This window comes from Fluctibacter halophilus, assembly GCF_020687825.1.
In the GTDB taxonomy this organism is placed as follows: Bacteria; Pseudomonadota; Gammaproteobacteria; order Enterobacterales; family Alteromonadaceae; genus Fluctibacter; species Fluctibacter halophilus.
On sequence record NZ_JAJEWP010000006.1, the window covers coordinates 57,672 to 114,734 of the forward strand.

61 protein-coding genes (2 of these 61 running past the window's edge) are annotated in these 57,063 nt (G+C 53.1%); 33 read left to right on the plus strand and 28 right to left on the minus strand.

Going from position 1 to position 57,063, the window contains the following annotated elements:
- Positions 1–349: the final stretch of a DUF5700 domain-containing putative Zn-dependent protease gene (locus LJ739_RS16220; RefSeq protein ID WP_229162197.1), read on the plus strand. 806 nt of this gene lie to the left of the window's left edge; only the last 349 of its 1,155 coding nucleotides appear in the window; its start codon lies beyond the left edge, outside the window; its stop codon occupies positions 347–349.
- Between the two features lie 541 nt (positions 350–890).
- Here the strand turns inward: LJ739_RS16220 and LJ739_RS16225 are convergent.
- From LJ739_RS16225 to LJ739_RS16245, 5 genes are all read right to left on the minus strand, one after another.
- A complete protein-coding gene (locus LJ739_RS16225) occupies positions 891–1,115 on the minus strand; it encodes a hypothetical protein (RefSeq protein WP_229162198.1) in 225 nt (74 codons plus the stop codon).
- Between the two features lie 156 nt (positions 1,116–1,271).
- Positions 1,272–2,165 (minus strand): site-specific tyrosine recombinase XerD, encoded by an 894-nt coding sequence (xerD, locus tag LJ739_RS16230; protein WP_229162199.1) that lies wholly within the window; start codon positions 2,163–2,165, stop codon positions 1,272–1,274.
- An 8-nt stretch (positions 2,166–2,173) separates the two neighbouring features.
- Entirely contained in the window at positions 2,174–3,022 is an 849-nt protein-coding gene (djlA, locus tag LJ739_RS16235) for a co-chaperone DjlA (RefSeq protein ID WP_229162201.1), read from the minus strand.
- Positions 3,019–3,684 carry an N-acetylmuramate alpha-1-phosphate uridylyltransferase MurU gene (gene murU / locus LJ739_RS16240; protein WP_229162477.1) on the minus strand — a complete coding sequence of 222 codons (666 nt, stop codon included), beginning with the start codon at positions 3,682–3,684 and terminating at the stop codon, positions 3,019–3,021. Before murU ends, djlA begins: the two co-directional genes overlap by 4 nt.
- A gap of 8 nt (positions 3,685–3,692) precedes the next feature.
- Entirely contained in the window at positions 3,693–4,712 is a 1,020-nt protein-coding gene (locus LJ739_RS16245) for an aminoglycoside phosphotransferase family protein (RefSeq protein ID WP_229162203.1), read from the minus strand.
- A 183-nt stretch (positions 4,713–4,895) separates the two neighbouring features.
- Here LJ739_RS16245 and lptD point away from each other — a divergent pair, with 183 nt between their 5' ends.
- From lptD to LJ739_RS16280, 7 genes are all read left to right on the plus strand, one after another.
- Positions 4,896–7,106 carry an LPS assembly protein LptD gene (lptD, locus tag LJ739_RS16250; protein WP_229162204.1) on the plus strand — a complete coding sequence of 737 codons (2,211 nt, stop codon included), beginning with the start codon at positions 4,896–4,898 and terminating at the stop codon, positions 7,104–7,106.
- A 37-nt stretch (positions 7,107–7,143) separates the two neighbouring features.
- Positions 7,144–8,445, plus strand: a complete 1,302-nt coding sequence (surA, locus tag LJ739_RS16255) for a peptidylprolyl isomerase SurA (protein ID WP_407646794.1) — start codon at positions 7,144–7,146, stop codon at positions 8,443–8,445.
- A gap of 1 nt (position 8,446) precedes the next feature.
- The gene (gene pdxA / locus LJ739_RS16260) at positions 8,447–9,430 is read left to right on the plus strand and encodes a 4-hydroxythreonine-4-phosphate dehydrogenase PdxA (protein WP_229162205.1); all 984 of its coding nucleotides are present in this window, start codon (positions 8,447–8,449) and stop codon (positions 9,428–9,430) included.
- A complete protein-coding gene (gene rsmA, locus LJ739_RS16265; RefSeq protein ID WP_229162206.1) occupies positions 9,420–10,247 on the plus strand; it encodes a 16S rRNA (adenine(1518)-N(6)/adenine(1519)-N(6))-dimethyltransferase RsmA in 828 nt (275 codons plus the stop codon). The genes pdxA and rsmA overlap by 11 nt, the downstream gene beginning before the upstream one ends.
- Entirely contained in the window at positions 10,231–10,611 is a 381-nt protein-coding gene (apaG, locus tag LJ739_RS16270) for a Co2+/Mg2+ efflux protein ApaG (protein WP_229162207.1), read from the plus strand. Before rsmA ends, apaG begins: the two co-directional genes overlap by 17 nt.
- Positions 10,612–10,621: 10 nt before the next feature.
- A complete protein-coding gene (locus tag LJ739_RS16275) occupies positions 10,622–11,440 on the plus strand; it encodes a symmetrical bis(5'-nucleosyl)-tetraphosphatase (RefSeq protein WP_229162208.1) in 819 nt (272 codons plus the stop codon).
- 189 nt (positions 11,441–11,629) lie between these two features.
- The gene (locus tag LJ739_RS16280) at positions 11,630–13,654 is read left to right on the plus strand and encodes a methyl-accepting chemotaxis protein (protein ID WP_229162209.1); all 2,025 of its coding nucleotides are present in this window, start codon (positions 11,630–11,632) and stop codon (positions 13,652–13,654) included.
- Positions 13,655–13,721: 67 nt separating this feature from the next.
- Here LJ739_RS16280 and lysC read toward each other — a convergent pair whose 3' ends face one another.
- The 8 genes from lysC to LJ739_RS16320 form a co-directional block, all read right to left on the minus strand.
- Entirely contained in the window at positions 13,722–15,074 is a 1,353-nt protein-coding gene (gene lysC, locus LJ739_RS16285) for a lysine-sensitive aspartokinase 3 (protein WP_229162210.1), read from the minus strand.
- A 170-nt stretch (positions 15,075–15,244) separates the two neighbouring features.
- Positions 15,245–15,688, minus strand: coding sequence for a DUF192 domain-containing protein (locus tag LJ739_RS16290; protein WP_229162211.1), 444 nt, complete (start codon positions 15,686–15,688; stop codon positions 15,245–15,247).
- Entirely contained in the window at positions 15,673–15,894 is a 222-nt protein-coding gene (locus tag LJ739_RS16295; protein ID WP_229162212.1) for a hypothetical protein, read from the minus strand. Before LJ739_RS16295 ends, LJ739_RS16290 begins: the two co-directional genes overlap by 16 nt.
- Before the next feature lie 58 nt (positions 15,895–15,952).
- Entirely contained in the window at positions 15,953–17,161 is a 1,209-nt protein-coding gene (locus LJ739_RS16300; protein WP_229162214.1) for a DUF819 family protein, read from the minus strand.
- Positions 17,162–17,251: 90 nt separating this feature from the next.
- The gene (locus LJ739_RS16305; RefSeq protein WP_229162216.1) at positions 17,252–18,094 is read right to left on the minus strand and encodes a substrate-binding periplasmic protein; all 843 of its coding nucleotides are present in this window, start codon (positions 18,092–18,094) and stop codon (positions 17,252–17,254) included.
- Positions 18,095–18,173: 79 nt separating this feature from the next.
- Positions 18,174–18,962, minus strand: a complete 789-nt coding sequence (locus LJ739_RS16310; RefSeq protein ID WP_229162218.1) for a substrate-binding periplasmic protein — start codon at positions 18,960–18,962, stop codon at positions 18,174–18,176.
- A gap of 115 nt (positions 18,963–19,077) precedes the next feature.
- Positions 19,078–21,690: a bifunctional aconitate hydratase 2/2-methylisocitrate dehydratase gene (gene acnB / locus LJ739_RS16315; protein WP_229162219.1), complete on the minus strand. Its 2,613-nt coding sequence runs from the start codon at positions 21,688–21,690 to the stop codon at positions 19,078–19,080.
- Positions 21,691–21,874: 184 nt separating this feature from the next.
- Positions 21,875–23,014, minus strand: coding sequence for a PQQ-dependent sugar dehydrogenase (locus LJ739_RS16320; RefSeq protein ID WP_229162220.1), 1,140 nt, complete (start codon positions 23,012–23,014; stop codon positions 21,875–21,877).
- 50 nt (positions 23,015–23,064) lie between these two features.
- On the opposite strand from LJ739_RS16320, the gene LJ739_RS16325 reads away from it, so the two are divergent.
- The 4 genes from LJ739_RS16325 (at position 23,065) to LJ739_RS16340 (ending at position 24,973) form a co-directional block, all read left to right on the plus strand.
- On the plus strand, positions 23,065–23,493 hold the full coding sequence (locus LJ739_RS16325) for a hypothetical protein (RefSeq protein ID WP_229162221.1): 429 nt from the start codon (positions 23,065–23,067) through the stop codon (positions 23,491–23,493).
- A gap of 67 nt (positions 23,494–23,560) precedes the next feature.
- Positions 23,561–23,908 carry an ArsR/SmtB family transcription factor gene (locus tag LJ739_RS16330; protein WP_229162222.1) on the plus strand — a complete coding sequence of 116 codons (348 nt, stop codon included), beginning with the start codon at positions 23,561–23,563 and terminating at the stop codon, positions 23,906–23,908.
- Positions 23,874–24,413 (plus strand): SRPBCC domain-containing protein, encoded by a 540-nt coding sequence (locus LJ739_RS16335; RefSeq protein WP_229162223.1) that lies wholly within the window; start codon positions 23,874–23,876, stop codon positions 24,411–24,413. Before LJ739_RS16330 ends, LJ739_RS16335 begins: the two co-directional genes overlap by 35 nt.
- The gene (locus LJ739_RS16340; protein ID WP_229162224.1) at positions 24,413–24,973 is read left to right on the plus strand and encodes a DUF4287 domain-containing protein; all 561 of its coding nucleotides are present in this window, start codon (positions 24,413–24,415) and stop codon (positions 24,971–24,973) included. Before LJ739_RS16335 ends, LJ739_RS16340 begins: the two co-directional genes overlap by 1 nt.
- Here the strand turns inward: LJ739_RS16340 and LJ739_RS16345 are convergent.
- Positions 24,970–26,175 carry a serine hydrolase domain-containing protein gene (locus LJ739_RS16345; protein ID WP_229162225.1) on the minus strand — a complete coding sequence of 402 codons (1,206 nt, stop codon included), beginning with the start codon at positions 26,173–26,175 and terminating at the stop codon, positions 24,970–24,972. The genes LJ739_RS16340 and LJ739_RS16345 overlap by 4 nt on opposite strands.
- Before the next feature lie 159 nt (positions 26,176–26,334).
- Here LJ739_RS16345 and LJ739_RS16350 point away from each other — a divergent pair, with 159 nt between their 5' ends.
- Entirely contained in the window at positions 26,335–27,198 is an 864-nt protein-coding gene (locus LJ739_RS16350; protein WP_229162226.1) for an AraC family transcriptional regulator, read from the plus strand.
- A 56-nt stretch (positions 27,199–27,254) separates the two neighbouring features.
- Here the strand turns inward: LJ739_RS16350 and LJ739_RS16355 are convergent, their stop codons facing one another.
- Positions 27,255–27,983, minus strand: coding sequence for a YebC/PmpR family DNA-binding transcriptional regulator (locus LJ739_RS16355; protein WP_229162227.1), 729 nt, complete (start codon positions 27,981–27,983; stop codon positions 27,255–27,257).
- A gap of 62 nt (positions 27,984–28,045) precedes the next feature.
- Positions 28,046–29,143 (minus strand): cell division protein ZapE, encoded by a 1,098-nt coding sequence (gene zapE / locus LJ739_RS16360; protein ID WP_229162480.1) that lies wholly within the window; start codon positions 29,141–29,143, stop codon positions 28,046–28,048.
- 111 nt (positions 29,144–29,254) lie between these two features.
- On the opposite strand from zapE, the gene LJ739_RS16365 reads away from it, so the two are divergent.
- The 3 genes from LJ739_RS16365 to LJ739_RS16375 all read left to right on the plus strand — a co-directional run bounded on the left by LJ739_RS16365 (position 29,255) and on the right by LJ739_RS16375 (position 32,333).
- Positions 29,255–29,695: a ZapG family protein gene (locus LJ739_RS16365; RefSeq protein WP_229162228.1), complete on the plus strand. Its 441-nt coding sequence runs from the start codon at positions 29,255–29,257 to the stop codon at positions 29,693–29,695.
- A 95-nt stretch (positions 29,696–29,790) separates the two neighbouring features.
- Positions 29,791–31,149 (plus strand): DegQ family serine endoprotease, encoded by a 1,359-nt coding sequence (locus LJ739_RS16370; RefSeq protein WP_229162229.1) that lies wholly within the window; start codon positions 29,791–29,793, stop codon positions 31,147–31,149.
- 98 nt (positions 31,150–31,247) lie between these two features.
- A complete protein-coding gene (locus LJ739_RS16375; RefSeq protein ID WP_229162230.1) occupies positions 31,248–32,333 on the plus strand; it encodes a trypsin-like peptidase domain-containing protein in 1,086 nt (361 codons plus the stop codon).
- Positions 32,334–32,354: 21 nt separating this feature from the next.
- On the opposite strand, the gene murA is transcribed toward LJ739_RS16375, so the two are convergent.
- From murA to LJ739_RS16410, 7 genes are read right to left on the minus strand one after another with little or no spacing between them, the layout of a single operon-like run.
- Positions 32,355–33,617, minus strand: a complete 1,263-nt coding sequence (gene murA, locus LJ739_RS16380) for a UDP-N-acetylglucosamine 1-carboxyvinyltransferase (RefSeq protein ID WP_229162231.1) — start codon at positions 33,615–33,617, stop codon at positions 32,355–32,357.
- A gap of 12 nt (positions 33,618–33,629) precedes the next feature.
- Entirely contained in the window at positions 33,630–33,887 is a 258-nt protein-coding gene (locus LJ739_RS16385) for a BolA family protein (protein WP_229162232.1), read from the minus strand.
- 29 nt (positions 33,888–33,916) lie between these two features.
- Positions 33,917–34,219 (minus strand): STAS domain-containing protein, encoded by a 303-nt coding sequence (locus tag LJ739_RS16390; protein WP_229162233.1) that lies wholly within the window; start codon positions 34,217–34,219, stop codon positions 33,917–33,919.
- A 1-nt stretch (position 34,220) separates the two neighbouring features.
- Complete coding sequence (locus LJ739_RS16395; protein ID WP_229162234.1) at positions 34,221–34,874, minus strand: MlaC/ttg2D family ABC transporter substrate-binding protein; 654 nt, start codon at positions 34,872–34,874, stop codon at positions 34,221–34,223.
- Between the two features lie 27 nt (positions 34,875–34,901).
- Positions 34,902–35,369: an outer membrane lipid asymmetry maintenance protein MlaD gene (gene mlaD, locus LJ739_RS16400; protein ID WP_229162235.1), complete on the minus strand. Its 468-nt coding sequence runs from the start codon at positions 35,367–35,369 to the stop codon at positions 34,902–34,904.
- Positions 35,370–35,380: 11 nt separating this feature from the next.
- On the minus strand, positions 35,381–36,160 hold the full coding sequence (mlaE, locus tag LJ739_RS16405; RefSeq protein ID WP_229162236.1) for a lipid asymmetry maintenance ABC transporter permease subunit MlaE: 780 nt from the start codon (positions 36,158–36,160) through the stop codon (positions 35,381–35,383).
- Positions 36,160–36,957, minus strand: coding sequence for an ATP-binding cassette domain-containing protein (locus tag LJ739_RS16410; protein WP_229162237.1), 798 nt, complete (start codon positions 36,955–36,957; stop codon positions 36,160–36,162). The genes mlaE and LJ739_RS16410 overlap by 1 nt, the downstream gene beginning before the upstream one ends.
- Positions 36,958–37,212: 255 nt before the next feature.
- Between LJ739_RS16410 and LJ739_RS16415 the strand changes: the two genes are divergently transcribed.
- The 11 genes from LJ739_RS16415 to LJ739_RS16465 all read left to right on the plus strand — a co-directional run bounded on the left by LJ739_RS16415 (position 37,213) and on the right by LJ739_RS16465 (position 44,951).
- A complete protein-coding gene (locus tag LJ739_RS16415) occupies positions 37,213–38,169 on the plus strand; it encodes a calcium/sodium antiporter (protein ID WP_229162238.1) in 957 nt (318 codons plus the stop codon).
- A 125-nt stretch (positions 38,170–38,294) separates the two neighbouring features.
- Positions 38,295–39,152, plus strand: a complete 858-nt coding sequence (locus LJ739_RS16420; RefSeq protein WP_407646804.1) for a KpsF/GutQ family sugar-phosphate isomerase — start codon at positions 38,295–38,297, stop codon at positions 39,150–39,152.
- Positions 39,152–39,703: a 3-deoxy-manno-octulosonate-8-phosphatase KdsC gene (kdsC, locus tag LJ739_RS16425; protein WP_229162240.1), complete on the plus strand. Its 552-nt coding sequence runs from the start codon at positions 39,152–39,154 to the stop codon at positions 39,701–39,703. The genes LJ739_RS16420 and kdsC overlap by 1 nt, the downstream gene beginning before the upstream one ends.
- Positions 39,700–40,260, plus strand: coding sequence for an LPS export ABC transporter periplasmic protein LptC (lptC, locus tag LJ739_RS16430; RefSeq protein WP_229162241.1), 561 nt, complete (start codon positions 39,700–39,702; stop codon positions 40,258–40,260). Before kdsC ends, lptC begins: the two co-directional genes overlap by 4 nt.
- The gene (gene lptA / locus LJ739_RS16435; protein WP_229162243.1) at positions 40,232–40,804 is read left to right on the plus strand and encodes a lipopolysaccharide transport periplasmic protein LptA; all 573 of its coding nucleotides are present in this window, start codon (positions 40,232–40,234) and stop codon (positions 40,802–40,804) included. The genes lptC and lptA overlap by 29 nt, the downstream gene beginning before the upstream one ends.
- The gene (gene lptB, locus LJ739_RS16440) at positions 40,804–41,529 is read left to right on the plus strand and encodes an LPS export ABC transporter ATP-binding protein (RefSeq protein WP_229162245.1); all 726 of its coding nucleotides are present in this window, start codon (positions 40,804–40,806) and stop codon (positions 41,527–41,529) included. Before lptA ends, lptB begins: the two co-directional genes overlap by 1 nt.
- A gap of 63 nt (positions 41,530–41,592) precedes the next feature.
- On the plus strand, positions 41,593–43,059 hold the full coding sequence (locus LJ739_RS16445) for an RNA polymerase factor sigma-54 (protein WP_229162247.1): 1,467 nt from the start codon (positions 41,593–41,595) through the stop codon (positions 43,057–43,059).
- Positions 43,060–43,085: 26 nt separating this feature from the next.
- Positions 43,086–43,373, plus strand: a complete 288-nt coding sequence (gene hpf, locus LJ739_RS16450; protein ID WP_229162249.1) for a ribosome hibernation promoting factor — start codon at positions 43,086–43,088, stop codon at positions 43,371–43,373.
- Positions 43,374–43,389: 16 nt separating this feature from the next.
- The gene (gene ptsN, locus LJ739_RS16455) at positions 43,390–43,833 is read left to right on the plus strand and encodes a PTS IIA-like nitrogen regulatory protein PtsN (protein ID WP_229162251.1); all 444 of its coding nucleotides are present in this window, start codon (positions 43,390–43,392) and stop codon (positions 43,831–43,833) included.
- On the plus strand, positions 43,834–44,679 hold the full coding sequence (rapZ, locus tag LJ739_RS16460) for an RNase adapter RapZ (RefSeq protein WP_229162253.1): 846 nt from the start codon (positions 43,834–43,836) through the stop codon (positions 44,677–44,679).
- Entirely contained in the window at positions 44,679–44,951 is a 273-nt protein-coding gene (locus LJ739_RS16465) for an HPr family phosphocarrier protein (RefSeq protein WP_229162254.1), read from the plus strand. Before rapZ ends, LJ739_RS16465 begins: the two co-directional genes overlap by 1 nt.
- A 2-nt stretch (positions 44,952–44,953) precedes the next feature.
- On the opposite strand, the gene LJ739_RS16470 is transcribed toward LJ739_RS16465, so the two are convergent.
- Positions 44,954–48,943, minus strand: coding sequence for a response regulator (locus tag LJ739_RS16470; RefSeq protein WP_229162255.1), 3,990 nt, complete (start codon positions 48,941–48,943; stop codon positions 44,954–44,956).
- Between the two features lie 92 nt (positions 48,944–49,035).
- Between LJ739_RS16470 and LJ739_RS16475 the strand changes: the two genes are divergently transcribed.
- From LJ739_RS16475 to LJ739_RS16490, 4 genes are all read left to right on the plus strand, one after another.
- Positions 49,036–49,227 carry a hypothetical protein gene (locus LJ739_RS16475; RefSeq protein ID WP_229162256.1) on the plus strand — a complete coding sequence of 64 codons (192 nt, stop codon included), beginning with the start codon at positions 49,036–49,038 and terminating at the stop codon, positions 49,225–49,227.
- Between the two features lie 82 nt (positions 49,228–49,309).
- The gene (locus tag LJ739_RS16480) at positions 49,310–50,215 is read left to right on the plus strand and encodes an acyltransferase (protein ID WP_229162257.1); all 906 of its coding nucleotides are present in this window, start codon (positions 49,310–49,312) and stop codon (positions 50,213–50,215) included.
- A gap of 4 nt (positions 50,216–50,219) precedes the next feature.
- Positions 50,220–51,119 carry an acyltransferase gene (locus tag LJ739_RS16485; protein WP_229162258.1) on the plus strand — a complete coding sequence of 300 codons (900 nt, stop codon included), beginning with the start codon at positions 50,220–50,222 and terminating at the stop codon, positions 51,117–51,119.
- Between the two features lie 38 nt (positions 51,120–51,157).
- On the plus strand, positions 51,158–52,372 hold the full coding sequence (locus tag LJ739_RS16490) for a mechanosensitive ion channel family protein (protein WP_229162482.1): 1,215 nt from the start codon (positions 51,158–51,160) through the stop codon (positions 52,370–52,372).
- A gap of 58 nt (positions 52,373–52,430) precedes the next feature.
- Here LJ739_RS16490 and LJ739_RS16495 read toward each other — a convergent pair whose 3' ends face one another.
- Positions 52,431–52,628: a hypothetical protein gene (locus LJ739_RS16495; RefSeq protein ID WP_229162259.1), complete on the minus strand. Its 198-nt coding sequence runs from the start codon at positions 52,626–52,628 to the stop codon at positions 52,431–52,433.
- A gap of 286 nt (positions 52,629–52,914) precedes the next feature.
- On the opposite strand from LJ739_RS16495, the gene LJ739_RS16500 reads away from it, so the two are divergent.
- Together LJ739_RS16500 and LJ739_RS16505 are read left to right on the plus strand one after the other, a co-directional pair.
- Complete coding sequence (locus LJ739_RS16500) at positions 52,915–53,706, plus strand: DUF2884 family protein (protein WP_229162260.1); 792 nt, start codon at positions 52,915–52,917, stop codon at positions 53,704–53,706.
- 54 nt (positions 53,707–53,760) lie between these two features.
- The gene (locus tag LJ739_RS16505; protein ID WP_229162262.1) at positions 53,761–54,582 is read left to right on the plus strand and encodes an NAD-dependent epimerase/dehydratase family protein; all 822 of its coding nucleotides are present in this window, start codon (positions 53,761–53,763) and stop codon (positions 54,580–54,582) included.
- A 48-nt stretch (positions 54,583–54,630) separates the two neighbouring features.
- Here the strand turns inward: LJ739_RS16505 and LJ739_RS16510 are convergent, their stop codons facing one another.
- From LJ739_RS16510 to LJ739_RS16520, 3 genes are all read right to left on the minus strand, one after another.
- Positions 54,631–56,052: a sodium-dependent transporter gene (locus tag LJ739_RS16510; RefSeq protein WP_229162264.1), complete on the minus strand. Its 1,422-nt coding sequence runs from the start codon at positions 56,050–56,052 to the stop codon at positions 54,631–54,633.
- A gap of 107 nt (positions 56,053–56,159) precedes the next feature.
- A complete protein-coding gene (locus LJ739_RS16515) occupies positions 56,160–56,885 on the minus strand; it encodes an SDR family NAD(P)-dependent oxidoreductase (protein ID WP_229162266.1) in 726 nt (241 codons plus the stop codon).
- A protein-coding gene (locus LJ739_RS16520) for a thiol-disulfide oxidoreductase DCC family protein (RefSeq protein WP_229162268.1) crosses the window boundary here: on the minus strand, positions 56,875–57,063 show its 3' end. The gene runs 207 nt beyond the window's last position; the window shows 189 of its 396 coding nt (coding positions 208–396); the start codon falls outside the window, past its right edge — the gene reads right to left on this strand; its stop codon occupies positions 56,875–56,877. The genes LJ739_RS16515 and LJ739_RS16520 overlap by 11 nt, the downstream gene beginning before the upstream one ends.

The window sequence follows — 57,063 nt, forward strand, 5'->3', positions numbered from 1 at the left end:
CAAATTCTTTCGAAATGAAGTAGTAAAGGGGCCAACACGTATTGCGCAGTTGAACGACTTGATACAGGAGATCAAAGTCTGTCAGCTTGAATGCGATGCCATCGATGAACGCATTCGAAAGGTAGCAGTGATGGCAGGTCACCCCCTGGGCTTTTTTATGGCCGATGCCATTGAAAAGACGCTTGGACGAGATGCACTGATCGTTGATATTGGTGACCCATCGCAATTTCTGGCGAGCTATAATCGAGCAGCCCTCAAGAGTGCTCAAAAGCTTCCCATTTTCTCTGAGAGTAGTCTTGAGTACGTTTCACGTTTATTCACTGTGGGATCACCGATGATTTCTAAATAGTAACGGTCGATTTAGGCGTCAACGTCATGCAATTTTCTGTGAACTAAATATACGTGACCGAACGCGAACCAGAGCTATATAGCGCACCAAACAAAGTAGCCAACCCATTGTAACCAGTTTCATTCTGATACCCATATACGGAAAATTCCTTAGGGCATGTTTGTGAGCAATTGAAATGTACAAGCCACATTGTGGCTAGATATAAATTCGTGCAGCTACATCAACAATAGTGTTTGTCTTTTTAACTCAGAAGCGCCCCACTTAACGGCAATCAATGGTGGGAAGAAGGGTTCTATATACGCAAGATAAAGGGCCGTAGAAAGCGAGTAGAGGACCTTAGAAGCGTTGATAGAAGCTACCGTCATTGCGGCGAAGGCCGCAACCTCCATCGGGTTTATGACTAACCAAAACAGTGTTAATTCGTGTGAGTCAATAAATGTGGGAGGTCCTCGCCTCGGCTTTGTCTCCTGAGTCGCTCTACCTCCTGCATCCATGCAGTCGTGCGCGAGGATGACGATTCTTCGTAGCGAACTTACTTGGGTCACCGTCCACTACTGGCACGTAGCAGACCATTGGTAAATTCACCCATGTCGTTTGGTACCAGTTCGAAGCGCTCGACAGGAGATGACATTTCTTCGAAGCACCAAGGTGACAACGCAAACTGAACCCATCCCTGGTAACTCACCCAGCCCGACCGTTCGCTGGTCCGGCGTGCGAGACTGAAATGGCTGCGCGCCCTCGCCATTTCCTGGCGTCTCTTACCCACGATGTGTCGTGCGTCGCTTTCGCCGTGAGTTGTTTGAATGCGTATAGAGTAAACACATCCCTGATGATCTTCCCCCAGCCGCGACGTCCTGTCGCGTCGTTCGTTCCTCGCCGAGCAATTACCTATTGCTCGACGTCTTCTACGAAGAACGGAGCCTCACCCCCTAGGGTGGTGTTTGGCGACCAGTTGTTCCAGGCGTTCGGTGGCAACGTGGGTATAAATTTGGGTGGTGGATAAATCACTGTGGCCCAGCAGCATCTGCACCACCCGCAGGTCGGCGCCGTGATTGAGTAGGTGGGTGGCGAACGCGTGGCGCAAGGTGTGAGGCGATAGATCGACCTTGATGTTGGCCAGTTTGGCGTAGTGTTTGATGCGGTGCCAGAAGGTCTGGCGGGTCATTAAAGTGCCGCGGGAGCTGGGAAACACCACGTCGGTGTCGTGTTTGGTCAGCGCACCGCGGCCCTGTTTGAAAAACGCGCTGATCCAGTCCGCAGCCACCTCTCCCATCGGCACCAACCGCTCTTTGTTGCCTTTGCCGGTGACCCGCAGCACCCCTTGTGCAATGCTCACCTCATGCATGCGCAGCCCCACCAGCTCACTGACCCGCAGGCCGCTGGCATACAACAGTTCCAGCATGGCTTTGTCGCGCAGCCCCAATGGCGTTTCTGTATCCGGTGCCGCCAACAGGTCTTCGACTTGCTGTTCAGACAGGGTGTCCGGAAGCGCCCGGGCCAGTTTGGGATTACGGATATGCCGCATGGGATCGTCTTCCCGTCCCTGCAACAGCAGATGCTGACTGAAGCGTCGCAGGGTGCTTAACAAACGGGCGGTACTACGTTCTGATAAGCCCTTGTCGTAGCGATGAGCCAGGTAGTATTCAACGTCCTGCTGGGCGAAATGCTGGATTTCAAACCCTTCACTTTGCTGCTGACAGTATTCGCAGAACTTATTTAAATCTGTGCGGTATGCCGACAGTGTGTGCTCACTTAAGCCTTTTTCCAGCCACAGGCTGTCGAGGAAGGCTTCAATCTGGGCTGGGTTGTCGGCCATAACGGGACCTATTTTAAACCGCGACGCTGTTTAACCAGTTCGTACGCAGCCTGGATATCCTGCGCCTTGGCTTTGGCAATTTCCATCGCCTGCTTGGGCAGACCTTTGGACACCAGCTTGTCCGGGTGGTGCTCACTCATCAGCTTGCGATAGGCCTTTTTGATGCTGCGCTCATCATCACTGGCTTTGACACCGAGGATACGGTACGCATCATCCAATGACGGTTCTTGTTGGGGTTGGGCACTGCGTCGGCGCTGGCCACCACGTTGCTGTCCTGAGGTGGCACGTCGAAATCGAAATTCGGCTTCAAACATGCTCATCAGGTACATCAATTGATGCTGTTTGAACCCCAGTTCGGCGGCCACATTTTCCAGCACTTTCTTTTCCTGCGCCGCCAGATGACCGTCGGCGTATGCGGCCTGAATAAGAATTTCCAGATAGACCTGCAAAATATCCCGGCGACCATGACAGGAGGCTTTGAATTCACGCAGAATGTTGCGAACGGGGAAATCACTGGCTTTGCCTTCGCGAAACGCCTGTTGCGCCTCGCGCCGTAGGTCACCTTCCAGGTTCATCTGATCCATCAGCTCGGTGGCAATACGAATTTCTTCTTCCGTGACCTTACCGTCGGCTTTGGCAATATGGCCCATCACGGAAAACAGCGCATGGAAGAAGATGGCCTGGGACTTCATGTCATCCTGGCTGGTAAAGAACCGCCCGAATCCCCCCATCTGGTTGAAGTCCTGGGAGTAGCCTTTGTCGAACAGGTGACCGACAATGAAGCCCAGTACGGCGCCGGGAATACGGCCGAACATAAAGCCAAACAATGTGCCCAGCACTCGTCCCCAATAACTCACGCACTCACCTCTTGGTTCAGTTGTTGTAGTCGCTCTGGTGTGCCAACATCCACCCAGCGTCCATCAAAACGCTGGCCGGAAACACGCCCGGCCTCCATCGCAGACCTCAGTAATGGCGCCAGCGGACGCTTACCGGGCGACAGCCCGTCAAACAGGCGGGCGTGGTAAATGCCGATACCGCTGAACGTCAGGCTGGGTTGTCCGTGACTGTGAACCTGATTGTCCTGGAGGTGAAAATCACCGCCGGGGTTGTGCTCAGGATTCGGTACCAGAACCAGATGGGCATCCGCCTCATCACCCAACGGCTGCAGGATGCCTGGATCAAGCTCACAGTAAACATCACCGTTGATGACCAGAAATTGTTGGCTGGGGTTGTCCGCCAGCAATAATGGCATGGCCTGTATAATTCCGCCGGCGGTTTCCAGCGCATCGGGTTCGGCAGAATAGTGTATTTGCACACCAAAGGCGCTGCCATCACCCAGCTGTTGTTCTATCTGCTGGCCCAGCCAGGCATGATTAATGACCACCCGTTGATAACCCGCAGCAGCAAGTCGGTTAATGTGATGCGCGATCAGTGGTTTACCTGCAACTTCCAGCAAGGGCTTGGGACAACGGTCGGTTAATGGCCGCATCCGTTCGCCGCGCCCGGCTGCCAGCAGCATGGCCGTTTTCACGATGTCGCGACTGCCGTGCTTTGTTCGGCAACAGCCAGTACCGCGGGTTTCACCACCTCGGCCACCAAGCTGGCAAATGCCTGGGTCTGTGGCCACCGCTGGCCAACCGTGATCAGATAATCCAGCGTTCGGGGCACATCCAGCAAATAACCCTCTTTGCCGTCGCGATGGCACAGACGGGCAAAGATGCCACTGGCTTTAACGTGACGTTGCATGCCAGTCATGTCGAACCATAAACGGTATTGCTCGAAGGGAATATCACTGTGCTGACGCTGATGCAATGCCTGTATCCAGGCATCAACCTGCGCGGCAGGCCATACCTGATAGCAATCTCGCAACAACGACACGGCGTCGTAACATACCGGTCCAAGCACGGCGTCCTGAAAATCAATGATGCCCAGACTGCCATCGTCCCGGATCATCAGGTTACGGGAGTGATAGTCGCGGTGCACACCGACCTGGGGTTGAGCCTTAAAAGCGTCGCGCAATACCACAAACGTATCGTCGATCACGGCTTGCTGTTGCGGTGTCAGGGTCAAACCCAGGTGCACCTGCAGCAACCAGTGGGTGAACAGGTAAAATTCGTTGTCCAACAGCGCATCGTCAAAGGCGGGTAACGGTTGACCACCAGCGCTACGCACCTGCTGGATCGCCGGCAGACAATCCAGCGCCCGTCGGTACAGGCTATCTGCCGAGTCTTCATTCAATTGATGGGCAAACTGGCAGTCGCCAAAATCTTCCAGCAGATAAAAGCCCTGCGCCAGATCACAGGCCAACACTTCCGGCACGGGCACGCCGTTTTGGCGATAGGCTTCGGCAACGGCAATGAACTGCTGACTGTTTTCATGCTCCGGCGGCGCGTCCACGGCAATGACCGTGCGGCCCGACTGGGCAAAGCGGAAATAACGGCGAAAACTGGCATCGCCAAAAATCATCGTGAGTGACGGGCATTGGAAACCGGGTTGTTGATCGGCCCAGCGTTGCAACGCTTGCTGACGTGTTGTTTTTGTATTCACAGCATACCTCTTGTTGAGCAACCTAATATACCCAATGCAACCCCCTAATTGAAGCGGCACAACCCAAGGTTACAGACAATTTGGTCTTTTTTTCCAAGTTCGCTGGTAAATCCTGTTGAAAGCCTTAAAATTGGGGCTTTGTAAGCCACTCCGGCACTGCCTTCGAATCAACTCATACGGATCATGCGACAGTCTCTAGCATTCACTCTTCTTCTCAGTGCAGTCAGTCTGCCCGCCAGCGCGGTGGTGGGCGAGTGTCTGGCGCCATTAGCGCCGTTTGAGCCGTTCGACAGCGCCAATCCACGCCAAATCAAGGTGCAGGCCAATCGCGCTGAAATCCAGCAGGACACCGTGGCACAATTCAAAGGCAATGTGGATATCCTCAGTAACGACTCGCACATCCAGGCCGATGAAGCGCGTATCGATAAGGTGGCACAACAGTTACAGGCCCGAGGCAAAGTCAGTTATCGGGATGCCGCAATTCTGGTCAACAGCAACGATGTATCGCTGGATATGGCGTCTGGCCAATTTAATATGCTCAACTCTGACTATCGTCTGAGCGTGTTCAATGGACGGGGCGCTGCCGAGCAGATCCTGCTCGACACCGAGACCGGTATCGCGTTGGAAGATGTCAGTTTTACCACCTGCCCGGAAGGCGGTGAAGACTGGAAGATTGTTGCCAGCAGCATCACGCTGGAAAAAGGCAAAGTCTGGGGTGAGGCGCGCAACACCCGTTTTTATCTCGGCGGCGTACCGGTGTTCTACTTGCCGTATTTTGCCTTTCCGATCTCCGACCAGCGCCAGACCGGCTTGTTGATCCCGGAGTTTGACACCTCTTCATCTACGGGTCTGAGTTACGAACAGGCCTTCTACTGGAACATGGCGCCCAACTACGACGCCACCATTGCACCGCGGCTGATGGCCAACCGGGGCACCCAGCTTAAAGGGGAATTTCGCTATCTGGTCGGGCAGCATTTTGGCCAGCTAAACCTCGAATACCTGGGCAATGACCGTGGCCTGGGCAGCAATGATGATCGCTATTTCTATCGCTATGTTCACAGCGGAAAGTTGTCGGAAAACTGGCAGATCAGTGCCGATATCAATGGCCTGAGTGACGACAATTACCTGGTCGATTTGGGTTCGGACTACTATAACCGGGCTGATACGCACCTGTACCAGACCGTTGGCGTGAACTATTACTCCGACAACCTCGATTTCCACATGGCATTCCGGGACTTTGAAGTTCTGGGTAATCACCCCTCGACCTACCGTGCACTGCCGGAAATGAAGTTGTTCTATCAGGACAACCCGTTTGGCGATGTCGAATTCCGGGTCCATTCGGAATTGGCCTACTTTGACAATCGTCAGGCCGACGCGCCACGAGCGACCCGCTTCCATATCGCCCCCAGTCTGGCCTTTCCTTACCGCAATCAATGGGGCGAGTTTTTGGCCGAGGCCAGCCTGCTATCGACCCACTACCGGCAGCAAAATGTTGAAGGCACCGGCTTGAGCCGTCGGGTCGAACGTAATCTGGGGCAAGCCAAGCTGTACGGAGCGATCAATTTTGAACGCCAGACCGAATGGTTTTCACGCACGGTGACCCAGACCCTGGAACCGAAAATCCAATACCTGTACACCAGTTATGAGGATCAGACCGACATCGGGTTGTATGACACCACACGCCTGCTGAACGACTTCTCTGGGTTGTTCCGCGGCCAGGAATTTACCGGTCTGGATCGGATCAGTGACAACAATCAGCTCACCCTGGGTGTCACGTCACGGATACTCGATAAAAACAATCGGGAACAATTCAAGCTCAGCTTGGGTCAGATTTTCTATCTCGACGACAATCGGGTACAGGCAGCCAGTAAATCCGATAACCGCTCGGCATTGGCTGCGGAGCTGGATTGGCGGCTGGGAAGTAAGTGGTTTGCCCATGCGGATGTTCAGGTGTCAACCGCTAACGACAATGTCGAACGCAGCAGTATGTCGCTCGAATACCAGCACGACGATGACAAAATTGTGCAGTTGAATCATCGCTTTGTCAGGGATTTATCCGGCGAGCGTATTGAGCAGTTGGGTCTTACCGCCAGTTGGCCACTGAGCAGAAACTGGCGCTGGGTCGGACGTTGGTACAAAGACATTGATTTGCAGCGTACAATCGAGAGCTATACCGGGGTGCAGTACGAATCCTGTTGCTGGTCACTGGCGCTGGTGGTACAACGCAACCTGATAAACCGTTTCGACATAACCGGGGTGCAGAGCACCAATGAATTCGAGTCGAGTATTAGCCTGCGCTTCAGTTTTAATGGCCTTGGAAATGGCGCCAGGAATACCCGCAAACTTTTGGAGGATGGCCTGTTTGGCTATCGTCAACCGTATTTGTTGAATTAGCCTTCAACACAACTCAGTAGGAAGTAAAGTAGTTACTATGAACAAAACAACCGTCTTGTCTATGCTGATGTGCTGCATGTTGAGTACGTTCGCATTCGCCAATCCACAACTGCTCGACAAAGTCGCCGTGGTAGTGGACCAGGGCGTGATCCTGGAAAGTGAAATCGACGCGCTGGTAAACACCGTCAAGCGCAATGCGATCCAAAATAACCAGTCTTTGCCATCCGATCAGGCACTGCGCACCCAGGCCATCGAACGCCTGATTGTGACCAACCTGCAAATGCAAATGGCACAGCGGATGGGTATCCAGGTCAGTGACCCGCAGTTGGAACAGACTATCGACAACATTGCCAAGCAGAACAATGTGTCGGTTGACACACTGCGTGAAGAGTTGCAAAAAACCGGTATCTCGTTCGATGAATACCGTGAGAATCTGCGTGAAGAATTGATCACCGGTGAGGTCACCCGTGCCAATGTACGACGCCGGATTTATATCTCACAGGATGAAGTCAACAACCTGATCTCCCTGCTGGAAGAGCAAGGCGCCGAACAAGCCGAGTACCACCTGGGACACATTCTGATTGGCTTCCCGCCCTCCCCCACTGACGACGACATTGAGTCGGCCAAATCGCGGGCAGAGAAAGTCCTCGAGCTGCTCAACAACGGTTCTGATTTCAAGAAAATCGCCATTGCCTCTTCTTCAGGTGCCAAAGCACTGGAAGGCGGCGACATGGGCTGGCTGAACATCAATGCCATGCCAACCCTGTTTGCCGAGGTGGTGCAAGGTAAAGAAAAGGGCGAACTGATTGGTCCGCTACGCAGTGGCGCGGGTTTCCACATCCTGAAAATCAAAGATTTACGCGGTGTGCAAAACGCCAAAGTGGAAGAGGTCAATGCCCGTCATATCCTGATAAAGCCTTCGGTGATCCTGAGCGAAGAGCGGGCGCGCAAAATGCTGCAGGACATTAAGCAGCAGGTATTGGACGGTGAGGCCGATTTTGCCGCATTGGCCAAAGAGCACTCCGAAGATCCCGGCTCCGCTACCCGTGGCGGTGAACTGGGCTGGAACGATCCCAACATCTATGTGCCGGCCTTTAAAGAAGCCCTGGCGAGTCTTGAACCCGGTGAGTACGCCGACCCGTTCCGCACGGTACACGGCTGGCACCTTGTGCAGCTGCTGGAGCGCCGCGTCAGTGATGCAACCGATAAACTCAAAGAAGACAAGGCATATCAGCTGCTGTGGAACCGCAAATATGCTGAAGAAACCGATGCCTGGATCCGAGAGATGCGTGACGCCGCCTACATTGAGGTGCTAGCACCTACCAATGACGCAGACTGATATGATCCAACGCATCGCGATTACCCCAGGTGAGCCGGCCGGTATCGGACCCGACCTGATCATCCAGCTCGCCCAGCGTCAATGGGCTGCCCAGTTGGTGGTTTGTGCCGATCCAGACATGCTTAACGCCCGCGCCGACGCGCTGGGCTTGCCATTAACCCTGTTGCCCTACGATGCCAGCGAACGTCGTTTGCAGCACCCCGGCGAATTGTTTGTGCTGGCGGTAAAGGCCCAGGCACAGGTAGTGCCCGGCCAGCTCAACCCGGACAATGGCCCCTATGTGGTTGAAACCCTGCGCCTCGCCTGTGAAATGAACATGAACGGCGAATGCGATGCGGTGGTGACCGGTCCGGTGCATAAAGGCATTATCAATCAGGCAGGTATTTCTTTCAGTGGTCATACCGAGTACTTCGCCCATCAGTCGAATACCTCCGATGTGGTGATGATGCTCGCGACCGAAGGGTTACGTGTGGTGCTGGCGACAACCCACATTCCCCTCGCCTATGTGGCCAAGGCCATTACCCGTGAGCGACTGCACAAAGTACTGCACATTGTGCACACCGATCTGACGTTGAAATTCGGCCTCAAACACCCGCACATTTTCGTCTGTGGCCTGAACCCCCATGCCGGTGAAGACGGCCACCTGGGTCGCGAGGAAATCGACACCATTATCCCGGCCCTTAATGAGCTGCGTGAGCAGGGACTGAACCTGACCGGGCCACTGCCCGCAGATACCATGTTTCAACCCAAATACATGCAACAGGCGGATGCAATCCTGGCCATGTATCATGATCAGGGATTACCGGTACTCAAGCACAAAGGATTTGGTGCATCTGTTAACATTACCCTGGGACTGCCGTTTATTCGCACCTCGGTGGATCACGGTACTGCCCTGGATTTAGCCGGTAGCGGCAATGCCGACAGCGGCAGTTTTGCCCTGGCCCTGGAACAAGCCATCACCTTAGCGAGCCCGAATGAGCAATAAACAACACCTGGGACACACCGCGCGTAAGCGCTTTGGACAAAACTTTCTGCACGATCCCTTTGTGATCGATGCCATTGTGGACGCCATCAATCCCCAATCGGGCGAGAACCTGGTCGAAATCGGGCCCGGTCTGGCGGCGTTGACCGAGCCGGTTTGTGAACGGGTCGATGCACTTACGGTCGTTGAATTAGACAGGGATCTGGCCGCTCGCCTGCGCAGCCACCCTTTCCTTCAGCAAAAACTGACCGTGGTCGAAGCCGACGCACTCAAGTTCGATTTTTCAACCTTATTCCGCGACGGGCAGCCACTGCGCGTGTTTGGTAATCTGCCGTACAATATTTCCACCCCATTGATGTTCCACTTGTTCAGCTACGCCGGGCATGTCAAAGACATGCACTTTATGCTGCAAAAAGAGGTGGTCAATCGTCTCGCAGCGGGCCCTGGCAGCAAGAACTATGGTCGATTGTCCGTGATGGCCCAGTACTATTGCCAGGTAATACCAGTGTTGCATGTCCCCCCCGGCGCCTTCAAGCCGCCACCGAAGGTCGACTCTGCAGTGGTTCGCCTGGTCCCCCATGCCAGTCCGGTGGTGGATGTCAAAGACACTGCCTGTCTGGAACAAATTACCGCCATGGCGTTTAACCAGCGACGTAAAACGATCCGCAATAGTCTCAAAGACGCGCTGACGGAACAGGACATTGCCGACTGTGGATTGGCCCCGGACATACGCGCGGAAAAGCTGTCACTGGCCGACTTTGCCCGTCTGGCAAACGCCTTGTTCAGTAAGAAAGAGGGTCAAGATGCCGAGCAGTCCTGAACAGATCCAGATTGACGTTGAAACCCAGTACCTGGCTGACCGTCTGCCAAAAGAAGAGGATAAGTTTGCATTTGCTTATCACATCGCCATTCACAACCATGGCGCCGATGCAGTGACGTTGCTTAACCGCTATTGGTTGATCACCGATGGTAATGGCAAGAAAACCGAAGTAAAAGGTCCTGGTGTGGTCGGTGAACAACCGACAATCAAGGCCGGTGAATCCTACCGTTACACCAGTGGCGCAATCCTCGATACCCCGTTTGGCACCATGGAAGGCTATTATGAGATGAAAGATGGCAGTGGCGATCTGTTCCGTGCCGCCATTCCGGTGTTTGGCCTTTCCACACCCAACCTGATCAACTAACCGTTCGCCTATGGCCAATTATGTTGTTGGAGACATTCAGGGCTGTTATTCCGGACTGCGACGTCTGCTGGATAAAGTCGACTTCGAGCCATCCAAAGACACCTTGTGGTGTGTGGGAGACCTGATTGCCCGCGGCCCGGAATCACTCGAAACCCTCGCTTTTCTGCACGACCTTGGCGATAGCTTTGCCACCGTGCTGGGCAATCATGATCTGCACTTTCTGGCCATCCATAGCGGTCTCAAGCGGGCGAAATCGAGCGACTTGCTCGGCCCGTTGCTGCGCAGTCCTGATGTTGATACCTATGCCTACTGGTTGCGCCACCAGCCACTGGCCAGACGCATCAATGATAAACTGCTGATCAGCCATGCAGGCTTGTACCCGCGCTGGTCCTTCGATGATGCCATCGCACTGAGTGACGAAGTGCACCAGCAGTTGATCCATGAGCACTGGAAAGTACTGTTGCAAGGCATGTACGGTAATGAGCCGGCGCGCTGGCGCTCGTCGCTGGACGGTATGGATCGCTGGCGATTCATCATCAATGCCTTCACACGCATGCGCTTTATGACTGATAAAAAGCACCTTGAACTGACCACCAAAACCTCGCCCAGCATGGCGAAGGCGCCGTTGAAACCATGGTTTTCCTACCCGAATGATAAACTACACAAAGGGCAGCGGGTGGTGTTCGGTCACTGGGCTGCACTGATGGGCGAAACTGGCAAGAAACGCTATATCGCGCTGGACACCGGATACGTGTGGGGAAACAAGCTATCGATGTTAGATGTTGAGTCAGAAAGAATTTTTCGTGTGTCGGCGGTAAAGAAACGCTAAGCTTAACCGATACCCTCACATAGAGATGTGTGCTTTTTGCACAGGGATTTCCTCTCCGTGATGTTCGCAACCATGCGTTGAATAACGCTTTTTTACGTGTGTTGTTGCCGCAAATTTGCAACAATGGTGGAGTTGGGTTACAACTTTTGTACCGGCGATAAAACAAACAGGCAGTCTCAGGGGATACCTATGAAAATAACCGTCGCGATGCGGGTCATTGGCGGGTTCGCCATTATTTCGCTGCTGCTGATCATCATCAGCGCATTCTCGCTGCTCAACCTGAACTCAATTGGTTCAGCAACGCAAGAGGTCAACAACCTTGCCATTCCTACGGTTAATGGCAGTAATCAGCTTAAAGTGTCCTTCCTCAACATGGGTCGCCTGACGGTTGAAGGCTTCCATGAAAAAGAGCTTGAGCAATTACAGGTCACCCTGGACAAGTTTCAGACCAGTAAAACCAACTTTGATAAAGAGCTGAGCGCTTTGCGTAACGTCGTCGGTAGTGATGCCAGTTTCAGTGGCACGTTGGCAACCGTAGACGGTATTTATAAAGAATACCTGGATAACGTGACGGAAATGTTCGACAGTCGCCGCACGGATCTGGAGTATGGCAGCGCACTGGACAGTGTGGTCGGTGATGTCGAAGACAATGCCGATGACGCCTCCACCCTGATCCTCGACTTTGCCGACCTACCCGCAGTCAGCTCAGACAGCCGCCTGCGCCAGGCCTCTGAGATCGGTAGTCGTCTGGAAACCTCACTGTTATCCCTGCTGACCGTGAGTGCCGATTACATCAAGACGCAAAATTTGATCCGTGCCGAAACCATCGGAAACGAAGTCAAACTGGTCGTCAACCAGATTGCCGAACAGTTATCAGAAATGCAGCAACTGGCTGCCGGCCGCGACAACAGCGGCACCATGGAAGAGATATCTGAACTGGTAACGTCGGTGATCAACATGGTCAATGCCTCCGATGGCTTGCTGGCCACCCAGGTCGACCGCCTCAACAAACAGATCCAGGCTCGCCAGGCCCTGACCGATTCCGAAACCAATATCCAGCAGGCCATTGAATCCCTGAACAAACTGCTGGCCTTAACCGACGAGAAAACAGCAACCATCAAAGAAGATGTCGAAAGTTCTGTCAGCTCCGGCAATGTGCAGGTCATCGTGATTGTGATCATCTCACTGGGTGCGGCTGTGGCCATCGGCTTTTTCAGTGTGCGCGCAATTGTGGTGCCGCTATCTAAGGTCAATGACGTATTGCATGTGGTCTCATCCGGTGATTTGACCAAAAAACTGGACGATACGTCCGACGACGAATTCGGTGAATTGGCGCGCAGCGTTAACAACCTGATCGACAGTCTGAAGCAGCTGATTTCCGGTATCACGTCCCGCGCTGCGCAGTTGGCGGCCGCGTCTGAAGAGACCTCCGCGGTAACGGCACAGACCACCGACTCGATTCAGAATCAGAAGTCGCAGGTTGCTCAAGTAGCTACTGCGACCACAGAGATGCACAGCACGTCGCAGATGGTCACCCAAAGTGCCGAAGATACCCTGGCACAGATCAGCCATGCCGATGATGAAGCCGAGAAAGTGAAAGCCATTTCACTGGAGAACAAGCGCACCATCGAAGTATTGGCACGGGATGTTGAAGAAGCTGCCAATGTTATCAATAAACTGCATCAGGACAGTGCTTCCATTGGTGGCATTCTGGATGTTATCCGTGGCGTCGCCGACCAGACCAACCTGCTTGCCCTGAATGCGGCCATTGAGGCTGCACGGGCCGGTGAGCAGGGCCGTGGTTTTGCCGTGGTTGCCGATGAGGTTCGTACTCTGGCCAGCCGCACTCAGGAATCCACTCAGGAAATCAACGCCATGATTGAAGTCCTGCAGGCGGGTGCTGAGAAGGCGGTAACGGTGATGAACCAGGGCAAAGAACAAACCACCTTGTGTGTTGAGCAAACCGAAAAAGCCACGCTGGCGCTGGATTTGATCACCGAAGCGGTACACCGTGCGCATGACGTCAGCAGCCAGATTGAGCAGTCTGCCCGTGAGCAGAATGTGGTTTCTCAGGAAATCAGCGAGAAACTGGAAAACATTGTCGGCATCGCCGAAGAAACTGCCATTGGTGCACAGCAGACCTCCGATTCCAGTCAGGAAGTTGCACGACTGGCCGAAGAGCTGCAGTTGTCCATCCAACAGTTCAAGGTCTGATCCTTTCTATGCAACAAAAAAAGCACCCTGATGGGTGCTTTTTTTATGTCCTCAGCAACGTGGAGGCTTATTCAAACAACGCCCGGTGTAGCACCGTGACGACCTCGCCACTGGTTTTCTCGTCAACCAGAAACGACATATTGTGGGGGTTGGCACCGTAACAAATCATGCGCAGGTTAAACGCGTTAATGGAGGCAAAAATCTTGCTCGAAACGCCTGCGGCACTGTGCATATTGTTACCGACCACCGTGATCAGATCATAGCCTGACTCCACCTCAACCTCACAGAATTCACGCAATTCCTGCAAGGTTTCCCGATTCAGTCGCTCCGACACCGAGTTGGCCGGATTGTCCAGCGTAAATGACACCGCAATCTCAGATGTGGTGACAAGGTCAACACTCAGGTTATGTTTGGCGATAATGGTGAAAACGCTTTGCAGGAAGCCCTGTGCATGCACCATTTGCGGCGTTTTGACCGTTACCATCACCTGCTCTTTACGTCGCGTGATGGCGCGATAGGGAGGCTCATGGGTACAGTCCTTCATGATCCAGGTGCCGCCTTTCTCGGGTTCACGGCTGGAGCCGACAAACACTTTGATGTCCTGACGCAACGCAGGCTCCATGGTTGCCGGATGCAAGACCTTGGCGCCAAAATTGGCCATTTCGGCCGCCTCTTCAAAGCTCAGTTCCGGTAACGGCCGTGCTGCAGCAGTTATTCTGGGGTCTGTCGTGTAGACACCGACCACGTCGGTCCAAATCTGACACACATCGGCGTGTAATGCTTCTGCCAGCAAGGCAGCAGTAAAGTCAGAACCGCCACGCCCTAAGGTGGTTGTACGGCCTTGATCATCGGCGCCGACAAACCCTTGGGTGACCAAAACGGTATCGGCGAGCTCAGGTGTCATCAGTGATTGGGCTGCGTCTGCGATGCTCTGCAGTTGCGGGGCTGCCTGACCAAATTCGCTGTCAGTACGTAACACCTTGCGCACATCAAAATTGCGCGCCGTTACACCGCGCTGGTTGAGCACCTCGCTGAACAGCAATGAAGACATACGTTCACCGAGGGACAACAAGGCATCTTTTAATTCGCCCTGATGCAGCAGTTCCTCGTGATGAGCCAATTCTTCCAACTGCATCAGCAGCGTATCCAGTTTATCGGCCACATCTTTGGGCTGCCCCAGATCGGCCAATATGGCGAACTGGATCCCTTTGACCTGTTCAATCAACCCATCGCGCTGTTGTGGAGTCATGGCAGTATGAGCTAACTCAACCAACAGGTTGGTCACGCCCGCAGAAGCACTCACCACCACCACGCGTATGCCATTGTCGGCCGCCACAATGGCAGCACATTTGGACATGGCATCATGATTTGCAACACTGGTGCCGCCAAACTTGGCGACCGTCAATACTGAATTTTCCACCGTGAATATACACCTTTAGCCGTGCACAGAGCGTGCGTAATAGGGACGCAGTGTAGCAGCGCCACTTAAAGAGACAACTGCAATTTTTGCATAGGTTATGGCCGTTTAACGTTAATAACCACCCAGATATCCGGAATAGTTATTCACCTTTTCAGGCGAGCGCAGAGGCATTACTCGTGTGGCGAAACCACGTGCACACGATCACCCACGACCACGCCCTGTTGTGCAAACCACCCCTGATTCATTTCCAGGGCGTAACGGACCGGTTGAGAGGATTGAACCGGCGTCAGGTCTCCGGGTTGCAGCGCCTTGATATCGGTGATCGTGCCATCTTCAAGCACATAGGCAACGTCCAGCGGCAGGTAGGTGTTTTTCATCCACATGCTGGCGACCCGGTTGGTGTCAAACCGAAACAGCATGCCACAGTGCTCACACAAGGTAGTCCGAAACATGAGCCCCTGACTGCGCTGCTCAAAGGTTTGCGCATATTCAACGTTCAGCGTCCGTTCCCCCACGACAATGGTGGTGGTGGGAAAGGGCTCACTTGTTGCCGCATTTGCAGCGGCGTTAAACAACAACAGGACTGTCGCTGCAGCACCTAATAGCGTTTGCATGAGCACCCTTCGGTGCCATCGCTGGTTTGCCATTGTTGATAATCTCCTTCCACACAACGCATCTCGATGGTGGTGCATTGCTGGGCGTTATAACCGACTTTGGTATCGGCGGCACCGGCCACCAGGCTGCCGACCAATTCTCGTTTTGCGGTGTGGCTACAGGCCGTCAGCGTGATCGTCATTGCCAGGGTAAACAGCAGCTTCATGGTTGCATCATCCTTGGTTAGGGGCACAATTTAGGCTGTATCACCGCCGCTAAGTTCCCTATGCCAACAACGCGGCAATCGCCAGTCCCAGAGGGGTGCCGACAATATACCCTGCAACACCCACCAACACGCCCGGGGTGACCAGTGCTGGCCACCCTCGCGCCATTGCCAGCGCCGGCGCAGTGGTGGCGCCCAGTATTGCAGCATTGGACGCAATGATCAGTTCCGGCAACGACAGCGCCATGCCGGCATCCTGTTTACCCGAAATGCGTATTGCCAATCGACTGATCAAAGCACCACCAACAAACACCACGATGCCATGCACTGCCAGCAACAGCAGCACAAACGCCAGCAGGATTGGCGCCGATTCCAATAATTTTGCCACATCAGCGCCTGCCGCGATGGCGGCAAAAAACACAAACGCGAGCACCAGCCCCAGACTCTGACCGCCGTGCATACGGGCCATGCTGCGCGGGAACAGCGTCGCCGGGATCACGGCAAACACGGTAATGAATACATACCGCAGGCTGCTGGCGTCAAAGCCTTGCCACATTCCGTTCATGAGTGCCACACAGCCATCCGCCAGCGCCACCACCAGCAGCGCGAAGGTGATCGAGGCGGCCAGACTAAACCCGCTGACGCCCTGCTCTTTCTGCTGTGGTTGGAGTTCTCCTTCCTGGGTATGGTTGCGCTGGGCGTACTGCCTCATTAACCAGGCCGATGCCGGCATTAGCGCCAGCCCTGCCAGGAATATCGCGCTCATCAGGTTGTCCACCGCGGTTGCGGCCGAAATAATGTTGCCGTCGTCAAAGCCTGTCGATTGGATCACCGCAGCATAGTTCACCGAGCCACCCGTGTAGGTGGCGGTAAAGATGCCCGCCAGATCGGCTTCCCGACTGCCTAAATCCAGTAGCGAAGCGGCAACCCACGCCCCCACGGCCGTACCAATACAAGCCAGAATAAAGGCCAGCCCAACCCTGCCACTTTCGCCGATGATACGCCGCACATCCGCATGCATCAGGAACAGTGGAATCAACGCCGGCACCAGGTAGGAAAACACGAATCCATAGGCCGGCGCATCTTTGGGAATGATGCCGAGATTGGATGCCAGGATAGCGCCGAGGATGGCCCACACAGCGCCGGTGACCAGTTTTCCCCAAGCTTGTCGTTCAGCCCAGAAACCAAACAGGGCAATACCGAACAGAGCCCCGGCTACGGCAAAGGGTTGATCGGCTGGGATCAAGGACAGGGATGCATCTACGGTCATAGCTAAACCTTTTCGGTCAGTATCGGGCAACGCCCGACGGAAGTTAAATCATGAATGGACAGCAAGAGTACCCATAGGGGCCCATCATGGTCAATGGCCAACCACCTGCACGGGCACCGTCAATCCAAATTGACGGTAGATGCTGGTCACTTCGCCAGCTTCGAGCATGGCTTGCCAGGCTTTAGCCAACGCTTGTTGAAGTGTCCTGTCAGTAGAGGTCTGACTGATGGCAAAAAATACCGGATGACGGGGAAAGGCAAACAATACCTGCGCATCCAGTGGTGATAACCTGCCGGTAACAAAATGTCGTTGGGCCACACTGCTTTCTTCGAAAAACGCATCGATGCGGCCAGCCTTGAGCATCTCCAGCAACTTGTGGTTACTGACAATCGATACCAGCTTGTCCGCTTTCTGCAACGCCTCAGCCAACAAGGTTACCTGTCTATCGTAAAAGGTTCCCTGTGTAATGCCCACGATCATCGGCGCCAACAATAGTTCAGTCTGGTTGGTAACCCTGGAAGCGAAGGCCTTATTGCCGAGCATCACCACCCCTTCCATTGCCATCGGACCAATAAAACGGGCAAACGCAGCCCGTTGCGGATGTTGGGAAACGTTTGACAACGCATCGACCTCACCGTTGGCCAACAGATGCAATGCGCGGCTCCATGGTGCATTGACCACCACCACCTGACAACCAATATGTTCGGCCATGCGGGTGAACAGCCGCACTGACAAACCATCCCAGCGACCTTCACTTAACGCGATATGGTAAGGCGCAAAGCGCTCAGACACGGCAAAACGCAACTGACACCCTTGCTCCTGTGCCACGCTACAAGGACTGGTGAGTAGCACAGAAAACAATGCCAGGACCGGTGCAAACAGGGTTAACCAACGTTTACAGATTCGATGCTGCTGAGGAGATGACAGTTTCAATCCAATGCTACCCAAAAACCCAATACGTGCAGGGTAACAAAGTTTCCCTCGGGTGCACAGCGGACGATACATATAATGCTTATTTTTCAGTAAGTTGTGACGGGGCATCAAGGCCATAACGTCGATAGACGGCCTCAACCGTACGGTTTTGACGCAATTGCTGCCATCCGAGCGTCAGGCGTTCAACCGTCTCCGTTGGAACACTGGCCTTAGACAGTGCAAAAAAAACCGGTTGCGATGTGAACCGTTGGGCCACTGCAAACTGCTGCGGGTCCAGGATGCCGCTACTCAACAGGTACTGCGCCACCGTCGCATCCTCAAACACAGCATCCACCCGTCCGGTGGCCAGCATCCCTATACGACTTTGGTTGTGGGCAACACGCACCAGATGTTGGCGTTGCTCCAACGCCGTGGCAATCCGTTCCAACGATTCACCGTGAAATGTGCCCTGGGTCTTACCTACAATCCCGTCAAAACCGGCCAGGTCGTCTATCGTCTGCAGTTCGGCCAGCCACTTGCGGTGTGTCAGTAGCACCAGTTGTTCGACCGCCATGGGGCCGATGTAGACAGAGAAGCGGTCTCTTTCAGCGGTCGGTGTGTAATAGGACAACATGTCCAGCTCGCCATTTTCGAGCATTTGCACGGCCCTGTCCCAGGGCACATTGGCGAGGGTGAACTGGCACTCTGCAACTGCCACCAGCTCCTTCAACAAGTCAACGGCAAGCCCGCCCCATTGTGTATCGGGAGTTTGAATATGATACGGCGGGAACGCGCCGGACACGGCGAAACGTATCACGCAGTTAGCGAGCAGGGCCGTACTCCATAGCCCACTGAAAAGTAGCATCCCTATCAACACGGTAATTTGCACGGGCACTACCTGTAGAAACGGACTCCCTTACAGCATATCAGATCTTTTTCACAAGGCTGGCGACATGCACAAAAAAGGCGCCCTGAGGCGCCTTTTTTAACATTGTCAGACCCGATTACGCGATGTTCAGCGTCGGAATGATGTTCGCTTTGGCAGCTTGTTCTGCCTGGGTGAACTCATCCATTCGATCGAAGTTCAGGTAGCGGAAGATGTCACCCGACATGGAGTTGATCTTGCTCGCGTACGCCATGTATTCCTCAGCGGTTGGGATTTTACCCACAATCGCACCAACCGCAGCCAGCTCGGCAGAGGTCAGGTATACGTTAGCACCATCACCTAAACGGTTGGGGAAGTTACGGGTAGACGTTGACAGTACAGTTGCTCCGGCTTCAACCCGTGCCTGGTTACCCATACACAGTGAACATCCTGGCATTTCGGTGCGTACACCGGCACGTCCGTAGATGTTGTAGTAGCCTTCTTCCATCAATTGCGCCTGATCCATCTTGGTCGGCGGGGAAATCCACAGGCGCGTGGTCAACGGATCTTTGTTCTGCTCCAGCAGTTTACCCGCAGCACGGAAGTGGCCGATGTTGGTCATGCACGAACCGATGAACACTTCGTCTACTTTGTCGCCGGCAACCTCAGACAGCGTTTTCGCGTCATCAGGGTCATTCGGGCAGCACACGATAGGCTCTTTGATTTCGTTCAAATCGATTTCCAATACTTCTGCGTATTCCGCATCGCTGTCGGCACGCATCAGCTCAGGATTGGCCAGCCACTCTTCCATCTTACGCGCTCGGCGCTCAAGGGTACGAGGGTCGCCATAGCCTTCGTTGATCATCCAGCGCAACATGGTGATGTTGGAACGCAGGTATTCGGCAATGGATTCTTCGGACAGCTTGATGGTACAACCGGCAGCCGAACGCTCAGCAGAGGCATCCGACAGTTCGAACGCCTGCTCAACGGTGAGGTTTTCCAGGCCTTCAATCTCCAGAATGCGACCGGAGAAAGCATTGATTTTGCCTTTCTTGGCCACGGTCAACAGGCCGTTTTTGATCCCGTACAACGGAATCGCATGCACCAGGTCACGCAGGGTGATACCGGGTTGCATTTCGCCTTTGAAGCGCACCAATACCGACTCAGGCATGTCCAGCGGCATAACACCGGTAGCAGCGGCGAATGCAACCAGACCGGAACCTGCCGGGAATGAAATACCAATTGGGAAACGGGTGTGAGAGTCACCACCAGTACCCACGGTATCCGGCAATAGCATACGGTTCAGCCAGGAGTGAATGATACCGTCACCAGGACGCAGGGATACACCACCGCGGTTCATGATGAAATCAGGCAGGGTATGCTGGGTATCAATGTCTACCGGCTTCGGATACGCTGCCGTGTGACAGAACGACTGCATGGTCAAATCCGCAGTAAAGCCAAGACACGCCAGGTCTTTCAGTTCATCACGGGTCATCGGACCGGTGGTGTCCTGAGAGCCGACGGTGGTCATTTTAGGCTCGACGTAAGTACCGGGACGCACCCCCTCAACACCGCAGGCCTTACCGACCATTTTCTGTGCCAAGGTATAGCCTTTGCCGGTGTCTTTAGGTTGCTCAGGTTTACGGAACAACTCAGACGGCCCCAGACCCAGAGACTCACGGGCCTTTTCGGTCAGACCACGACCAATGATCAGGTTAATACGACCACCTGCACGCACTTCATCCAGGATCACCTTGGACTTGTAGCTGTACTCGGCCAGGGTTTCGCCGCTGTCGGCGTTGACGATTTTACCGTCCAGTGGGTAGATGTCGATGACATCGCCCATCTCCATTTTTTCAACATCGGCTTCGAACACCAACGCACCGGCATCTTCCATGGTGTTGAAGAAAATCGGCGCCACTTTACCGCCGATACAAATACCGCCACCGCGCTTGTTCGGCACACCAGGCAGGTCTTCACCGAAGAACCACAATACGGAGTTGGTGGCCGATTTACGGGATGAACCGGTACCGACAACATCACCCACAAACGCAACCGGGTGACCTTTGGCTTTGATCTCTTCAATCTGCTTCAGCGGACCCACTTCACCGTGACTCTCTGGCTCCAGGCCTTCACGGGTCATTTTGTACATGGCACGGGCATGCAACGGAATATCCGGACGAGACCAGGCATCTGGTGCAGGAGACAGGTCATCGGTATTGGTTTCGCCGGTGACCTTGAACACTGTCGCGGTAATTTTTTCCGGCAGTTCACGACGAGAGGTGAACCACTCTGCATCGGCCCAGGATTGCATCACGTCTTTAGCATGTGCATTACCGGCTTTGGCCTTGTCTTCAACATCGTGGAATGCGTCAAACATCAGCAGCGTGTGCTTCAATTCAACCGCCGCCAGTTCAGCCAAATCGCTGTCATCCAGCAGGCTTACCAGGGTTTCGATGTTGTAACCACCGTGCATGTTGCCGAGCAACTTCACCGCATCTTGTTTGCTGATCAGCGGAGACGTCGCTTCACCTTTTACCAATGCCGTCAGAAAGCCCGCTTTTACGTACGCGGCTTCGTCAACACCGGGAGGGACACGATCGGAAATCAGTTCCAGCAGGAAGTCTTCTTCGCCTGCCGGTGGGTTTTTCAACAACTCAACCAGATCTGCAACCTGCTCCGGGTTCAGCGGCTTGGGTGGAACTCCTTCAGCAGCACGTTCTTCCACGTGTTTACGATAGGCTTCTAACACAATAAGGTCCTCTTGTTTTAACTCCGAGAATTACGACACCGTAATGGAGTATAGAAATGAAACCGCGCAAGTATAAGGGTTATGCGCAGAAATTTAAATTTCTCGTTGGTTTTGTTTGTTTATGGCCGATATTCATCGGCGCAATGGTTCAACCACTTCACATTTCGCTAACAAATAATTCTTCCTAGGGTTTGTACAAGCGCAATAATTCCGCCTGCTCACCATCTGTTAGCACGTAAATGCTGCCGTCAGGGTGTTTTCGCACATCCCGGATCCGTTGTTGTCGGTCTGCCAGCAATGTCTCCTGAGCGACCACATGAAGACCGTCCATCTCAACCCTGATCAACGCTTTGTCCTTGAGCGCACCGACGAACAAATCGCCTTCCCATTCACGAAACATACTGCCCCAATACACCAATAAGCCCGAAGGGGCTATCGACGGCGTCCAGTCCAGTAACGGATCGTTCATGCCGGTATAGGAAGTGAACGGAGAAATGCGTGCCCCGGAATAGTCTCTGCCATGGGTTGCAACCGGCCAACCGTAATTCTGTCCGGCGTGAATAACATTGATTTCATCACCACCTGCAGGACCGTGTTCATGGGCGATCAGCACACGGCGTATCGAATCATACGCCAGCCCCTGCGGGTTTCGGTGCCCGATGCTGAACACCCGTTGCGCCAGTGGCGAGTCTGATGTAGCGAAGGGGTTATCGTCAGGCACGCCCCCGGTATCGGTAACACGCAGGGTTTTACCCAGTTGATTGTCCTGACGCTGCGCATCCTCGCGATAATCAAAGCCATCACCGGTGGTCACAACCAGAGTATTGTCGGGCAGAAACGCCATCCGCGCCCCGTAATGTACCGGGGTATCTTTACACGGCATGACACGCAAGACGTCTTGCTGTTGCTGCCATTGATGCTGGTGTATCTGTCCGCGTACCACCCGCAGCTGATTGCAGTCTGCGCTACCGGCGGCATAACTCAGATACACCCAACCGTTGTCGGCAAATTTCGGGTGCAACACCACATCGTGCAACCCACCCTGTCCGGCCACATAGATGTCATCGGGCAGCCCTTCGATCATCGAGCGCTGACCTTCTTTGATGTGTAAAAGTTGTCCTCCACGCAAGGTGATCAACATGGAAGCGTCGGGCATAAATGCCAACGACCAGGGACGATCCAGTCCTTGCTCCACCGTTTGCAGTGAAAAGTCAGCCGACTTTGCAGGGCTGACTAAGGTACACAGTATCACTGTCATCATTCCCCACACCCTCGTGCGCAGAAAATTCATGGGCTTTACTCCATCGTCGTTTTCGTCAATCATGCCATTAATTCCCGGCTGTCGCAGCTACCCAATGTTCAGGAGTGTTTGTTATGTGGCGACGAACCGGCTACTACCTGTTGGCCGTTTGTAGCACCTTCATCCTTGCCTCACTACTTCACACCCAATTTGTGTTGTACGAGCTGCAACGTCTTAGCATCCCTATCGATGTGGCCACCCGCCTCAGCACCAGCGCCGACGACATGCTCGGCCTGGCGCCAGGCTACGGCGGTGTGATTGCACTGGCGCTGCTGCTTGGTTTTTTGGTCATTCATGGTGTACGTCACTACCTGCGCTCGGATCATCCGGTGTGGTTCCCGCTCGCCGGAACCCTTGCCATGCTCAGTGCATTGCTTGCCATGCAGCCGATTCTCGATATCACCCTGATCGCCGGTGCCCGCACCCTGCCGGGCCTGATAGCCCAATGCCTGGCCGGTACAATGGGTGGCTGGGTATACGGACAACAATTCGCTCGTCAATAAACCGTACTTGCGCTGCCGACAGAAAGGGTCTAATTTACATGTAACCTTTTAGTTACATGTAAAGATCATGGATCAAACCTTCACCGCCCTGGCCAACGCACACCGCCGCACCATGCTGGATATTCTCAAAGCCAAGCCGGGTTTATGTGTCAATGATATCGCAGCCCATTTTGACATGAGCCGGGTAGCGGTTATGAAACACCTGGCGGTACTGGAAGCTGCACAACTGGTGGTGACAGAACGGGTCGGCAAGGAAAAGCACCATTACTTTAATGTCATCCCCATCCAACAAATTTACGACCGCTGGACCGATCAATACAGCCGCTTTATGGCCTCCCGCCTGACCGCTTTTAAAGATCAGGTAGAACAACAGGAATCCGATGATGAGCAATCCCAACAACAGAAGTGTTCATAAAATTTTCATCGCCGCACCCATCGACAAAGTGTGGCAACAGATCACCCAGCGAGACGGCTTGCAGGCACAGTTCTTCAATGCGCGACTGGACACACCGGGACTCGCGCCTGGGGCCCCGATACGCATGAGAACCGGTAAGGACGGAAAGTATACGTCTGTGGTTGGCGAGGTACTGACCTACGACCCGCCCCATGAATACAGCCATACCTTCAAGTTCACCAACCTTGATGATCCATACTGCACGGTTATCTACCTGTTGAAGGCTGTCGATGGTGGCACCGAATTTACCCTCATCAACGAAGACATGCCGGCGGGCAGTAAAACCGAGAAATACATGGTTCAGGGTGCCGATTTTATCCTGCAGACGCTGAAGGGGTTGATGGAGTCCGGCAAACCACCGTTTAAATCGCGCCTGTTGTTGGCCATGATTGGATTATTCGCATTCGCTACCCCGAAACGCTGTCGCTCGGAACACTGGCCCTTTGACCTGCAGGAGGAAGCCTAATGGCAACGCCCGAGGAAATGGCCGCCAGTATGATCAACAACCTGGCGGACAAAACCGGCCGCGACCTGCAGCAATGGCTGGACATTGTGTCGCCACAGTTGCCGGCCAAACACGGTCAGTTGGTGAAATGGTTGAAATCGGAACATGGCGTCAGTCATGGCTTTGCCAACCTGATCGCCCATCAGGCACTGAACCAGGACTCGCCGGCGGCAGAGGGTGAAGCGCTGATAGACGCCCAATTCCGTGGCAAGGAAAATCTCCGTCCGCTGTACCGGGCCGTGGTGGATTACCTGTTGCAATTGGGCCCAGATGTCGAGCTGGCGCCCAAAAAAGCCTATGTCAGTGTGCGCCGAAAGACCCAGTTTGCATTGCTGCAACCCTCAACCAAAACCCGCCTGGATGTGGGGATTAAACTAAAAGGCATGCCCCCTGACGGTAAACTCGAAGCCTCCGGCAGCTTCAATGCCATGGTCACCCATCGTGTGCGGGTGACCGGTATTGACGACATTGATGAGGCATTGAAAGGTTGGTTGGCAGACGCGTATCAACAGGCTGGCTAAGACTGATAGTGCAGTCCTATCGCACGGAACAGCGCCAGATGCTTTTTCCGCCATTGGTGGGACTTGTCATTAAAACGGTGATTGGCCGACAGCTTCACAATCACTAACTGTTGATCAGGGTCGATGTAGATGAATTGATGGTAAATCCCCTGAGCCATGAACTCATCGTCGGCGTCGGTGGGGATCCACCATTGATAACCATAGCCATAGGGTGAACTGGACAGAGGGTTGTCAGCCCCTGGCATCAGGTGTGGCGCATCCGGGGTAACGGAGTCCGTGACCCACTGCTGAGGCACCAGTTGCTGGCCCTGCCAGCGGCCGCCGTTGGCGTATAGCCAACCGAATTTGGCATAATCCCGCAGTGTCACATTCAAGCCACCCAGCGCCAACTCCATGCCATTGTCATCAGCTAACCAGTAGGCCTCATCCTGCATGCCCAGCGGCTCCCAAATCCTGCGCTGCAGATACTCGGTCAGGCTGACATCAAGCACCCTATCCAGCACCATACCAAGGACCTGAGTGTCGATGCTGACGTAGTGGTTGTAGGTGCCCGGCGCTCGCTCCCGGTGCAGACTGGCAGTAAACGCATCCAGTGACGTTCCCAATGCAATTGCGCGGGAGAATCGATTGATATCGGAATTAAAATCCCCGTAGTCCTCGTTAAACCCAACGCCGGATGACATTTGCAGTACATCCTTGATGCGCACACCATCGTAGCCTGAGCCGCGCAATTCTGGCACATAATCGGTCACCGCGTCTTCGATACTGGCAATCTTGCCCTCCGCCAACGCCATCCCGAATAACGCCGACACAAACGACTTACCCATCGAAAAAGAAATGTGCTGGGTGGTGGCGGTTTCGCCCAGGTAGTAGTTTTCCACCCGGGTAACGCCGTCTTTGATCACCATCAACCCGGTGGTACCACTGTCCTGCAAAAAATCGTTCAAGCGCAGTGATTGCCCCTCTAAGGCGAACGTATCGGGCAGGGTTCCGGGCGCAGTGGGGAATGCAAAAGGTTGGGAGCTGGCGGGAATCGTTTTGGCATTGAAGCGTGTGTACATGGAGCGAAAGTTTTCAACAATTTTATCTTCGTCGTACAACGTGACCGCCATGTACAGTCGCTGCAGATTTGACCAATAACTGGCGGTCAGTGTGAGTACAACCACCAGCACAATCGCGCTAATTCCTTTCCAATGCTTCATTTTTTTGCGGCTTCCCAGCGAAAAACAGTGACTCAATGTAGCATGACTCTGTGTTGTGGGGAATTGCTCACCTGCAGGCTTATAAGTCAGCAACTTTGGACAGACTTTGTGGCGCTGATATCAGTATGATGGGCGTCTGTTTGCAAAATCAATAATCTCATGTCCGACGAGCCACATTACACACCACGTATCAGCAATGTTATCGCCCATATTGAACGCCATCTGGATGATGATCTGTCATTACAAACCCTGAGCCAGGTGGCAGCCTGCTCCAAGTATCATTTTCACCGGGTTTTCAGCGCCGAAACGGGGATGAATGTAACCCAGTTTGTACGATTATTGCGTTTGAAGCGGGCCTCGTTTCGCCTCGCCTTTGAAGCCGACAAAAGCGTGCTGGAGATAGCCATTGAAGCCGGTTTCGAAACCCCGGAAGCCTTTGCGAAAGCGTTCAGAAGGATCTTCTCGCAATCCCCCAGTGAGTTTCGTTGCACACCACAGTGGGATCACTGGCATCAGCAAATCGGCAACCCACCAACACTTGTCACAGGAGCCCCTATGGACATTAATATTGTGGATTTCCCCGCCACCAAGGTAGCAGTGCTTGAACACCACGGAGCACCCACGCAGATTTTACAATCGGTAGGAAGGTTCATTGCCTGGCGCAAAGCCACCGGTTTGTCACCGCTGCAAAGCGCCATGACCTTTGGCATCCCCTACAGTGATCCGCACACCACGCCAGCCGAGGATTTCCGTTGGGATGTGTGTGGCAGCGTAGAGCAGGACGTGCCCGACAATGATTTCGGCGTCAAAACAGGCTTAATTCCGGGCGGACGTTGTGCCAGAGTCAGACATCAGGGCAGTCACGACCGACTGGATGAAAGCATCATCCCGGTGTTTCGGGACTGGTTGCCGGAAAGTGGCCAGCAATTGCGCGACTTCCCCTGCTTTTTTCATTACCTGAATTTTATTCATCAGGTCGATGAGTGCGACCTGCTCACCGACATTTATGTGCCCTTGATATGATTGACGCATAAAAAAGGGCGCTAAACAGCGCCCTTAATGCAAGCTAATTTGAGGGGTTACTCGTCCCGCTCAACCACCGCGTTGTGATACACGTTCTGCACGTCATCACAATCATTCAACATGTCCATAAACTTGTCGAACATGGGCACGTCATCACCACTAACGGCAGCATCTGTCTGGGGCACAAAGGTAATTTCATCAATATCAAACTCGATGTCACCCAATTGCTCTGACAGGGCAGTTTTGGCCTTAAAGTACTCGGTATGCGGGGCAAACACCGTGATCGTGCCGTCTTCCAGTTCCACATCGGTAACGTCAACATCGGCTTCCATCAGCAGTTCGAGAATGGCATCTTCGTCATCCCCTTTAAAACCAAGAATGGCCTGATGTTCGAACATGTGCGCGACGGCACCGGGTGCGCCAATTTTTGCACCGGTTTTAGTGAAACAGTTACGCACGTCTGTGATCGTGCGGTTGGGGTTGTCGGTCAAACAGTCCACAATCACCATACAACCACCGGGGCCAAACCCTTCGTAACGGGCTGGCGAGAAGTCTTCACCCGCGCCACCGGCCGCTTTATCAATGGCCTTTTCGATTACGTGGCTGGGTACCTGATCTTTTTTGGCTTTATCCATCAAACGGCGCAAGGCCAGGTTGGTTTCAGGATCGGGGCCACCGTTTTTGGCACACACGTAAATCTCTTTACCGTACTTGGAATAAACCTTGGTTTTGGCGCCAGCGGTCTTGGCCATCGCCGCTTTTCTTACTTCAAATGCACGTCCCATGAAACTTCTCTGCGTTGAATGTTCAAAAATTCGAATGGCGGGATTTTACCCGCCCCACCCTGTCAGGGCAAATGCCGTGTGGCCAGATACTCATGGGACTGCATTTCCTTGAGCCGGCTCAGGCAGCGTTTGAATTCAAAATTCAATTGACCGTCGCTGTACAACGCTGCCATGGGGACCGCTGCAGACATGATCAGTTTGACATTGCGCTCATAAAACTCATCCACCATGGCGATAAACCGCCGGGCGATATCGTCGCTCTGCTGACCCATTTGCTCAACGTTGGCCAGCAGTACGGTGTGGTAACAACGACTGATCTCCATGTAATCGGTCTGACTGCGCGGCCCATCACACAGGGCACGGAAATCAAACATCACGACACCGTCAGCATCGATAATGGTCTGAATCTGGCGCCCTTCAACCGTAATGGCGCGCCCTTCGCAGCCCGCTTCCGGTGCCAGCTGATTAAAATAGGTACGTAAATTGACCATCGCCTGCTCGTCCAGCGGGTGATGATAGATCTCGGCTTGCTTTAGCGTACGCAGACGATAGTCCACGCCACTGTCCACATTGATCACCCGGGTATTCTGATTGATCAGGTCAATGGCTGGCAGAAAACGCGCACGCTGCAAGCCATTGCGATACAACTCGTCAGGAATGATGTTTGACGTCGCCACCAGGACAATACCTCGCGCGAACAACGCTTCCATCAGGGTTCCCAGGATCATGGCATCGGTAATATCGGACACAAAAAATTCATCGAAACAGATGATGCGGGCTTCTTTGGCGAAGCGGTCGGCGACAATTTCCAGCGGGTTCTGCTGACCGCCGAGGGTTTTCAGTTCGCTGTGAACACGGTGCATGAAGCGGTGAAAATGGATGCGCATCTTGCGTTCAAACGGCAGGCACTCGTAAAACGTGTCAACCAGATAGGTCTTTCCCCGGCCAACCCCCCCCCAGAAGTACAGCCCCTGGATACCGGGTTTCTGCATACCCTTGCCAAACGCCGCCTTGAGCTTCACTCGCCAGGTCAGTTTCTTCTGCGGTTGAGTTAGCTCGTCATACAGGCGCTGAAGTTCGCGTACCGCGTTCTCCTGCGCAGGGTCATGGTGGAACTCGGGATCTTTGAGATCAGACTGGTATTTTTGCCAGGGCGTCATCGTTTGCATGCTCGACTTTTTCGTCTCATGAACTTGAATGAAAATAATTTGACCGCATAGTTTGCTTAGGGAGTATCATTAAGTAAAGCCTAAGCTTAAATTGGAGACGTTATGGATTGGGTGATTGGGATTTTACTGCTGTTAGCCGGTGCCGTCATCGGCTATTTTCTGGCCAGGTTTCAGATGGACAAAAAGGCAGCAGACGACGCCGAACAATCAGGTGAACAAACCCTGCGTGAAATTATGTTACAGCAAGCCGGCTCACACCTGGATCAGACCCGCCACATGGTCAATGCTATCCAGCAACAATGTGAAGCCATGCAGGAACAAATGGATGCTTACGAGCATGTGCTGCATATCGAGTCAGAGCAGGATGGCAAACAGCAACTGAGCTATTTCGGCGAGCACGCCACGATGTACATCCGTTCAAAGCAAAAAGCGCCGAAACGGGAGCCAAGCACAACCGACGTTCAGCCACGGGATTTTTCCAGTGGCAGTTCCGGACTGTTCGACGGCTCGAAAAATCGACAAGTCGTCGACCCGGACGGCTGAGCGGGGAACTTTCCCATCCCCAGGGGAGTCAAGCATTGGGTGTCACCTCAGACACCCTCACACACTTGAATGTATATACTGGAGAACAGGTAACGATGAAAAAAGCGGTCAATCGTCTTTTAATTGGTTCCAGTCTGCTGGTTGCTAGTCTGGGTATGTCCCTGCATGCGACTGCCGGGATTCCGTTTTTCACCGAAGAACAAACCCCTTCCCTTGCTCCCATGCTGGAGCAAACCACGCCCGCGATTGTCAGTATCGCCGTTGAAGGTACTCAGGTTCAGCGACAGCGGATCCCGGAAATGTTCCGCCACTTCTTTGGCGGCCCGAATGAGCAAGTTCAGGAAAGGCCATTTCGAGGGCTCGGTTCTGGCGTCATCATTGACGCGGAGCGGGGCTATGTGGTGACCAATAACCATGTGGTCGACAACGCCGATGAAATTGTCGTCAAACTGACCGATGGACGCGAACTGACCGCCAAGAAAATCGGTGCGGATGAACAAAGCGACATTGCACTACTCAAAATCGAGCCTGAAAACCTGGTTGCTGTCCCACTGGCAGATTCAGACAAACTGCGGGTCGGCGACTTCGTTGTCGCGATTGGTAACCCCTTTGGACTGAGCCAGACGGTTACCTCCGGTATCGTCAGTGCGCTGGGTCGCTCAGGACTGAACATCGGCGGTTATGAGGACTACATCCAAACAGATGCGGCGATTAACCGTGGCAACTCCGGTGGTGCATTGGTCAACCTGCGGGGTGAACTGGTCGGTATCAATACCGCGATTTTTGGTCCCAATGGCGGCAACGTGGGTATTGGCTTTGCCATCCCCAGCAACATGATGAAAAGCCTGATTGACCAAATCATCGAGTTTGGCGAAGTCCGCCGCGGACTGTTGGGTATCCTCGGCCAGGACGTGGATGCCGGTCTGTCAGAGGCCATGAACCTGGGTGCCAATAAGGGCGCTTTCGTCAGTGAAGTCAGTCCTGATTCCGCGGCCGAAAAAGGCGGCATTCAAGCCGGTGATATCATCATTGCAGTAAACGGTAATGACGTCGCTTCTTTCCAGGAACTGCGAGCCAAAATTGGCACCATGGGTGCTGGAGCTGAGGTCGAACTGACCCTGTTACGCAAGGGTGACCGGGTTAATGTTGACGTGGTACTTGACGATGCTACCGGCGCCGTTGTCGCGGCCCAGGAAATCCATCCGGCACTGGAAGGCGCCACCCTGGCAAACGGCACCACGGAACGGGGCAACAATGGGGTCGAAATTACCGAGCTCGAGGCCCGTTCTCCGGCAGCCCGCATTGGCTTGCAGGAAGGTGATGTGATTGTCGGTGTTAACCGCAACCGGGTGAATACTGTGACTGAGCTGCGGGCCATGCTCGACGGTGCGAAAGGCGTCATCGCGCTGAATGTACAACGTGGCACCTCATCCCTGTATCTGGTTATCCGCTAATCCTCAAATCAGCGACCCGCTTGTGCGCGGGTCGCTGTCATCTCGCTCATTTCGGTGTTATTCTTAGTATTCATTGACTTAACTCGAATCATACCGTTGTGACCAGTCCTTCTTGGCTTCGTTTTTTGCTGAAATCCATTGCGATGGGCCTGATCCTGTCCGTGGTCGTGTTGTTGCTGGTGCCCGAATTGCGCTATGGCAACGGCGGCTTGTCAGGACTCCTCAGCCGACAACACAACAGCAGCGACAAACTCAGTTACTATCAAGCCGTGAGCCGCGCAGCCCCTGCGGTGGTGAATATCTACAGCAACAGCATCGATATCCGCAGCAGCATTTTTCGCCGCCAACAAGTTGAACGCACCAGCCTGGGCTCCGGTGTCGTCATGACCGAAAACGGCTACATCCTGACCTGTCTGCACGTGATCCAGAATGCGGACAGTATTCTGGTAGGAATGCAGGATGGTGAACTGGCGGAAGCCGAGATTGTTGGACAGGATCGATACACCGATCTGGCGGTACTCAAGATCAATGCTGAAAACCTGCATGTGATCCCACAAATCGAAAATCCGGACATCCGTATCGGTGATGTGGTATTGGCTATTGGCAACCCCTACAACCTCGGGCAGACCATTACTCAAGGCATCGTAAGCCGCACCGGACGTAATTTTATCGGACCGAGCCTGTCAGCCAGTTCAGTGGACTTTATCCAAACTGACGCGGTGCTCAACGAAGGCAACTCCGGTGGCGCGCTGATCGACAGCAATGGCAATTTGATTGGTATCAATAACGCCAATTTCAAAACCCTGGACAGCCGTCGGCGCGTGCTCAATGTGGATGGGGTGTTCTTCGCAGTCCCATACACCCTGGCCAAACGGGTCATGGATGAAATCATTGCCAAAGGGCGCGCTTCCCATGGCCAGCTAGGCTTCTCCGGCAATACCCTGCAGAATCAGCCTGGCATTCTGGTCGATACCGTTTATCCATCGGGCCCGTCAGCGCTGGCAGGATTGCGCGCCGGCGATGTTATCCTTGCCATCAATGGTATTTCTGTAGAGGACGTCAACCAGGCTTTAGACACGGTCGCGAACAGCGCGCCCGGTACCATCCTGACCCTGTCTGTGATGCGTGGCGAGGAGGCCCTAGAACTGGCCGTTCAGGTCGCAGAACTGGGCGCTGACAGCTGATCAACGCCCGACCGAAGAGAATTAGGCAGAAATCCGTTGAATACGGGCACCGAGCTGATTGAATTTGTGCTCAATCTTTTCGTAGCCCCGATCCAGGTGGTAGATCCGATCAATCAACGTTTCACCGCTGGCAACCAGTCCCGCTATCACCAAACAGGCTGAAGCGCGCAAATCGGTCGCCATGACCTGCGCACCACGCAGTTGGGTAATGCCATTGCACACCGCACTGTTGGCTTCCAGATCAATTTCTGCTCCCATACGCTGCAATTCCGGGACATGCATAAAGCGGTTTTCAAAAATGTTCTCGGTTACCACGCCGGTGCCATCGGCAACGGCGTTAAGCGCAACAAACTGGGCCTGCATATCGGTGGGAAAGCCAGGGTGAGGAGAGGTCTTGATGTTGACACTGCTGGGGCGTTTACCCTTCATGTCCAGTGCAACCCAATCATCACCCACGGTGATTTCGGCGCCGGCCTGGCGCAGTTTGCTGAGCACAGCGTCCAGGGTTTCGGGCGCCGCTGACTCACAGCGCACGCTGCCGCCGGTGGCGGCAGCAGCGACCAGGAAGGTGCCGGTTTCTATGCGGTCGGGCAACACCCGGTATCGACAGCCCTGCAGTGATTTGACCCCCTGAATTCGAATCGTATCAGTACCGGCACCACGAATATTGGCGCCCATGCGATTCAGGCAGTTGGCCAGATCGACAATTTCGGGCTCCCGGGCCGCGTTTTCCAGTACCGTGTCGCCGTCGGCCAGGGTCGCAGCCATCATCAGGTTTTCGGTTGCCCCGACACTGACCATATCCATAAATATGGTTGCACCTTTCAGTCTGCCGTCGACTTTGGCACGGACATAACCACCGTCAACATCAATGGTTGCCCCCATCTGCATCAACCCATCAAGGTGAAGATTCACGGGCCGGGCACCAATCGCACAACCGCCGGGTAGCGATACTGTGGCTTCACCGTATTTGCTCAATAACGGGCCGAGCACCAGAATAGAGGCCCGCATGGTACGTACCAATTCGTAAGGCGCAACCAGACTGTTGACCTGACGTGGATCGAGCATCACCACGTCATCGGGCAGACGTTCGGCAACCACCCCAAGTTGCGACAGCAACGCCAGGCTGGTGTTAATGTCACGCAGGTGTGGCACGTTATCAAAATGACAGGGGGAGTCGGCCAATAAGCTTGCCATCAGCAGCGGCAATGCGGCATTTTTGGCGCCAGAAATGACGACAGTCCCCTGCAGCGGACCGCTGGGGGTTACGAGTAGTTTATCCATGATTGCGTAGTTCTAACCGGGCTGATTGAACAGACGTTCACGCTGCCATTGGGTGGGCGTAAATGTCTTTATCGATAGTGCGTGCATGCTGCCATCGGCGATTTTATCGGCCAGTGGGGCATAAATCATTTGTTGCTTCTTCACTCGACTCATACCGTCAAACTGTTCACTAACGGCGATGATCTGAAAATGAGAACCGTCACTGGTAACGTGTACTTCGTCCAGCTCCAGGGTGGTTTTCAAAAGGTCTTCAATGGCTTTTGTATCCATGCATCTCTCAGGTGTAACGTATTTTGAGGCTATTGTAGCGGCAAAAGGGTATCAACGTCGCTCAGTTTTGCCAAATTGGCGAGATTTTCGGGGATCCCTTTGAACACAATGCGGATATCATTTTGTTTTAACAAGGCCACCAATTGCAGCAAGAAGGCCAGGCCGGCACTGTCGACACGGGACAGATCCGATAAATCCAACACCACGCGGCCATCTTGTTGTGCTTTGCTCAGCGCTTGAACCCGATCAGGCCAAAAACCGACAACGGTCTCCCGATCCAGGGTACCGCTAATACGATACCCCTGCTCCAGCGCTTCCACCTGAGTCGGCATATCAATCTGCCTCGTCGTTTTTCTGCAATGAAATGGGTTGTTTGATTTTCTCTTTCATCAGATCAATCACCACCTGCACGCCCTGTTGACGCAAGATGGATTCGAATTCACTTTGCTTGGACGACAACATGCTGATGCCCTCGGCAATCATGTCGTATGCTTTCCACTCATTGGTTTTGGTGTTTTTACGCACCTTAAAAGCGATCTTAATGTCGGGTCGGGTTTTGTCTTTGACCACGGCGCGTACCGTGACGCTTTTACGGTCGTCCAAATCGACTTCACCGGTGGGTTCAAAAATCACGTCCTGATCATCGTAGTATCCCATGGCAACGGCATACGTGGTGATCAGGTATTCTCTGAACACCTGCACAAATTCCTGCAATTCATCACGGGACAAATTGCGGAAGTGTTTTCCCAATACCTTGTAGGCAGAAAACTTGTAATCCACATAAGGCAGCAGTTCTTCTTCCATGATGGTACGCAGCAATTCAGGGTTCTGTTTAATCGCCGCTTGTTCAGTTTTAATCCGTTCAAAGGTGACACTGGCCACATCACGGACCATCTGATACGGATCATCCTGTTGCTGAGCGCCCACCAAACCACTGACCATGATCCCCACAATCAGCAGCCAACCACGAAAAAGGGACTTTGTCATATCCAATCCTCTACCTCTGCAGCGCCGTTAGTCGCTGCCCTTGTTAAATAAAAACTGTCCAATCAGATCCTCGAGCACCAACGCCGACTTGGTGTCTTCGATGTAGTCACCGTCTGCAAGGTTTTCTACGCCATCAATGCTGAATCCTGGCTGAAAACCGACATATTGCTCGCCCAACAGCCCTGACGTTAGGATGGATACTGAACTGGTCTCTGGAAATTCATTGTAATCAGCAGAAATGCTCAGGGTTACAACGGGGGTAAAATCTTGTGGATCAAGGGCGATGTTTTCGACCCGTCCCACCGTGACACCACCGACTTTGACAGCAGAACGGACTTTCAGACCGCCAATATTATCAAATTTTGCGTATAGGTTGTATGTTTCACCGTTACCCCGCGCGCCTTGATTGGCAACGTGTAACGCCAGCATCAGCAACGCGGCAATGGCCAGTGCCACAAATGCTCCAACCAATACTTCAGTTTTACGTGAATTCATCACACCTATCCTTACTCAATGCCGAACATGATGGCAGTTAATACAAAATCAAGCCCCAATACGGCCAACGACGAATACACCACGGTCTGCGTGGTTGCTTTACTGATCCCTTCGGACGTGGGAACGGCATCATAGCCTTTGAAAATGGCGATCCAGGTACACACAAAAGCAAACACCACACTTTTGATAATGCCGTTCATCACATCTTCATTCCATTCAACCGTGGACTGCATAATCGACCAGTAACTGCCGGCATCAACACCCAGCCAGTCGACGCCGACCAAATGGCCGCCCAGAATACCCACTGCACTGAAGATAATCGCCAACAGTGGCATGGAAATCATTCCAGCCCATAAACGAGGGGCAACCACCCTGCGCAAAGGGTCTACCGCCATCATTTCCATGCTACTGAGCTGCTCGGTGGCTTTCATAAGGCCAATTTCTGCCGTTAAAGCAGAACCGGCGCGCCCGGCAAACAGCAGTGCGGTAACCACCGGACCCAGCTCTCGCAACAGCGACAGCGCCACCATCGGACCTAAACTGCCCTCGGCACCGTAATCCACCAGAATCGTGTAACCCTGCAGGGCCATTACCATGCCAATGAAGAGTCCTGACACCACGATGATCGATAACGACTGCACGCCCACCACATACATTTGCTGAATGGTCAGCGGAATGTGTTTCATTGGCTGCGGCTTGGCGATCAACGCGCCGGTCAGCACAAACGTGGCGCGCCCCATGGCACTGAAACGCGCCAGTGTGGCACTTCCCAGACGGGCTAACCACTCCATTACTTCACTCCTTGCAAGGCAGATTCCATCGATGGTGCGGGAAAATGGAACGGCACCGGTCCGTCGGCTTCCCCGTTTAGGAATTGTTGTACCAGAGGCGAGTCACTTTTGCGGATTTCCTCTGGCGTTCCCTCACCAATAATTTTCTTCTCTGCCAGAATATACACATAGTCGGCGATGGACATGACTTCGTTAACATCATGGGTGACCACCACGCTGGTCAGGTTCAACGCATCATTCAATGCTTTGATCAGTTTAACCAATACACCCATGGAAATGGGGTCTTGTCCGGCAAACGGCTCGTCATACAGGATTAACTCCGGATCCAGTGCAATTGCTCTGGCCAATGCTGCCCGTCGGGCCATACCACCGGACAGTTCTGCAGGCATCAAATGTGCAGCGCCGCGCAACCCTACCGCCTGCAACTTCAGCATCACAATGATTTCAATCACCGCTTCACTCAGACGGGTGTGTTCCCGCAAGGGAAAGGCAATGTTGTCGTACACCGACATATCAGTGAACAATGCGCCGCTTTGGAACAGCATGCTCATCTGACGACGGACATCGAACAACCGTCGGCGGCTCATGCCCGGGATCGATTCGCCTTTGAACAACACATCGCCACTGTCAGGTTTCAACTGACCACCTATGAGCTTGAGCAACGTGGTCTTACCGATCCCACTTGGCCCCATGATCGCAGTGGTTTGCCCTTTACGGATTTGCAGACTAATGTCGTCATAGATCACCCGTTTCTGGCGCCGAAACGTGAGGTGTTGAATGTCAACGAGGTTATCCATAGTGGTGTTAAGCAACTCCATAACAGGGGTGGGATGCAAGCCGGGCAGACTAGATGGGTGCATTGTACCGTTTTTCAAGCACCGGAGACAAAGTGAAAAAGTAACAAGATATAATCGAAGTTTTCGTTCATTTGCCCATCCTGCGCGTGAAGTGATGCTTTTTTGAGCATTGTTTTTTGCTGTTTAAACAAGGTTATAGGAAATGCCTCTGGATTTTGCGACAATTACACAAATTTTACCTAGCTATCCCGAATTGTGATTACAGACATTGTCATCTTTTTGATTGGACTGGGCCTTCTGAGTTGGGGGGCAGATCGCTTTGTGTATGGCGCCTCAGCGTTGGCAAAGAACATTGGTATATCGCCGATGATGATCGGTCTTACCATTGTGGCGATGGGCTCTTCGGCGCCGGAAATCGTCGTCTCTGCCACGGCATCCATGGCCGGCAACCCCAACACCGCGGTCGGTAACGCATTAGGGTCCAATATCACCAACATCGCCCTGGTGCTGGGTCTGACGGCACTGTTCAAACCCTTGATGGTTAACTCCAGCACATTGCGCCGCGAGATGCCGGTATTGCTGTTGGTCACATTACTGGCGGTGTATTTTTTGTCTGACAGCTTGTTGTCTTTGGTTGAAGGCAGCACTCTGATTGTGCTGTTTTTTGTTGTGATTGGCGGCGTTGCCTGGATCAGCACCAATATCGAGAAAGGCGATCCAATTCTGGCCGAAACGGAAGAAGAAATCCCCTCAGACGTGCCCACATCAAAGGCGGTGCTGTGGGTCATTGTTGGTTTGATCATGTTGCCCCTGAGTGCCAATCTGATGGTCGACTCAGCGGTCAGTATTGCCCAGTTCTTTGGCCTCAGCGAATTGGTCATCGGCCTGACCATTATTGCTATCGGCACCAGTTTGCCCGAATTAGCGGCCAGTATCGCTGGGGTGCTGAAAAACGAAGATGACCTGGCGCTGGGCAACATCATTGGTTCAAACATTTTTAATTTGCTGGCCGTGCTGGCGATGCCGGGTTTGATTTCGCCCGGGGTCATCGACGAAGCCGCCGCTAACCGCGACAGCTATGCCATGCTGGGGCTGACGATATTGTTGATACTGTTCAGTTTTAACCTGCGCGGTACCCGCTGTATCAACCGCTGGGAAGGCGGAGTATTGCTGGCTTGCTTTGCAGGCTATCAGGTTTTGTTGTTCAGTTAGGAAACCCTCTGGTCATGACCCACGATTACATCAAATCTGCCAAACGCGTGCTGGACATTGAGCGTGACGCGATTACACACCTTGCGCATTATTTGGACCAGGGCTTTGAGCAGGCCTGTGAATGCATGCGCCAATGCCGCGGCAAAGTGGTGGTCTGTGGGATGGGAAAATCGGGCCATATCGGTAACAAAATTGCGGCGACCCTGGCCAGCACAGGTACACCCGCGTTTTTTATGCATCCGGGAGAAGCCAATCACGGTGATCTGGGCATGCTCAGCGCACAGGATGTGTTACTGACATTATCCAATTCCGGCGAAACAGACGAATTACTGGCACTGATCCCGGTGATCAAACGTCTGCAGATCCCGATCATTGCCATGACAGGGAATGCCAACAGCACCCTTGCCCAACATGCCGATATTCATATTTGCGTCAAGGTGGAACAAGAAGCCTGCTCACTGGGGCTTGCGCCCACTGCCAGCACAACCGCGACACTGGTCATGGGTGACGCACTGGCCATCGCACTGCTCGATGCCAATGGCTTCACCCCCGATGATTTCGCCTTGTCCCATCCAGGCGGCAGCCTTGGACGCAAATTACTGCTGCGCATGGCAGACGTGATGCAATCCGGTGCGCAAATGCCGCTGGTCGATGAACAACAAACCATCAGCAATGCCCTGCTGGAAATCTCGGCCAAGGGGCTGGGCATGACCGGTATCGTTGACGCTGATGGCCGTCTGCAAGGCATTTTCACCGACGGGGATTTACGCCGAGTATTGGATGCGCATATCGATGTGCATACAACGCCGGTGGCGGATGTAATGACCCGCAACGGGGTAACCGTTTCGACCGACACACTGGCCGTCGAAGTGCTCAACCTGATGGAACAAAAACGCATCAACTCACTGTTTGCCATTGATGACAAAGGCCTGCCTCAAGGGGCTGTTAACATGCATCTTTTGCTCAAAGCGGGGGTAGTGTAATGACCACAACGACCCTTTATGGTGAACTACCGACCGCGCTGTTGGCACGTTTTGCAGACATCCGCTTGTTGGCCCTGGACGTCGATGGCGTTTTTTCCGATGGACGCATCTATCTGGGCAATCAGGGTGAAGAGCTGAAAGCGTTCCATACTCTGGATGGGTATGGCATTAAGGCCATTATGACCCTTGGGGTAGACGTGGCAGTGATCACCGGTCGCCGTTCCAGCCTGGTTGAACAACGCATGCAGGCATTAGGTGTGCGCTACATTATTCAAGGTGAAGAAGACAAACAACACGCGTTGTCCAAACTCCAGCAACAGCTCGGCTTTTCCGCACAACAGGTCGCCGCAATGGGTGACGACATGCCTGATCTCGGCATGTTTGCCTGCGCAGGCTTGTCCATTTCAGTACCCGATGGCCACCCGTTTGTGCAGCAGCAAGCCGACTACATCACCCAGCGAAGTGGCGGGTTTGGTGCAGTGCGCGAGATCTGTGATCATATTTTGCAGGCCCAGGGCCTCCTCGATGTCATCATGGGGAGCAGCACGTGAATCGCCTGACGGTCAGTATTATCATACTGTTTCTGTTAGTGCTGGGCATTTACCTGCAAAGCTGGGTCTCGCAAAAAGCCCCTACTGCGGTACAGCAAACCGAAGAAGCCTGGCAACCAAACTATCAGGCCCGCAGTATGCGCAGTACCCTCTATGATGAGCAAGGAAAGGTCAGCCACGAGGTGTTCGCGCAGAAGATGGAACATTATCAGTTGCTGGGATTTACTTTGTTTCAGCTGCCCCAATATACGATTTATGTGGAGCGCCAGGACCAGCCCTGGCATGTGGTTGCCAAAGAAGGCACCCTGTATGATGACAACCGGATTCAGTTAGAAACGGATGTCGAAATTCACAGTCAGACAGACGATGGGTTCGTTCGTCGGATCAAAACCAACTTTATTGAGATTAACCTGCTCGACAAGACATTGTATTCAGATCAACCGGTAGAAATCATCGGGCGGGATTTTGTGATCAATGCAAACGGATTCAGTGGTAATCTTGCCACACAGACCTATGAGTTTATCGACCATGTACAAACGCGTTATGCGCCCAATTAGCTTATCTCTCGCCGTGTGTCTGGTGCTAAGCCCGATGACACTGGCTGGCGAGAATGACTTCAAGCAGCCGATCAAAGTTGATTCAAAGTCACAGTTTGTTGATGGCAAATCCAAGACGTCCATTTTTCGCGAAGACGTTCATATTACGCAGGGCTCACTGAGCATTGATGCCGATGAAGTGGAAGTGATCGCCATCGAAGGTGAAGGACGTGAGGTGTTTATTGCTCGTGGACAACCCGCCGTTTATGGGCAAACCATGGACGATGGTAGTCGCATCAAGGCAGTCGCCAACGAGATCCGCTATCAGGTATCCAATTCTACCCTGACCCTGACCGGTAACGCCGAATTGCAACAAAACAGCAGTAAAGTCAGTGGCGATTCGATTGTCTTCAATATGGAGCTTGAGCAATTAATCGCTCAGGGAACCGACGATGACGAAGGACGGGTGACCACCATTTTCCAACCTGATTCACTGCGTTCGAATGATAAAAAAGAATCGCCTGCCGATCCGCAGCCTGACGACGACAAGGGATCACAACCCTGATGGCGACGTTAAAGGCAACCCAGTTGGCTAAATCGTATAAATCCCGTCAAGTCGTGCGGGACGTCAGCCTGGAAGTCAGCACCGGTCAGATTGTCGGGTTGCTGGGTCCTAACGGCGCCGGTAAAACCACCACCTTTTACATGATCGTAGGTCTGGTCCCTCTGGACAAAGGCGAAATCTTCATCGATCAAACCGAGCTTACCCTGCAGCCAATGCATGTCCGCGCCCGACAGGGCATTGGCTATTTACCGCAGGAATCTTCGATTTTCCGTAAACTGACCGTGTTCCAGAACCTGATGGCGATATTGCAGACCCGCAAAGAGCTGTCCAATGAGCAACGGGAACAGGAAGCGGATGCCCTGCTGGATGAATTCAACATTAACCACATCCGCAACAGTCTCGGTATGAGTCTGTCCGGTGGAGAACGTCGTCGGGTGGAAATTGCCCGGGCGCTGGCGGCAAACCCTGAGTTTATTTTGCTCGATGAACCCTTTGCCGGTGTTGATCCGATTTCCGTGAATGATATAAAAAAGATCATCCAACATTTACGCGACCGCGGTATTGGTGTACTGATCACCGACCACAATGTGCGTGAAACCCTGGATGTGTGTGAAAAAGCTTATATCGTTTCCCATGGCGAACTGATTGCGTCCGGAACCGCCGAAGAAGTCCTCAGTAATCAGCAAGTGAGAGATGTATACCTGGGCGAGCAATTCAGGCTATAGTAAGCATATGAGAACAGAAACTTTCAACCATGTCCGTGGCTAATTGAGTAGCAGTCAAACTAGATGAAACCCTCATTACAGTTAAAATTTAGCCAACAACTTACCATGACACCGCAGTTGCAACAGGCCATTCGCCTGCTGCAGCTTTCCACGCTCGACTTACAGCAGGAAATACAGGAAGCGCTGGACGCCAATCCACTGCTGGAAGTGGAAGAATCCAGTGAATCTGGCAGTGATGACGGACTGCTCGACAACAATGACAAGTCCGACATCATCGAGAACATCGCCGCTGACAGTATCGAGTCCAGCGAAGCGTTGGAGAAAAACGACCTCCCCGACGAATTACCCATCGACAGTACCTGGGATGAATACTACAGTGCGTCCTCTGCACCGGCGCCGATGTCTGGCGGCGGCGACGACGACATGGTGTTTCAGGGCGAAACCACTGAAAACATCCAGGATCACCTGCTGTGGCAAATGCGCCTGACCCCTTTCAGTGAAACCGACACTGCCATCGCGATTGCGATTATCGATTCCATCGACGAATCCGGTTATCTGACCATCAGCACCGAAGAAGTGCTGAATGCCCTGGACGATGATGAAATTGAATTGGACGAAGTCGAATGTGTGCTCAAGCGCATTCAATTGTTCGACCCCATCGGTTCCGGCTCCCGTACGCCACAAGAATGTCTGACCGTGCAACTCAACCAGTTTGCCAGTGACACACCCTGGCTGAATGAGGCCCGCATGCTGATCAATGAGTACGCCGAACTGCTGGGCAGTAAGGACTACCGTACTTTGATGCGCAAGAGCCGTCTCAAAGAAGATGAATTGCGTGAAGCCATGCGCCTGTTGCAGACATTGAATCCGCGTCCCGGCAGTGCGCTGATTACGGGTGAGCCCGAATACGTCATTCCGGACGTGTCAGTGACCAAGAAGAATGGTCGTTGGGTGGTTGAGCTAAACCCGGATAGCCTGCCTAAACTGAACGTGAATCAGCAGTATGCGGCCATGAGCCGTAACGCCCGCAACAGTAGCGACAGCCAGTTTATTCGTTCCCATATGCAGGAAGCCAAATGGTTCATCAAAAGCCTGGAAAGCCGTAACGATACCTTGCTGAAAGTGGCCAACTGTATTGTTCAGCAACAGATCGGTTTTTTCGAGCACGGCCCCGAAATGATGAAACCAATGGTGCTAAATGATGTCGCAGAAATGGTGGACATGCACGAATCAACCATTTCACGGGTTACTACACAAAAGTACATGCACACCCCCCGTGGCATTTTTGAGTTGAAATACTTCTTCTCCAGCCACGTAGCAACGGAATCCGGAGGCGAGTGCTCATCAACCGCCATTCGTGCGTTGATCAAAAAACTGGTGGCGGCGGAGAAACCCAGCAAGCCTTTAAGCGATAGCAAGATTGCCCAATTGTTGGCCGACCAAGGTATCAAGGTGGCGCGGCGGACAATAGCAAAATACCGGGAGTCTTTGTCGATCCCACCGTCTAACCAACGTAAAAGCCTACTGTAGGCTTCATCCAAGAAGGAAGACGCGATATGCAAATCAACCTCACTGGTCATCACGTGGAAATTACCGACTCACTCAGAGCCTATGTCGACACGAAGTTTACCAAGCTGGAACGGCATTTCGATCACATCAACAACGTTCATGTCATCCTTAATGTCGAAAAATTAAACCAGAAAGCGGAAGCCACCCTTCATCTCAATGGCGCTGAAGTTTTTGCAACCGCAGAGCACACAGATATGTATGCCGCCATTGATGGTTTGATCGACAAGCTTGATCGTCAGGTGATCAAGCACAAGGAAAAGATAAAACGTCACTAACTTCACTCGTTGATTAATGAACATAACCGACATCCTTAGCCCTGACTGCACACGCTGTGCAGTTCAGGGAACCAGCAAAAAACGCATCCTAGAAATTATCAGTGAAATTGCCGCTTCTCACATCTCCCAGAGTGACCAGGCAACCATACTTGCCAGCCTGCTGAACCGGGAAAGAATGGGCAGCACCGGCATTGGCAACGGCATTGCATTGCCCCACGGCCGCCTGGCCGGACTGGACAAAGTCACCGCGATACTGGTTACCACTGAATCTTCGATTGACTTTGACGCCATAGACAATCAACCTGTCGATGTATTTTTCGCCATTCTGGTGCCTGAAGATCAAGCTCAGGGACACTTGCAGACCTTGGCGACCGTGGCTGGCTGCCTAAACGATAAACAACGGGTCAAGGAAATGCGCAGTGCGACCCAGAACCAAGAACTGTTTGAAGCGATTGCCTAAATGAAACTCATCATCATCAGCGGACGTTCAGGCTCAGGGAAATCGATTGCCCTGCGCTCGTTGGAAGATCTCGGTTACTATTGTGTTGACAATATTCCGGTCAACTTGCTTCCTACCCTGACCCACACCGTGGTTGATGAATACGATCAGGTCGCCGTCAGTATCGATGTGCGCAACTTGCCCAAAGATCCGCAGGAGCTGGTGGAGATACTCGATTATCTGCCCTCTACCTGGGACATGACCATCGTTTACCTGGACGCCAGTGACGACATGTTGCTGAAACGGTTCAGCGAAACCCGACGACTTCACCCGCTGTCACGCCAGAACAAGTCGCTTAACGACGCCATTATGGCGGAAAGCCAGATGCTCGCGCCAATCGCCGAGCGTGCCGACCTATACCTCGATACAGACAAACTGTCGGTTCACCAGTTGGCAGAACTGGTACGGGAACGTATTCTTGGTAAGAAAAGCTCTCGCCTGGTACTGGTGTTTGAATCCTTTGGCTTCAAACACGGCATTCCCAAAGATGCTGACTATGTTTTTGATGCCCGCTTTCTGCCCAATCCCCATTGGGAACCGGATCTCAAACATCTAACCGGTCTCGACACGCCGGTAGAAATCTTTCTCGGCTCACAACCCATTGTGACCAAATTTATCTGGCAAATCCAAAACCTGATTTCCACCTGGTTGCCCCATCTGGAGCGCAACAATCGCAGTTATGTGACCGTGGCGATTGGTTGTACCGGTGGGCAGCATCGTTCGGTGTATGTGACGGAAATGCTGGCGCGCACCTTCTCAGCCTCCCATCCCGATGTACAAATTCGTCACCGGGAGTTAAACCGCTAGTGCGTATTGAGAAAACACTGACGATCATTAACAAACTGGGACTGCATGCCAGAGCAGCAACCCAATTGGTCAAGCTAGCACAGCAATATGACGCCGAAATCACTTTGATCCAGGGTGATAAACAGGCCTCAGCGTCCAGTGTGCTGGGTCTGATGATGCTGGAAAGTCATCAGGGAAAATCCGTCAAGGTGATCAGCGAAGGACCCGACGCAGAACCGGCCATGAGTGCAATTGAAACCCTGATCGTTGAACGCTTCAACGAGGATGAATAGCTTCACCCCTCTCCCCTCGCCTCCAGTGTCAGTCGGATGTATTCACTGGGACTCATACCAAACGCCTCGCGAAAACAATTGGTAAAATAGGTTGGTGAACGGAACCCTACATCATAGGCGACTGTGGTGATTTGCAGCCCCGTCAACAAGCGCTTTTTAGCTTCTTGAAGGCGCTTATTGCGCAGGTAATCGTTAAAATTGTAATCCGCCAATGCAGACAGTTTTCGGTTCAGTTGCCGGGTGCTGAAATTCAGCATCTGAGCGGCCTTTTCACGATTGAATTCAGGATCCGTATAGTGCGCAGCAACGGTAGTTTCAAAGCGTTCAAAAAATTGCCGCTCCCGTCGCTTTTCGAACGTGATAACGCTGTCGCTAACAACCTCTTGACTGTCTTGTTGGCTAACTTGCTGATGTAAAGACCTTGCGATAAGCCGTCGCACATCAATCAAACGCCTGACCCTTGCCTCCAGTTCATGCATCACAAAGGGCTTGGCAACAAAGTCATCCACATTCTGCTGCCAGCCTTTTATGCGACTATCCCGATCATTTCGGCCCGTGAGCAGGAGCAACGGAATATGTGATGTTGCATCATTGCTGCGCAGCGCCTCGCACAAGGCCAACCCCGACATCTCTGGCATGACGATGTCACTGATAACAATATCAGGCACGCTTTCGAGTGCCATCGCCAATGCCCGTCGACCATTGCAGCATGCTTGCACGCGATATTCCTGACTAAAGGTGTTGACCAGAAATGCTCTTAGCTCGGGCTCATCTTCGGCAATCAGCATGGTCGGCGCGAGCTGGTTGCCGCCCCTGCACTGTTGCGGCTCCCGGATCTCATTCGGTGCGCTCGGTGGCTTGTCAATTCCGGACAACAGAGCACCTTCTTCGCTGACACGGGTATCCGGTTGGGTCGCCAGTGGCAGCGACACGATAAAGGAGGTGCCACCACTGGACGTCGAGCGGACACTGATCGCCCCCCGTCCTTTTTCGACCATATCATGCACCACGCTTAACCCCACACCGCGGCCGTGTTGTTCAAGGCCATCCGGCAAACGTACCAGACGCTTAAAAATGCGTTGCAGCATCGAAGCCGGGATTGTGTGACCGGCATTCTGAACCCGCAACGACAGATGTTGATGGCACTGTTCGCTATAGACCAGAATGCATGAGTTTGGCGGCGCATATTTGCACGCGTTGGACAGCAGATTGACCACAACCTTATCAAAGCCGTCCACCGGTAAGTGAACAAAACCCTGACACAGATTAAACAGCAGGATATTTTGGCCTCTGGAGGCGGCTAGAGGGCGACAGGACTCGACGATGTAGCCGAGGTTTTTATCCACCTGACATAAGGCCAGGATCTGCTCCTGTTCGGCTTTTTGCGCCAAATCAAGGATCTGGTCAACCAGGGTAATCAACCGTTGTGTACTTCGACTGATCAGACGGTGTTGTTGTTTGGCTTTGCTCGATGTCAGCAGCTTTTCCAGCACCGACAGCGGACCTGTCAGCAACGTCAGTGGCGTGCGTAATTCATGGCTTATATTGACAAACAACTGTTGTTTTTTGCGCAACATATCGGCCACTTTGCGGTGACTCCGTGCCAATTCAATGGTGCGTTGGGAGACACTGTTTTCAAGGTGTTGGTTAAAACGCTGTAGACTCAGCAATCGCAACTTAAAAAACGCCCAAACCAGCATCACCGCGCACAACCCATACACGGCATAGCCAAAGCCACTGCTGAAAAAGGGTTGTGCGACCGTAAAGGACAGCCGGTGTATGAGCTGGACGTTATCTGCTTTGGGATTGATCCCCTGATATTCCAACTGGTAATCACCGGGAGCCAGCTTTCCATATCGAATGGTGTCGACACCCTGTTGAGTGGTCCAGGTCTCATCATAGCCCATCAACCGGTATGCCAGCCCACTGTCAGCCAGACGCCAACCCGGTGGCCGTTCAAAGCGCAGTTGCAAGCCGCGCATGTCACTGTCCAGTAAGTGGCTCCCCTGTTCATGCTCAATATTGCGATAACAGGCTGTTTCACGGCCTTCCCGTTCGACACAGAATGCGCTAAGCGCGATATTCACGGAGCGGGCTGCCTTTTGCTGCAGGTATGCAGAATATACCTGGGTGTCCAACCAATAAGTCAGGTGATCGCCGGCCAACAACACATTCTGTCCGACCTTAAGGGAAGCAGTAAATTCGAAGTCGGTATCATACACCCCGTCACTTTCTCCCAGCGGGATCCAGCGGGAAGTGGAGTTCCGTACCCAGAACGCACCTTGATTCGACAATACCCAAGCCTGCTGTCCGGTGTGAATCACATCACGCACGAAAAAGCCCGCACTGTGCGTCGTACTTTGCCATTCGCCACTGTCCAGGGCCAGCCTGCCAAGTCCCTGTCCATGGGTACAGATGGCCACAGCATTGTCTGCAGTAGCGTAGCCACAGGTGGGCACGACCCGCGGAATGGTAAACGTCTGTACAATGCCCTTTGGCGCCACCATCAATGCACGTTGATCGCGGCCAATTAACAACGCATTGCCATTGTTGAGGGCTACCGCAACCTCAAAGCTTCCATCGGTGACTGGGTGTGCGGAAGCGCTCTGCCCTTCTTGCATCTGTAGCCGCACCACCCGAGGTTGTGCGCCTCGTTGAGTCACGTAAAGGTTATCTCCGACTACCGCCAATGCCGCAATGTCGTCACCGCCAAAGGTGTCTCCACTGACCCGTATCGGATGGGCTGAGAGTGTTTCACCATTCCAGTCGAACACCACCAAACCTTTGCCGCTAATGGCCGCGATTGCACGGGTATCCGACATGGATACGACGGCATCGACATAACCAATATCATCCAACAGGGGTTGCGCAGACAAGCTCTTGGGCTCAAACCGATAAATACTGTCACCATGGGCGATGAACACGGCTTGCTCAAGCACGAACGATGCATCGACATTGATCAGCGGTTCTCCGTCAGGCCCACTGATCAAACCGATACCATTGCGGGGATGGGGCAAGAATGACATCCCGTTAACGTTGTCCAGAATGGCCAACCCGTCATCATCCACTTCAACCACGTGAGAAATGGCATGCGTTGCTTGTCGAGTGCCAAAGGGTAAAAACACCTCACCTAATGGGTGCAGGCGGCACAGTCTGTCACCATACGCCAGGGTATGACCATTCTTTAGCACCCTGACGCCATGCAGGGTCGTCAAAGGGCATTGTTGCAGACTGATATCGATGGATTGGAATGAACTGGCAGTTTCAGTGGGCGGCGGATAGTGCAACAGATGCTCGCCCTCGACATGCCATAACCCGCCGGAATTATCCATAATCAAGGGGCTGGGTTTTTCACTGGCTGATGGTGAACCAACTGGATAACAAGACCTTACCTGACCGCTTACCCTGCAGTGTTTGCCTGTCCGGGTCAGGTAGACGACATCTCCGTCGCTGGCGGACACCTGCTGAACATCCTGGGCTATAGGCTCAATCTCGATCACCTGCTTGCCGATGCCAAAGCGGTAGAGCCCATCACCACACAAGCCGACATATTCACTCCCTTTAACCCGCAACAGCCCATGACATTGATTGGAAGACAGCCCCTGACGTTGATCGATCACTTGCACTGTTCGCGTCAAGGGGTTGTACAACATCAATCCGCCACTGAGCGTGGCCAACAGGACGGTTTCAGCATCATGTTCTGCCACTCGCCAAACAACATAAGGGAAGCGCTCAGGGTGATAAGCGATATGGGTATTTTTGTCACCATAGCGTAACTGAGACAGTCCGTTTTCACTGGCCTGCCATAGGGAATCCCGTCCTGGCGACAACGCATACACAATCCCGGACGTCACAGACTGGCTTGGTTGCGCTGGCAATACCTGGGTCGGCAGCGCTTGGCGCTCAATGCTGACGGCCTTTGCATCAGGGCCATACAATAGAAAACACAACAGCAGGTAGGTGCTTGCTGAGCAGATGTCTCGATTTTTCATTCACTTGTCCCAATTCATGGGGTGAGATGCCTCACACCTTGCATACTTACTCGTGTTTCGACACACGTTCTATCCTAGAAAGGGACAATCAAATGCAAGACAGTAAAACAAATAGCAAAAGCAACACCATCAAGCAAATTGATGGCAAATATTTATGCCATATTTACGGTGGCACGCAAAATCACCAGAGCGTCTCGGACGCATCAGTCTGTCCGCTGCTGCGTGGGGCTGAATCGGCTGATCACAGTACGCCACAAAAGCCCCCCAAACCGATCGGCCTGTAAATCTGAGTTTCGACGTATCGCTACACCTCCGAGGTCTGTTTAGTTATACTTTCGCTTTTTTATCCTCCGAGACGCTCGTGGTATGTTGAAACAGATCGGTTACGCCTTACGTGGCAGTTGCTCAGCGGTGTTGTATGTGCTCAACACCTTGGTATGGGCAACCCCCATATTTATTCTGTCTTTTTTTAAACTCATTCCGGTGACTCGCTGGCGCACCGCCATTTCGGGCGTGCTGGATCGCTGTGCCACAGCTTGGATAGGTGGAAACACACTGAACCAGCGGCTGTTCAGTCGAATCAAATGGGATGTTCAAGGCATCGAAGGATTAACCCGACAAGACTGGTATCTGGTCATCGCCAATCACCAATCCTGGGTGGATATCCTGGTGTTGCAGCGCCACTTCAATCGCAAAATTCCGTTCCTGAAGTTTTTTCTAAAGCGTGAATTGATTTGGGTGCCGGTGCTCGGGCTTGCCTGGTGGGCGCTGGATTTTCCCTTTATGCGCCGTTACAGCAAAGCCTACCTGACCAAACACCCACACCTGAAAGGGAAAGATCTGGAAACCACGCGCAAAGCGTGCGAAAAATTTCGCAATAAGCCGGTCAGTATCATGAATTTTGTCGAAGGCACCCGGATTACACAGCTAAAGCACAAATTGCAGGATTCACCTTTCCAGCACCTGTTGAAACCCCGCGCAGGGGGCATGGCTTTCGTGTTAAGCGTAATGGGTTCGCAATTGCACAAATTGCTTGATGTGACGATCAACTATCCTCAGGGGATCCCCAGTTTCTGGGATTTTATCTGTGGTAAAGTGAAACACGTGCAAGTGCGGGTTAATGTCCACCCTATTGACGAACTGTTACGCAACAACGTATTTTCGATGGATTACTTTGATAATCCAGAACAACGTGCCCGCTTTCAGGCGTGGCTGAACGAACTCTGGCAACAAAAAGACGCGACCATGACGTCTCTTGCAGCAACCCGGTAGTCCTATGTTAAGTTTTTTACCCGCAATTCTTATTTTCCCCTTACATATGCTGTTGCAAGTGGCCAACCTGGCACTGTGGGGCGGTCTTATCATCCTGTTGGGCCTGGTAAAGGTAGTACTGCCGATCCCTGCGCTACATAACCTGCTGAATCCGCTGATGAACCGCATGATGCTGTGTTTCGGTGTTTGCAGTGTCGCACTGATCAAGCTAACCAATCGGGTGGAGTGGGACTGCACCATCAAAGGTGAGCTCAGCAAGGACAACTGGTACCTGATGATGCCCAATCACCTTAGCTGGCTGGACATTATCCTGCTGATTGAATTGGCCGCCAACCGCTTCCCCGCACCGAAGTTTTTCCTCAAAAAGGAGCTTATATGGGTGCCCTTCGTCGGTCTGGGCGCCTGGGCACTGGACATGCCCTTCATGCAGCGTTATAGCCGCGCATTTATCGAAAAATACCCACACCTGAAAGGCAAAGACATTGAAACCACTCGCAAGTCCTGCGAGAAATTCCGCGAAACCCCCACCACCGTGATTAACTTTGTCGAAGGCAGCCGTTACACGCCGCAGAAACATCGTCAACGTAACAGTCCGTTTCAGTACCTGCTGCCACCGAAAGCCGGTGGTGTCGCTTTTACGCTCGCCGCCATGGGCGAACTGTTCACCAATATTCTGGACGTCACATTGCTGTATCCCGACAACGCCAACCATCCAATGATGGACATGCTCAGTGGCCGCCTCAATCGGGTTGTAGTCCACGTCGAAGTATTACCGGTTGATGAGCGGATGATCGGCGATTACTTCAACGATGAAACGTTCAAGATGCGCTTTCAGCAATGGTTGAATGGGTTGTGGGAAAGCAAGGACAAGTTAATTGATCAGTTGATAGGAGCAATGCGTTGACCGATTTGTCGACCCTGACCAGCCTGATCCACCAGGCAATGAGCGCTGTGGGTATTTCAACTGAAGCCCACTCCATACTGTATCAGAGTACGGCCTTGGCAATCATGCTTGTACTGGCACTGGTAACCTTGCTGATTGCCCGTTGGGTCATGCAAAGCGCCGTATCACGGGTGGTAAAACGCAGTCGAAACACCTGGGACGATGAGCTCGAGAAGCACCGCTTCTTCCGACGCTGTGCCCACGTGGTTCCCGCAGTGCTTATCTACCTTCTGGCACCACAGTTGCTGCAAGCCGAAAGCTTTCTGCTATTGCTGCTCAACAAGGCAACGGTGATTTACCTTATCCTCGCCATGGTGCTGGCAGGCAGTGCGTTGTTCAACACCGTGGAAGACGTCTACAACACGTCCTCCATGGCTCAGCGCGCCCCTATTACCGGTTTTATCCAGGTCGGCAAGTTATTGTTGGTGATAGTGGCAGGCCTGCTGATCATGGCGACCTTACTCGACAAGTCCCCGCTGTTACTGCTATCCGGACTGGGCGCGGTTACCGCGATTCTGCTGCTGTTATTCAAAGATACCATTCTGGGGTTTGTGGCCGGCATACAGATTGCCGCCAACCGTATGGTAAACACCGGCGATTGGATAGAGATGCCCAAGTACGGCGCTGACGGGACTGTCCTGCAGGTGGGACTGACAACGGTAAAAGTGCAAAACTGGGACAACACCATTTCCACCATCCCAACCTATGCCCTGATCAGCGATCCGGTCAAAAACTGGCGAGGCATGTCGGAATCGGGCGGGCGTCGTATAAAACGGTCTGTGCTGATCGACATTCAAAGCATTCGCTTCTGCACCGAAGAGACGTTGTCGCAGTACAAAAAAATCCGCCACATTAATCGCTATCTGCAAGACAAACTGTCCGATCTGCAGGCGTTTCACCAGCAACAGGACATCGATGAGAATGATTTGCTCAATGCCCGCCGCCTCACCAACATCGGAACGTTTCGCGCCTATATCAGGGCGTATTTACAAGCGCATCCCGGGATCAATCAGGACATGACATTGATGGTACGCCAACTGGCGCCAACCGAAATGGGATTGCCGTTAGAAATTTATTGCTTCAGCAATGATAAGAACTGGGTCAATTACGAAGGGATACAGGCCGATATATTCGACCACTTATTGGCCATGTTGCCGTTGTTCGATTTGCGCGCCTACCAACGGGTCAGTGACCGTGACGCCGCTGAACGCTGATTCACATCACACAACAGCAATGGGCACGACACAAGACGCGCGTGCCCTTAGCGGTTGCTTACCAGACCAATGCAACGGTCAGTACGATACCCACAACCAGTGCAGAGATACCGAAAAAGCCGTATTCGACCTTTTCTTTCATGCCACTGCCCGCAGCGGCAGGCTGAGGCAACAGACCCATGATGATACTGCTAATCCCCAACACGAATGCGACAACCGTCGCGCCGAAAAGAAACGCTTCACCCCAAGCAGCCATACAGACTCCCAATTGTTTAACCGGATTAAAATCGGCGCCCATTATGCCTCAATCTGACCGGCAAGGGGAATGATCTGCATCAATTTATCTATTTGCGATGCGCAGTGACCGCGTTAACAATGTGGTGAAAACCACTATTGATTGGCCAATTATCCTACTTCTTCTCTCGTTAGTCCTTTGAAAAATTCCCACGCAAATCATCAAATGATTGTTTTTTATGGATATTTCTTGATTGGCGCAGGTATTGCTTTTGGTTGTAAACATCGAGCAATCAGGAATGACACAGATGAAAAAATTAGCTTTGGCAATCACACTGGCTTTGGGTACTGGCATGGCTTCGGCCCACGAGAAACATGATGACTGCAATGTGAATGTGGACGGCGAGTGGCAAATTGAAAACGGCCGCATGATCATCACCACCGAAGACAATGACCGGATCCAGATTGATGCTGATCACACGGTTTGGGTCAATGGCAATACCTTAGCCCTGACCGATGAGCAGCAACAATGGGTAGCAACCTACTACGACGGTATTTTTCGCGCTGTGCCAGAAGTCGCCGGGCTTGCCAGCGACGGGATCCGCCTTGCCAGTGAGGCCATCTCTCAGGTATTCGGCGAGATGTTCAACGTCGACGACGATTCAGTGACTGACCTGACAGCAAAACTGGATAAGCTGGGTGACGAAGTGCACTATAACTTCTACGCCGAAGACGGCTCTATCCGCCTGACCTCTAAAACCTTTGAAGACGGCGATTTCATGGCCGATCAATGGGAATCAGAGTTTGAACAGGCGATTGAAGAAGTGGTGGTCAACAGCATGGGCCAGATCCTGGTCTCCATCGGCACGCAGATGATGTTCAGCGGCGGCGACATGGATGCCTTTGAAGCGCGAATGGAAAACTTTGCGTCTGATATCGAAACCAAAATTGAAGCCCAGGCGGAAGCACTGGAGTTTCGCGCCGAAGGCCTTTGCTATTCGCTGATCGATGTCGATCGCGCAGAGAATAAGCTGGCCGCAAACGTGCCAGCGTTGTCCGGCCTCAATACACTGGACGTTGAAGACAACCGCAGTTTGTAAACTCTCACTGCACTCCGCTACACTGGGCGTCCATTTTTACCGGACGCCCTTTTTATGCAACACACACTGACGTTCTGTGGCTGTGGTTGGCTTGGCCAACATGCCATTGCGCCGTTTCAACACAAGGGATTCTCCCTTCGTGGCACCCGGCAGCAACAAACCGACGCCGACGTCCTCTCAGACCACGGCGTGCAAGGCATCACGTTTAGCCTGGAAGCACAGTGGTCAGCACCTCAACTGCAACGCATCTTAAACGTCGACACCCTGATCCTGAATATTCCCCCGGGTCGCAAACGCAGCGATTGGAATAGCTACATCCGACACATGTGCGCATTGATTGATCATTGCCGAAGCACCGATACCCGTGTGCTGTTTGTCAGTACAACTGCCGTTTACGGCGAGATACAAGGAGTCGTGACTGAACACAGTCCCAGCCAGCCAGTTACAGCGTCAGGCCAGGCACACGTTGCGATTGAACAACACCTGATGACAACGCTGCCCAACCGGGCAACCGTGTTACGCTTAAGTGGCCTGACCGGGCCGGACCGCCATCCCGCCCGCTCCCTGAGTGGCAGACACGTGGGCGGCAACCCTGCTCAGGTTGTCAATCTGATCCACAGTGCCGACGTAATCCGCGCCATGCTGGCGATTGTCGAACAACAATACTGGGGCCATACCCTGCATCTGGCCGCCACACAGCACCCCCGTCGAGATGAGTACTACACCTGGGCCTGCCAGCAGCTCGGCATGCCACTGCCGACCTTTGACCTGGCAGAAGACGCTAAGGCCAGAGGTAAACACATCGATTGCCAGCACACACTGGAGCAGTTGTCTCTGAACCTGCAATACCCAACGCCGTATGACATGATCGGATAGCAGGCATAAAAAAAGCCGCTATCGCGGCTTTTTCGTTGTCCGTACAGACTATCCAAACAAGGCCTGGCCAAAGTACTTCAGGGCCACGGTGTTAACAAAAACCACCAGCAACGTCAGCGGGATAAAGGTGCCCAAGGCAAAATCCACATAACGTTCAAACAAACTCGATTTGTAGGAAGGCGCGCCTTTATCGAGTTCGGCATTAAAGTTGGCTTTCTTCCAGCGATAAATCACGAACAGACAGATCAGCAAACCATTGAGTGGCAATATGGTGTCGTAAAACACATCCACAATGACGTCGAACACCGATTTGGTTGCCCCTGCATAACTGACAAATTCAGTCACTGCCGGGATCATACCAAAGGACGTAGAGGCTATAATGGACATGATGATAAGCAGAGCCCCAAGAATGGTCAGCGCCTTACGACGACTCACCCCTTTCTCGTCCATCAACGCCGCCACCGGCACTTCGAAAATCGATACCAATGACGTGATTGCGGCGAAAAACACCAACAAGAAAAACACACTGGCAACGATGCTGGCCCCGGTATAGCCAATGGTGGCTTGTAGCGCCAGGAAGATTTTAGGTAAGAATGTGAAGATCATACTGACCGACGAGTCACTCAGCTCGGCAGTGTTGGTATTGGGATTGAAGGAAAACACGGCTGGCAATATCAACAAACCCGCAATAAATGCAACCGCAGTATCGGTTAACGCCACCAGCTTGGCGGATCCAGGAACATCCGCCTGACTGTCGATGTAGGAGCCGTAGGTGATCATGATCCCCATGCCCAATGACAATGAGAAAAAAGCCTGTGACAACGCGGCACTGATCACACCGGCATTGATTTTTGAGAAATCAGGGACCAGGTAGTACTCAACCCCGGCAAATGCATTATCAAGGGTAAGCACAAAGGCCACCAGGGCGATCAACATGACGAACAGGGTGGGCATCATCACCTTAGCCGCTTTTTCGATGCCCTGCTTAACGCCACCTTGCAGGATCAGGTATACCACCGCCAATACGGCGACCATATAGATAAACAAGGTTTTGGAGTTTACAAATTCACCGAAGGTTGCCGGATCAGCCAACTGGGTTAAATTGCCGGTCACCGACATGTACAGATAGCCGAAAATCCATACCGTGATGACCAGATAAAACACGGCAATCATGAAAGGGGTCACAATCGATAACCAACCGGCCAACTTCCAGTGCTTCTCACCGCCAGTGAGACTGTTGTAGGCACCCAGCGGGTCTTTGCGACTATGACGACCAACCGACATTTCGGCCAGCATCACCGGCAGGCAGATAAAAAACACAAACAACGCGTAGATCAGCAGGAATGCGCCACCACCATTTTTGGTCGCCGCGACAGGAAAGCCCACCATGTTGCCAATACCGACTGCCGAGCCGGCAGCAGCGAGAATAAATCCGAGACGAGAACCAAACTGTTCGCGACCAGCACTCATATCCTATCCCTTTATTGTTGTTATATTCGACAGCGGATGTTAACAGGCTGATCTGGAAAAGTCTCTGCCCTTGTGTTCAGTGGCTAGGATGACGGCGTAAGCAGAAATTACCAGGGGATCGGTTTACCCTGCCAGTCGACGAAAAACGGCCCTTCCTGTGCCTTTAGTGTGGGGATGATGGATAACAGCTGGCGCGCGGTAAATTCAGGCTCGAACAATTTATGCGGCGCAACGTTGCGTTGAAACGGTGCCGAGAGTGGTGAGTCTACGGTACCCGGATGATAGGCCAGCAGGGCGACATGAGGGGCACGACGTTGCATTTCAACCTGCGCGGTTTTCAACACCATATTCAATGCCGCTTTACTGGCCCGATAACTGTACCAACCGCCGAGACGGTTATCACTGATACTGCCAACACGGGCTGACAAAGCCACAAAAGCGGCAGCGGGAGCATCCTCCATCAGCGCCAGTGAGTGTTTGAGCCACAGTGCCGGTAGTACAGTGTTGACCAGAAAACTCGCTTGCAATCCATCCGCTGTCAGCGACTCCAGACGCTTTTCCGGCAGACCCTTGAATTGCTGATTGTGCAGCATGCCGGTGGCGACAATAACCCGGCCAAAGGGTCCTTTTTCGAGTAATGCGTCACACACTGCCGCCACATTGTCTTCCTGCTCATCGCAGTCCAGCCGTTGCACGCCTTCGGGTACGGTCACCGGGCTGCGAGTCACGGCATAGACGGCGGATACCCCATCCTCTTCAACCAACGCCTGACACAGTGCGCGGCCGATGGCGCCGCTGCCGCCGACCACCAGGGCTGCAAGCCTATCCGTCACGGTCACAGACCTCACAGCGCTCCAGGCGCGCTTTACCGGTTAACCAACGGGACAGGGTATACCGGTTGCGCGCAAACCAGCCGTAAAACCGATCCGCTATCGGACGGATCAGCGGCCAGCGCATCCAGCCATACAGCCAGCCCCGTCCGACCAACTGCCACGCGGCATGGGTGGCATC

Coding starts and splice junctions, on each gene's coding strand:
- xerD (WP_229162199.1), bottom strand. CDS start 2,165: ATGGCCGACAACCCAGCCCAGATTGAAGCCTTCCTCGACAGCCTGTGG.
- murU (WP_229162477.1), bottom strand. CDS start 3,684: ATGCTGCTGGCAGCCGGGCGCGGCGAACGGATGCGGCCATTAACCGAC.
- lptD (WP_229162204.1), top strand. CDS start 4,896: ATGCGACAGTCTCTAGCATTCACTCTTCTTCTCAGTGCAGTCAGTCTG.
- surA (WP_407646794.1), top strand. CDS start 7,144: ATGAACAAAACAACCGTCTTGTCTATGCTGATGTGCTGCATGTTGAGT.
- pdxA (WP_229162205.1), top strand. CDS start 8,447: ATGATCCAACGCATCGCGATTACCCCAGGTGAGCCGGCCGGTATCGGA.
- rsmA (WP_229162206.1), top strand. CDS start 9,420: ATGAGCAATAAACAACACCTGGGACACACCGCGCGTAAGCGCTTTGGA.
- apaG (WP_229162207.1), top strand. CDS start 10,231: ATGCCGAGCAGTCCTGAACAGATCCAGATTGACGTTGAAACCCAGTAC.
- LJ739_RS16275 (WP_229162208.1), top strand. CDS start 10,622: ATGGCCAATTATGTTGTTGGAGACATTCAGGGCTGTTATTCCGGACTG.
- LJ739_RS16280 (WP_229162209.1), top strand. CDS start 11,630: ATGAAAATAACCGTCGCGATGCGGGTCATTGGCGGGTTCGCCATTATT.
- LJ739_RS16290 (WP_229162211.1), bottom strand. CDS start 15,688: ATGCAAACGCTATTAGGTGCTGCAGCGACAGTCCTGTTGTTGTTTAAC.
- LJ739_RS16295 (WP_229162212.1), bottom strand. CDS start 15,894: ATGAAGCTGCTGTTTACCCTGGCAATGACGATCACGCTGACGGCCTGT.
- LJ739_RS16300 (WP_229162214.1), bottom strand. CDS start 17,161: ATGACCGTAGATGCATCCCTGTCCTTGATCCCAGCCGATCAACCCTTT.
- LJ739_RS16320 (WP_229162220.1), bottom strand. CDS start 23,014: ATGATTGACGAAAACGACGATGGAGTAAAGCCCATGAATTTTCTGCGC.
- LJ739_RS16325 (WP_229162221.1), top strand. CDS start 23,065: ATGTGGCGACGAACCGGCTACTACCTGTTGGCCGTTTGTAGCACCTTC.
- LJ739_RS16330 (WP_229162222.1), top strand. CDS start 23,561: ATGGATCAAACCTTCACCGCCCTGGCCAACGCACACCGCCGCACCATG.
- LJ739_RS16335 (WP_229162223.1), top strand. CDS start 23,874: ATGATGAGCAATCCCAACAACAGAAGTGTTCATAAAATTTTCATCGCC.
- LJ739_RS16340 (WP_229162224.1), top strand. CDS start 24,413: ATGGCAACGCCCGAGGAAATGGCCGCCAGTATGATCAACAACCTGGCG.
- LJ739_RS16345 (WP_229162225.1), bottom strand. CDS start 26,175: ATGAAGCATTGGAAAGGAATTAGCGCGATTGTGCTGGTGGTTGTACTC.
- LJ739_RS16350 (WP_229162226.1), top strand. CDS start 26,335: ATGTCCGACGAGCCACATTACACACCACGTATCAGCAATGTTATCGCC.
- LJ739_RS16355 (WP_229162227.1), bottom strand. CDS start 27,983: ATGGGACGTGCATTTGAAGTAAGAAAAGCGGCGATGGCCAAGACCGCT.
- zapE (WP_229162480.1), bottom strand. CDS start 29,143: ATGACGCCCTGGCAAAAATACCAGTCTGATCTCAAAGATCCCGAGTTC.
- LJ739_RS16365 (WP_229162228.1), top strand. CDS start 29,255: ATGGATTGGGTGATTGGGATTTTACTGCTGTTAGCCGGTGCCGTCATC.
- LJ739_RS16370 (WP_229162229.1), top strand. CDS start 29,791: ATGAAAAAAGCGGTCAATCGTCTTTTAATTGGTTCCAGTCTGCTGGTT.
- murA (WP_229162231.1), bottom strand. CDS start 33,617: ATGGATAAACTACTCGTAACCCCCAGCGGTCCGCTGCAGGGGACTGTC.
- LJ739_RS16385 (WP_229162232.1), bottom strand. CDS start 33,887: ATGGATACAAAAGCCATTGAAGACCTTTTGAAAACCACCCTGGAGCTG.
- LJ739_RS16390 (WP_229162233.1), bottom strand. CDS start 34,219: ATGCCGACTCAGGTGGAAGCGCTGGAGCAGGGGTATCGTATTAGCGGT.
- LJ739_RS16395 (WP_229162234.1), bottom strand. CDS start 34,874: ATGACAAAGTCCCTTTTTCGTGGTTGGCTGCTGATTGTGGGGATCATG.
- mlaD (WP_229162235.1), bottom strand. CDS start 35,369: ATGAATTCACGTAAAACTGAAGTATTGGTTGGAGCATTTGTGGCACTG.
- mlaE (WP_229162236.1), bottom strand. CDS start 36,160: ATGGAGTGGTTAGCCCGTCTGGGAAGTGCCACACTGGCGCGTTTCAGT.
- LJ739_RS16410 (WP_229162237.1), bottom strand. CDS start 36,957: ATGGATAACCTCGTTGACATTCAACACCTCACGTTTCGGCGCCAGAAA.
- LJ739_RS16420 (WP_407646804.1), top strand. CDS start 38,295: ATGCGCCAATGCCGCGGCAAAGTGGTGGTCTGTGGGATGGGAAAATCG.
- kdsC (WP_229162240.1), top strand. CDS start 39,152: ATGACCACAACGACCCTTTATGGTGAACTACCGACCGCGCTGTTGGCA.
- lptA (WP_229162243.1), top strand. CDS start 40,232: ATGTACAAACGCGTTATGCGCCCAATTAGCTTATCTCTCGCCGTGTGT.
- lptB (WP_229162245.1), top strand. CDS start 40,804: ATGGCGACGTTAAAGGCAACCCAGTTGGCTAAATCGTATAAATCCCGT.
- LJ739_RS16445 (WP_229162247.1), top strand. CDS start 41,593: ATGAAACCCTCATTACAGTTAAAATTTAGCCAACAACTTACCATGACA.
- hpf (WP_229162249.1), top strand. CDS start 43,086: ATGCAAATCAACCTCACTGGTCATCACGTGGAAATTACCGACTCACTC.
- ptsN (WP_229162251.1), top strand. CDS start 43,390: ATGAACATAACCGACATCCTTAGCCCTGACTGCACACGCTGTGCAGTT.
- rapZ (WP_229162253.1), top strand. CDS start 43,834: ATGAAACTCATCATCATCAGCGGACGTTCAGGCTCAGGGAAATCGATT.
- LJ739_RS16470 (WP_229162255.1), bottom strand. CDS start 48,943: ATGAAAAATCGAGACATCTGCTCAGCAAGCACCTACCTGCTGTTGTGT.
- LJ739_RS16475 (WP_229162256.1), top strand. CDS start 49,036: ATGCAAGACAGTAAAACAAATAGCAAAAGCAACACCATCAAGCAAATT.
- LJ739_RS16480 (WP_229162257.1), top strand. CDS start 49,310: ATGTTGAAACAGATCGGTTACGCCTTACGTGGCAGTTGCTCAGCGGTG.
- LJ739_RS16485 (WP_229162258.1), top strand. CDS start 50,220: ATGTTAAGTTTTTTACCCGCAATTCTTATTTTCCCCTTACATATGCTG.
- LJ739_RS16490 (WP_229162482.1), top strand. CDS start 51,158: ATGAGCGCTGTGGGTATTTCAACTGAAGCCCACTCCATACTGTATCAG.
- LJ739_RS16495 (WP_229162259.1), bottom strand. CDS start 52,628: ATGGCTGCTTGGGGTGAAGCGTTTCTTTTCGGCGCGACGGTTGTCGCA.
- LJ739_RS16500 (WP_229162260.1), top strand. CDS start 52,915: ATGAAAAAATTAGCTTTGGCAATCACACTGGCTTTGGGTACTGGCATG.
- LJ739_RS16505 (WP_229162262.1), top strand. CDS start 53,761: ATGCAACACACACTGACGTTCTGTGGCTGTGGTTGGCTTGGCCAACAT.
- LJ739_RS16510 (WP_229162264.1), bottom strand. CDS start 56,052: ATGAGTGCTGGTCGCGAACAGTTTGGTTCTCGTCTCGGATTTATTCTC.